This is a genomic window from Niastella soli, assembly GCF_017742245.1.
Classification (GTDB): Bacteria; Bacteroidota; Bacteroidia; order Chitinophagales; family Chitinophagaceae; genus Niastella; species Niastella soli.
Genome location: NZ_JAGHKO010000001.1, coordinates 2,942,934 through 3,000,604, shown reverse-complemented (window position 1 = coordinate 3,000,604; position 57,671 = coordinate 2,942,934). Strand labels below are relative to the sequence as shown.

Here is a 57,671-nt window from a genome sequence, read left to right as displayed (position 1 = left end):
CAGCGCTTTCAATAAGGTAAAATCGGGCTGGCAAAGTTGTACCAGGCTTTCATCAGCCACTTCCACCAGGTAATCGCGGTACTTATGTACACTATTAATGGAAATATTTCCCAGGGCAGTGGCCAGTTCGGCCGGCACATTGGCAAGTGGCTCTGGTTTCCAGGCAGGGAAATCCATACTGATCTTATCAAAATTTTTGGTTATCACCAGTATGCCGCTTTTTGACTGAAAACGAATAGCCGGGTAACCATAGCCCATTACATGGTATAAAACAAAGGCTGAAGCCAGTGTGGCATGTCCGCACAGATTGATCTCTGATACTGGTGTAAACCAACGGATCTCAAAATCAGCATCCGGTTTCTTTGAAGGCACAAAGAAAACAGTTTCGCTGAGATTATTCTCCATAGCCAGCCGTTGCATCAGGCTATCACTGATCCATTCTTCAAGTGGAATTACAGCAGCCGGGTTACCTCCGAACAAATGGTTGGTAAATGCATCAATCTGATACAAATGTAGCTTCACAGGTATTGTTTTGGGGTTATATAAGTTCTAGTACAGGGCGCTTAGAGCTCAGTTCCAATTCTGGGCCCTAAGTTAAAAGTTCTATCTAATTAAGTTTTTAGTTCGATTGTTAAGAATTTGTTTTCGACTACACCTTAGTCCACTCCTTCGCCCACCGACCTTAGGAGGACCTACTCCGACATCATTTCCTGGATCACATCAACAATCTGCTCCACATTTGGCTTGCTGAAATAATCGCCATCACTGCCATAGCTGGGTCTGTGCGCCTGACTCGTAATGGTGCGGGGCGACACATCGAGCCAGCGATAACCGCCTTGCTCTTCCAGTACTTTATTGTACATATAGCCAGCTGCACCACCAGGCACATCTTCATCAACAAACACAATGCGATTGGTCTTTTTTAATGAATCGAGAATGAGGTGGTTCACATCGAAAGGCAACAGGGTTTGTACGTCGATGATCTCACAACTGATATCGGCTTTGGCCAGAATAGCAGCCGCTTCACTGATGACGCGCAACACACTGCCATAAGAAACAATAGTGATATCAGTACCCTCGTGTATAACCTCGGGTACACCCAATGCCACTTTATAATCAACAATATTGGAAGGTAATTTTTCCTTGAGGCGGTAGCCATTCAGACATTCTACTATAACCCCGGGATCGTTACCAGATAATAAGGTATTGTACATACCGGCAGCCTGTACCATATTGCGTGGAACGCAAATGTGCATACCGCGCAATGAATGCAACATCATACCCATTGGCGAACCGCTGTGCCAGATGCCTTCGAGGCGGTGACCACGTGTACGCACAATGAGCGGACAAGCCTGACGTCCCTTGGTTCGCCAGTACAACGTGGAGGCATCATCGCTCAACTGTTGCAGCCCGTATAACATGTAATCGATGTATTGAATTTCGGCTATGGGACGCAGACCGCGAAAAGCCAATCCTATCCCCTGTCCCATGATCGTTAACTCACGGATAGAAGTATCGAAGATTCGGTTCTCACCATATTTATTCTGTAAACCGGAAAAACCCTGGTTCACATCTCCGATTTTACCAACATCTTCACCGAAGGCAAGCACCTTGGGGTTTCTGGTAAATAGTTCATCGAAGTAATGGTTCAGGATCTCATACCCGTTCATCATGGGCGCGTCACTGGCAAATTCCAATGGGGTGGTAGTTACCTTCATTGGGCTCTTGGGGCTTTCATCATATAAATAACTACCGTAATTGATATAGCCCTCTTTGCGCAGTTCCTGGTAAAATTCCTTCGCTTCTGAGATCAGGTGCGAGTGGCCGGCTGCCTGGATGGCTTTATGCAAGGCCTCCATAACATCTTTACGCAATGGTTCGCGGTTAGTGGCCAGCAAATTTTTAGCAGCAGATATTTCCCCCGTGGTATCAGCACCATGCCCTATCAATGTATCGAGTGTTTCCAGGCATTTTGATACCAACTGTTTTATAGGTGAAATATACTTTTCCCAGGCGCGCACTTTGCTTTCACGCACCAGTTCCTTGGCATGGCTCTCAATTTCTTCCAGCTCATCTTCACTGGCCAGGGTATTCTCGAGGATCCATTCCCGCATTTTTTTATTGCCATCCCATTCCCGCTCCCAGGCAAGACGGTCGGGCGTTTTGTACCGTTCGTGACTGCCCGAAGTGGAATGTCCCTGCGGTTGTGTTACTTCCTCTACATGGAACAGGGCGGGAATATGTGTTTCGCGCATGCGTCGGATGGCCGATTCAAACACCTCACACATACCAGCATAGTCCCATGCTTTTACTTTATATATATCGAAACCATTGGTATTTTCTTTACGTTGCATACCACGCATGGCCTCAGAAATTGATCCTTTTATGGTTTGCATCCGGCGGGGAACAGAAATGCCGTATCCGTCGTCCCATACAAAAACCGCTAAGGGTATTTGCAAAACACCGGCAGCATTCAGCGCTTCCCAGAAGTGTCCTTCAGACGTAGAGGCATCGCCGATAGTACAGAAACATATTTCATTACCATTATTACTCAAATGATTCAGGTCTTTGAGTACATCAGAATTTCGGAATAGTTTGGAAGCCAGGGCCATACCTAATGCGCGTGGCATTTGTCCGGCAGTAGGCGCCAAACCGGCGGCAATGTTTTTCCGGTTAACCAGATCCAGCCATTCCCCCTGTTTATCAACAATGGCAGTGGCGAAATGAGAATTCATTTGTCTGCCACTACTATTGGGGTCATTTGCCGAATCAGGATCGGCATACAGTTGTGAAAAAAATTGTTCAATGGTGGCCTGGCCGGTGGCAAAAGCAATTGTTTGATCGCGATAATAACCCGACAGGAAATCGCCGGGCTGGAAAAATTTGGAAGCCGCAATTTGCGCTACCTCTTTGCCATCACCAAAAATGCCAAACTTGGCTTTACCAGTAAGAACCTCTTTACGACCCAGTAAACTGGCCTCCCGGCTTTCGCAAACCAGGCGGTAATCTTTTAATACTTCTTCGCGAAATTTATCGAAAGACAGCTTCTCGCCGGCAAGCGATTGATTGTGAGTGCTATTTTCCATGCGACAAAAGTATTAATATTAATGCCATTTTGCAGGGTTGTTAAAAAAATGTCATTAGCAAGAAAATTAATTGGCCAATAGCTCGTTAAAAATGTAATTTTGAGCACGTTATGGTTACAAACGTTATTCCCATTGATAGAAAATGGAATCAATTTTATCCTGGAAATAACCGGATATTGTGTAGATTAGCCAATACCAACCAAAAACCTTAAAATTTGTACGTATGAAGAAGACGTTTTTAATGGTTTGTTTTGCAGCGGCTACTTTAATGGCCAAAGCCCAAAGCACTACCACTACCAATACAAAGCCGGTTGAAACAAAACCAGCAGAAGTAGTTCAGTTAAAGGAAACATCTTATGACTTTGGAAAAATCCAGCAAGGTCGTCCTGTTACCCATAACTTTGAGCTGGTAAACATTGGTAAAGAACCACTGATGCTTGAAAATGTACAGGCGTCCTGTGGTTGTACCACTCCAGAATGGAGTAAAGATGCCATTCAGGCCGGCGCTACAACCACCATTAAAATAGGTTACAATGCTGCTGCTGAAGGCATGTTCACTAAAACAATTACAATAACTTACAATAATCACCAATACAAGACATTGACCATTACTGGTACAGTTTATAAAGGCCCAGCAACCTCAGCACCAGTAAATGCGTCTTTATCATTATTGAAAAACAATTAAAAAACATAAGCACATGAAACGTTTCGTATTAGCATTTGCAGCATTGATCTTAACTATTGGAGTATTTGCCCAGACTGCGCCTGCAACTGTTAAAAAGGCGGATAACTTTGTTAAATTCAAGGATGTAACGCACGATTTTGGAAAAATCAAGCAAGGTGTACCCGTAACTTATGCTTTCGCATTTTCTAACATTACAGATAAACCCGTAGTTATTGAATCAGCCAATGCGTCTTGCGGTTGCACAACACCCGTAAAACCAGATGCTCCTATTGCAAAAGGTAAAGATGACAAGATCACTGCAGGTTTCAATGCGGCGGCCGCCGGCCCCTTTAATAAAACCATTTATGTAAAAGTTGCCGGGGTAGATCAGCCTTTGGAATTGAAAATTACTGGCGAAGTACTGTCTGCAGATGACTACGCTAAATTCGAAAAAGAAAAAGGAACCAAAAAGGGATAATCTTTCTGAAGTAGAAAAGTAATAATCGATAAAATAACTGGTCCTCACGGCAAACGCTGTGAGGATTTTTTTTTTAAACCTGTAGTTCCCCATGCTTGTTTGTGCTGGATATAATCCATTGACTTTCATGACACCTTAAATGAACCAGTCTACCAGAATAGTATTTTTTGTAAATACCACATTCTCAACCAGAAACAAAGCATTTTGAACTTAAAACCTGTACCCTATATTTGCGAAATGCTAACACTTAGTAGTCGCGGCCAGCTGATGCCGCCATCACCTATACGCAAACTGGTGCCATATGCTGAAGCTGCTAAAAAGCGGGGCACCAAAGTATATCACCTGAATATCGGCCAGCCCGATATTGAGACGCCGGAGCAAATCCTTGACGCCGTTCGTCATGCCGATTTTAAAGTACTTGAATACAGCCACAGTGCCGGTAACGAAAGCTACCGCCGCAAACTGGTACAGTATTATAAAAAGAACGGAATTGAAGTAGATCATACCCAGATCATCGTAACAACAGGTGGGTCTGAAGCCATTTTATTTGGCTTTATGGCTTGTTTAGATGCAGGTGATGAAGTAATTATCCCAGAACCCTTTTACGCCAATTATAATGGATTTGCGGTGGCTGCAGGCGTTAAAGTAGTGCCCGTGACCTCATCAATTGATACTGGTTTTGCTTTACCTCCTATTTCTGCATTCGAAAAGCTGGTTACCCCAAAAACCAAAGCCATTCTTATTTGCAATCCAAATAATCCCACAGGTTATTTATATAGCCGGGAAGAAATGGAAACGCTGAAACAGATCGTTCAGAAACACAACCTGTATCTGTTCTCTGATGAGGCTTACCGCGAATTTTGCTATGGTGGCGAAAATATCAGCGCCATGCATTTACCCGGTATTGAAGAAAACGTTATCCTGATGGATACTATCTCCAAACGGTACAGTGCGTGTGGCGGCCGTATTGGCGCCCTGGTAACTAAAAATAAACAGGTACTGGAGTCAGTACTCAAATTTGCCCAGGCCAGGTTAAGCCCGCCTTCTTTTGCCCAGATACTGGGAGAAGCAGCCATTGACCTGCCCGACAATTATTTTGATGCGACCAAGGCCGAATACATGAAACGCCGCGATGTACTGGTAAAACGGTTAAACGACATGCCAGGCGTTACCTGTCCTAACCCGCTTGGCGCATTTTATGCCATGGCGCGTTTACCTATTGACAATGCCGATACATTTTGTCAATGGCTGCTGGAATCATTCTCCTATAACGGGCAAACCATAATGCTGGCCCCTGCCAGTGGGTTTTATGGTACACCAGGCCTTGGCAAGAATGAAGTGCGACTGGCTTATGTATTGAATGTAGACGACCTCAATAAAGCTATGGACTGTTTACAGCAGGCATTGAAGGAGTATCCTGGCAAAAAGTAAATTATCTAACTATTACGTATACCACCTGAGGCTGTTCTTTTATAGGGCAGCCTCTTTTTTTGTGGCTAATTTGTTGTCGAAGATCAAGAAGGTGGAAGGTTATAAAAAGGAGAGATGAAGTAACCCCATTTTATAATATTCCTAGCAATAAAGCTCTGTCGTATAATTACAAAAAATCCCGTTCAGATAAAACCGAACGGGATGCTCATTATACGGGTATTAGAAACGAAAGATTACAATACAATGTCCACTACGCTGGTTGCACCGGCAGTATACGTTTATAACTCAGCGTTATCTAAACGGTTCTGTCATCATACCATAAACATAACCAAGGCATCGGTATGATGCGGGTACAGATTCAGGAAGTAAGCTTATATATTTTGAAAGGATATCAGTTTTGAAAAGAGGGGGCCGATAAAAATAACGCCCCCGTTTTAAATCCAATATCCTTTGAATATCCTGTTCCTGTTATTACAAATTACATTCCAACTATAATGCATTTCTACTCTTTCTTTAAGTAATTCTTGTAAATACCTGTTTCGGCTATCCTAAACGTTATTACTATCGTATAATTACGAACCAATGTATATAATAATAAGCCCAGAGGCAATTGTATTATCTGTTTAAGAATAAATAGTTTGATCACCAGCTACGGGCATAAAACCAATTGAAGCAAAGTCGGTCCCATTTACAGAGCGCAGTATTTCAAATCTTTAAGCGTATATCAAATAAGGTTGCATGCGTAACATCCAATCATTGACAGCAGTATAATTCTTTACAACATGAACAAAGTCAGCCAATGGGATATCAAAAAGAGTGTCAGCATTCGATATGCCCGACAAAAGATCAAGATGCTTTTTTCCTGTTGGATTTACATTGGTAGGATAGACAGCCCATTTAAAATCATTCGGATGCAATTCTTTTATGGTCCTGATAAGCAACCAGCCTGTGCTAACAGGGAAGAAAGAAGAGGGGTCTGCAACATGCAGCATAACGCCATTACAAGGCTGTGTGGCATATTTACCTTCCGCAGGCGTAAATACAATAGGTCGTGCATATACATTGGCTGAAATTGCGGGTAATAGCGTATTCAGCAACCTCGCAGTTTCCTCGGCCAGCAACCTGGGCGCACCGGCTATGCGAAAAGGAGTGGCCGTGCCCCTACCCTCGCTACAATTGGTGGCTTCCAGGAAGCATAAGCCTGGATACAACAATGCCGATTCAAAACCCGGAATTGCAGGTGATAACGGAATAAACGATTGGCTATAGTCAGCATAAAACAGCTTCCTGTTCCAATTGCCGCAGGGAATAACTTCCAGTTTGCAGTTAATGCTTCGCGAGCTATTGAAGTACCGAGCCAACTCCCCTATGGTACAGCTATGTCGTACCGGTACTGACCAACGGCCAATAAAACTGCTGCAATGTTTTTCATCAAGAAACGGACCTTCCGCCAACAAAAAATCCCCGGACAAAGGATTGGGTCTGTCAGCAATAATAAATGGAATAGTAGAGGCAGCGCAGGCTTCCAGGACATGCGACATCGTCCATAAGTAAGTATAAAACCGGCTGCCTACATCTGGAATATCAAACAATACCAGGTCGATATCAGCAAGATCTTCCCGGGAAGGTGCCAGTTTATCGCCATACAAGCTTATAACGGGGAGTCTGGTCAATGTATCAATTGAATTCCCTATGGCATGCCCATCGGCACCGGTAGTATCGAGGCCATGTTCGGGTGAGAATAATTTCACGATATTAAAACCCTGTTGCAATAAAGCTACCCGCGAGGGAACAAACAGGCTGGTGGTAGCTGCATGATTGGTCACCAGGGCAATGCGGCTGCTTTTCCAGTGTGGCTGCAGGGCCAGGAGTATATCAATACCATATTGTATATTATGCATGGATATACTGTAATGTAATTAATTTCTTTATATGTGCTATCGCTAGCTGAAACCGTTCTTCCCAGTTCCCTTTTATTTCTACCAGGTCTATATTGGCTCTCTGTAATTCCTGCCGGTGAAATCCATCGAGCCGGTCACGGTCTTCCTTGCTTAACCTGGTCCCATCCTGAAAATAATCAACATCATTATTCAAATACAGATAAAGCTGCGCTTTATTGGAATGATAAATAGCTGCGGGTACATCAAGCTCTTTTTCAAAACTGAAATGGCAGTAAGATCTTGTGATATGAATATCGGTATCGATAATGATCAATGGGCTGCTGCCATCGGCGGCTTCATCAATCCGTTTTGCATGTTCTTCTGCCACCAGATGAAGATCATTTATACTAAATTCATTTGAATCGGGAATAAGGTCCCGCCCTGCTTCCATTACCTTATTACACTTAAAATAATCGGCCAGCTTCTCTGTGAGGGTTGTTTTACCAGTTGATTCAGTTCCCAGGACTACGACCTTTAACACCAGGTGGCGCCTTACGGCGTCGGGCACAAATTGCCAGTTGTTCAACAGATCATTACGAATGTGCGTGGCCGAAACAGGGACCAGCTTTTTAGGAATATCGAATGGCAGGTGTTGGATCTCCATAAACTCCGCCAGATAATAACCGTATTGTTCGGATGTAACCACCAATGAATAATCTGGAAATAGCTTTTTAAAAAGGGAAGCCCAGATGCGGGAAACGTCTGTAGAAGAAACCGAGGAATTAGGTAATTCAGACTCTTTATAATCCAGCACCCTGACATCCATATTTCGTTGTGCCGGAAATGTTTTTTCAATCCACCCTTTTCTTAACTCGCCCGACACTGTTTCTTTATCACTGGCACATACCAACACACTAAGGAAATCACATTTGCTCAAAGCAAAACTGATCATGGCCTCATGCCCTTTATGAAAAGGTAAAAACTTGCCAAACACAAACCCTTTAACCATTTTTCAATGTTTTATTCCAATGGTACATACCATACGAGGCAAGTCCCAAAAATATGAGGTACTCCAGCGAAAGAAAATAGATCTGCTTTTTATAATACAATATCACACAAACAACATCGCCGGTTATCCATAAAAACCAGTTCTCGATCTTTTTCCTGGCCAATAATACCGTAGCCAGAATACTCAATACCATCACAAAAGAATCTGCGAATGGGTAAGCTGCCGGTGTTTTAAAATAGGCCGGCAATAAGAGATGAATGTGCCGGAACAGGTAACCAAATGCAAGGGTGCCCAACACGGCAGCTATTGCTAATAACAACCTGCCTTTATAGGTAGTGGCAGTTATTTTCTTTTCTACCTTATTTGTCTTCCAATTATACCAGCCATAGATGGTAACAATAAAAAAGTACACCTGTAAAAACATATCGGCATACAGTTGTACCTGAAAAAAAAGGATAAAAAGAAACACCTCGTTGATGATCCCTGTTGGCCAGGTAAGGATGTTTGCCCGGGAAGCGTAGAACACGGAGACCAACCCAAACAGGGTGCCTAAAAGTTCTACATAGCTGATAGGATAATCCTTTATAGAAACAGCCACATTCCCGATATCGAAAAAATGCATCATAAGGTATATTTTATGGAAGCATACATGGTCGTTGGCGCCTGTACAAAATATTTTTTGCTTCCATCATAATCAACATAGCCGTTGTTAAAGTATTTGACGTTGGTGATATTGTCGGCAAAAACAGCCACCTCAAACCTCCGGAAGCTATAGCCAATACGGGTATTTAACAAGGTATACCCTTTTATAGCCGAAGAATTGGCGAAATCGATAAACGATCTACCCTGATATCGTACCGCCATTGCAATGGAAAAATTTTTATACCCGTACACCGCTTCCTGGTTGATGATCAGGGCCGGAGTAAGTACAGGACTAAAGGTTACTTTTTGTTCTTTTATACGGCTATGATTGTAGGAAGAATTGTTGATGAACATAAAATGCTGGTTCAAACGAAAGACAGCGCTTAATTCAACACCTGTTCTGAAACTTTTCTCCACATTATTGGTAAGTGCTAATCCGTTGGGGCCAAACTTTCCATTCAGCACAATCTCATTTTCAAAATTCATGTAATACCAGTTCAGGTTCACATTCCATTTCTTTGACTGGAACCGGAAACCCGCCTCATGGTCTACCACATATTCAGGTGCCGTGGAGGAAATCAATGGATTACCTGTACTATCTGAAAGCAGGTCATCATTGCCAAGAAAGAGGTCATTTCTTGTAGGTTCCCGGCCCGTACGGGCAATACTATAATAGGCAACAAGATCAGGCGTCAATTGCATACTTGCACCCACTTTGGGATTCAGGAAATTCCAGTTCAGTTTATCCAGGTGAACGGTTCCTTTATAATCAAATTCGGTATAACGATATTGAATGTCGGTAAATAAAGAAAGTACGCCAAGATGATACGTCGCCTTTGCAAAAGCACTGGCTTCATTCTTATAGCCGGTATTTGTATACAGTTGTCCCAATGATCTCTCGGTAAAAGTATGTTGGCGGTTGTATAAATTTCCATGAACACCCGTTGTAACATTTAAACCGTTAACCGCAAGATTGTAATTACTATAAAAACCCACCAATTGCGATTGAAAAGCGTAATGATACATTTCAGCTGTTGCAGGCAACCCTAAAAAGTTGTTATTGTCATAATCGTACCCGCCCCTCAGGGTTGAATAATACAATCCTGACTGCAATGAAGAAGAAGGGCTCAACCTCCACGTGTTTAGCAATTGCGTCATCCATTGGGTGAATTTATCCTTCTCGTTTTTATTGGCGTTTGTTTTTCTGTCAAGCGCGATCAACGAATCGGAAACGCCTATCCAGGCCAGTTCATTTTGTTGATGCCCGGCCAGGATATTCAACTTCCAGGTTGTATTATTACCAAACCAACCACCACTCACAAAAGCAGACTGAGAGTTGTTGGCCGAATTGTACTTATAGCCATCGGAATACACCTCAGACACCCGCGCATACAACGCTTTCCCGTTTTTTACCCCACTGTTATATTCACCAAAAGCCCGTACGCTATTGAAGGAACCATATCCAACCCCTAGTGTTGTTTTAGCAGAATCATACAAGTTGGGTGAGAACAATTGCAGGCTGCCCCCATAACTGGCCACACCATTCTTACTGGTGCCTGCACCTCGTTGGATCTGCATTTTGCTGGTGGAGTTCAATAGATCCGGGTAATTGGAGAAATAGGCACCCTGGTCTTCAGGATCATTCAGCGGAACGCCATCTAACGAAATATTGATACGGGTTTGATCAATGCCCCGCATCCTGAAATAGGAATATCCCTGCGAGTGCCCCGCATCAGAATAATTGGTAATGGACGGTAATTGGTTCAGAATAAAAGAAGGTTCCTGACCAACGGATCTTATTTCCAATTCTTTTGAACTGAGATTCTGAAAGGTAACAGGTGTTAACTTATCAGCCTGATAAGGAACAACTACTTCCTGTAAAGTATGAACTGCTGGTATAGAGTCCTGGGCGGTAGCTAAATTTTCAACAAGTATTGCTATACAAACCAGTGCAAGGGATCTCATCATGCGGTATAACCATTTTTTAAGGGTCGAAATCGCATAAAGATAATCAGAAATTTATACCACCCTCAAAAAAGGCTTATCCAGCGTCAGGTGCACTTTTGACCGATAGGGAACAATTGCAGGATGCAGGAATATTACAAGTAGGATCAATAATGGAATGCCGCCATAAATAATAGTGCCGATCCAAATAGACCGGAATGAATCCAGTTTTGCATTACTGGGGTTGCGGGGTAAATATCGAATAGGGACAAGGGTGTTTTCAGGCAATTCTAATTTGCCAGGTCCTTTAAACCAGAAGGTATCTTTTCCAACCATAAAATAGATCATGGAGTAGGGAAAACGTATCTGGTCAAGTGCAGGGCCATAACTTTCAAAGGCAAAAATGCCTGTAGTTTTTTTTGCTTGCAACAACCAAATGATTTTAGACACTACTAACGGAGTTACCAATAACAGAATAATTGCCACAAAGAATTTTGTGCGGGATATTACCATACAAGAAATATTAGCGTAATATTATCCGATATAATAAAGTGTTGGTGGCCATTTATTCAGGTATGAATATACTAACGGCCGCCAACACTTAAAACATAATGTATGGTTAAAATCAGATCTTTGAGGGGGCTACGCCATAGGCATTTTTAAAGGCATAAGAAAAATGCGACAGGTCTTCAAAGCCAACTTCCAAATAAACATCGGAGGGTTTATTCCCCTTTTCCTTGATGAGGTAGTGGGCCTCCTGCAATCTTTTTTGCAATAACCAGTTGCCCGGACTTGTATGAAATACTTTTTCAAAATCGCGTTTAAAGGTAGCCAGGCTGCGGCCTGTAAGATAGGCAAAGCGGGGCAGCCCTACATTGAACTGGTAATGTTGTAACATATATGCTTCCAGGTCTATTTTACCAGGTTCCGTAAAATCAAACAGAATGTCTTTTAATGGGGGTTCGCTACGCAGTAATAACAATACGGCTTCTTTTACTTTCAATGCCAACAGGGAACTGGTTTCTTCCGATGGCAGGTTCTCGTATGGGAGTAATGAATCCATAAAAGGCTTTACCAAGGGATGCGGAGCAATTTTGAAAATAGCATCAGCTGTATGATGTTTGGATGCTGTATATCCATGCTCGATACTCAAATTACGCAGTGTTTCCTGATCGATGATGATGGAAACAGATTTGAATACCCCACCTTCAGGCGGATGTTTCACAAACTTGCCCAGCTGATTTCTTTTTACGAAGCGAATATCACCTTCTTCAAACCGGTGTTCCTGGTTACCATCATTCACGATCAACGTGCCCGCCACATGGTAACTTAACACATGGTCCTGAACAAATTGTTCACCCCCGCGACTCACCTGGTGGTAGCAGGAGTAAACAATTTCAGGTTTTGACGGCTTTTGCGCCATATGAGCTGTTTTTTTATGCTATACAAAGATCAATTTTTTTTACCAAGCAATTCCTTTCCGTATTCTGTTTCCAGGAAATTGATGGATTCATCATGATCTGTAGACACTGAAACCGACAGCCATTTTTCAAACTCGGCTTTTCTGTTCTCATCAGCCTGCTTTAACATACCAGCTGCTTCACTACCCAATATCAGGTGCATGGGTGGCTCGGGATGTTCAACCAGGTTAACCATTACCTGCGCTGCTTTTACCGGATCGCCTACGGGCACAAATTTACCGCTTTGAAAATATTCAGCCCGTGCATTAACAGTTGTTTCATAGCCCTCAATTGCAGGTGCGTATGACATGGAGTCACCGGCCCAGTCTGTGCGGAAACCACCCGGTTCAACCGAAGTGACCTTAATACCCAACGGTGCCACCTCTTTTGATAAGGCTTCAGAAAATCCACTCAAACCAAACTTGGCCGCCTGATAAATAGACACACCCGGATTACCTGAACGGCCACCTACAGAACTAATCTGTAAAATGCGGCCACTTCTTTGTTTACGCATATAGGGCAATACCACGCGGGTAACTTCAATAGGGGCATAGAGATTTGTTTCGAGCTGACTGCGTACCTGTTCATCGGTAAACGCTTCAGCTGCGCCAACAACGCCAAAACCGGCATTATTCACTAACACATCGATACGGTCAAAATGTTTAACGGCCTGTTCAACAGCGGAGGAGATCTCTTTCTTATTTGTTACATCTAACCTGATCGGAAGGATCTGCTGCGGATATTTAATAACCAGGTCATCTAACTGTTTCGGTTGACGGGCGGTAGCTGCTACTTTATCGCCTTTTGCCAATACTGCTTCTGTAAGTGCTCTTCCCAATCCGCGGGAGCTGCCTGTAATAAACCAAACTTTTGTCATGGTGATTAATTTTATTACCACAAAGTTGGTACTTACAGGACTTCTCAGCTTTGTTTAAGAGCTCAAAGGTGGTTTGTTAAAAAGCTCACTCTTTTTAAGCTTCTATCCCATTGAATTGCTTCAAAACAACTTCAGGCGCCTGCTGATAAGCGGCATACACTTCTTTTGTTCTTCCATTTCTTACAGCATACTCATTTTTTAACAGGGCATTATACAGGTCAAGGGCCACTTCATCTGGAGATAATTTATCTGTATCAAAAGCTTTTGCAAGGTCAGTGTCCACAAACGGCGGAAACACTTCAAATACTTTGATATGCGGATTTGAGGCTTCCAATGTCAACCGCAATGCCAGCGCATAGGAATGCAACGCCGCCTTTGTGGCACTATAAGTAGGGATGGCAATAGAGGGCAGATAAGAAACGATAGATTCAATATTGATGATCGCCGCTTCTTTACTGGCTTTCAGGAAAGGCAGAAAACGTTCCGTGAGCCTTACTACAGACAGATAGTTCAACTCCATTTCAAATTTGGCATTTTCATACACTTTACCAGAGTCGCTATCCAGCGGATTAAAGATGCCGGTACCCGCATTGTTCACCAGAATGTCCAGGCCCCCGAATTTGTTTTTCACCTGTTGTACCAGGTTGTTTACATCCGCCTCATTAGTAACATCAGTAACAACGTAGGTTGTATTGGGTAATTTGGCTACAGCTTCCTTTAATACATCTTCCCTTCTGCCGGCCAGAATAATATTGTTGCCTTTTCCTGATAATTTGCTGGCTATAGCAAAGCCAATGCCTGTACCGCCTCCTGTAATAAGGATGGTTTTGTTTTCGATGTTCATAATTGTATGTTTTAAATGATTATCTCTCTTTAATTATACCGATCGGTATATTTATTGTCCAAAAAAAAGGACTACTGGCAATAGTCATTAATTTCCTGTTTTAATGAGTCGACGATCAACTGCATTTGCTTGGGATTTCCCTGTAACCGGGCAATCCACATCCCGCCTTCAATCATGGCGAAGGCTTTAATGGCAAATGCATCTGCGTCTACTGTTTTTTTAAACTCACCGGTTTCTATTCCGGCACGGATTATCTTGGCAAAAATGGCTTGTGTAGCAAGAATGGCCTTATTTACCTTTAGTTTCACAATGGGGTTGGTATCATCGGCTTCGGTCCCAAAGTTCATGATAGGACAGCCATAATTAGTTTCCACCGTTACATTATTAATGTAATAGTTAAAGAGGGCATCCAGTTTTTCGCGGCTGGTGTTTGCGCGTGACATAGCATGGCTCATATCGGCACCTACCCTTTTTACCAGGTAATCAAAAGCTTCCAGACAGATCTCATCCTTACTTTCGAAATTGCCATACACACTACCCTTGGTTAGACTTGTAGCCTCTACAATATCATTAATAGAGGTACCAGCCATTCCCTTCTTATTTATGATGGGCGCCGCTTTTTCCACTATAAAATGTCTTGTACGTTCTGCTTTTGTCATAACACCACAAAAATATACCGATTGGTATAATTAACCAAATATTTTCCTTTCTTTCTTAAAGCCAGGTTGTAACCAATTGATTATTACTCCTCATCAAAGTAGTGATTTAATTTTCTGAGGCGGGAAATGATGGCGCCCTTTGTTCTGCCGAAGTGTGCGGCTATTTTACCAAGGGCTGTGCCATTATCGTAATGGTCTTTTAATTCTTCATCTTGTTCAGTAGTCCAGGGCTTATAAGCATCTTTATTGGTCTCGCGCCGCAAAACATTGTATGCTCTTTCTTTGGGTGGAATAGCGACAGATTTCTTTTTAATAGTCGCAGGTTTCGAAGTTGTTTTCCCAGAAGTATAGCTGGTATAGGCAAGCTCTTTCTCCTTGGGCTTCACTTTAATAATGCGGGCAGAAGCAGGAAAATCTTTTGGTAATAAAGTCTCCGGAATAAACAATTTATTCCTTGTGCGGGTGATAGCTACATACAATAGGTTGATCTCCTCGCTAAGCCGGGCAGCATCGAAAGCGGCGGTCTTGTCGCTTTTATGTTTCTCTTTCAGGTCCTTCAGTTTACTTTCAGACAGGAAATCGTTTACCAGGTGCACTACATCATATTCCATTCCCTTTGCCCGATGAACCGTGGAGAAGATCATTTCAGCTTTACTTCTGTTCTCATCACCCGCGTGTAATTCTTTCAATGATTTAATAATGCTATGCACTTCATTGCCATATTCGCGAACAATTTCAATCATGGTAGACAGCTGGTGATCTTCCGTTTTTTCAACATATTCTTCCAGGTCGTCAATATCTTTCATAGAACCCACCAATTGATCGCGGATGCGATCATGGTTCCCGTTGTATAAATTCAGCACATCGTATAAAGAAGTACCATCATCGCCATAGGTATATGAGTTGATGTTCCCTTCAAAATAGATGTTTTTAACCTTGTTATCGGTAATATAATCGATGGCATTTAGCAACAGACCTAAATTGGTGCGGGCGATAGTGGCTTTTACCACGTCCTTTTTGCCTTCCCCCTTTCCAGCAATAGCAACTGGTTTGCTTTCGAACAAATGATTTTTCCAGGAAAGTACGTCAGTAGCCAGGTTCGCAATTTCCTGAGTGAAGCGGAAGCTGGTCGACAATTGTAAGGTATTGAAATTGGCTTTGTCCAGCGAGTTAACCGCATGCCGCCAGCCGTAGATCTGTTGATGCGTGTCGCCTACAATTACTTTAATCGCTTTTTGCTTCATGAAAACATCGAGCATAGCGCCAGAAGCATCTTGCGCCTCGTCAAAAAGAATGTAGTCGTAAGGCAGGTCAGGGTTCGACAATTGAAATTTCTTCAGATAGAAATCGTGTGTGATCTCAATTTCCCCCCGGTCCATTTTCGCCAGCAACAGCCGGGTGCCGTCTTCAATGAATTTATAATAGGAGCGAACGAATGTTTTGGCATTTTCATCCACGATAGTATCGAGGTAATTGAGGTCCTGCACTTTGGCCTTATCGCTATTGCAGAAGTAAGCAGCAAACTTGCTGATGTGATTAGCGACCACAAACTCAGCATGCTTTTCTTCATTACCGCGAATATCAAGGAGTTTACAGATCTCGCTGTTCTTATATCCCTGAGATTTTACTTTATAATTATACTTGAATACAATATGCTTGTAGGCCAGTGAATGCGCAGTTTCAACCTTTGTATTGTCAAGGCCATACTCCGCGAATTTCCGGGTAGCTTCCAATTTCACGGATTTGTTAAACGCCAGGTACAGGATGCGAGCCTGTTTGGGCCGGGAAGCGGCATATTCAATAATGGTGGTGGTTTTACCAGAACCAGCCACAGCATTGATACGGAGATTACCGCCAGATTTGATGACAGCGGTTTGTTGCTCAGTCAATTTTTGTTTACTCATAGCCACACAGTCTTAAGAAAATAAAAAAGGCTCCTTGCCGAGCCTTTTCCAGGGTGCGAAGATGGGCGTTTTTTAGGGCATGAGCAAGAAATCGGGATTTTCTTAAATAATTGTCCCAGAATTGCTTAATAAAATTTTCCAGGAAACGATTTTTTTCTATTTTTGCACCCCATTTGGCGGGATAGCTCAGGTGGTTAGAGCGTTGGATTCATAACCCAAAGGTCTCGGGTTCAACTCCCGATCCCGCTACAAGAAAAGGTTTCACGAAAGTGGAGCCTTTTTTATTGACATTTAGCGTTGGATTCATATCCGCCGGTAGGCCGACGGACAGGGCTGCGACCGCCTACCGCGGTTTCAACTCCCGATCCCGCTACAAGAAAAGGTTTCACGAAAGTGGAGCCTTTTTTATTGGCATTTAGCGTTGGATTCATATCCGCCAGCTGGCGGACTCGGTTTCAACTCCCCATCCCGCTACAAGAAAAGGTTTCACGAAAGTGGAGCCTTTTTTATTGGCATTTAGCGTTGGATTCATATCCGCCGGTAGGCGGACGGACAGGGCTGCGACCGCCTACCGGCGGTTCAACTCCCGATCCCGCTACAAGAAAAGGCTTCACGAAAGTGGAGCCTTTTTTATTGGCATTAAGTGTTGGAGACCCGGGGCAATTACCTCCGGTTAAACAAACTTTTAGTCCTGCTCTTGAATTAGAATGGCTGGCAACGCATGGTAGAACTGCTATTGCCTTAACCCTTGAGAAGATAGAAAGAACTGATGCGGGTAATGGTATTTTGGCATTAGCCTCCGTTATTAGAAATATGGTAGAGAAAAATCATTTAACTCGTTACCCCAAATTGCCTGCTTCAAACTTGAATAATGTGTGCCTTTATGATCTTGATGAAGAATTATTTAAAAAATATCTTATAAAATTTAAAGAACTTGGGGCCAATGGAACAATAGCCATTGCTAGAAGCAATCGAATGGTAAACGATATTAATGCAGCTGTTCGCAGAGATCTTTTCGGTGCTTTAGGCCTGCCTATTAGAAATGACGACGTATTATTAGTTACTCACAATAACCACGCTGTTGCATTGACTAATGGGGATTTTGTAATTGTTTCAAAAGTTGGTGAAATTGAAATAAAGGCAGGGCTACATTTCCAAAAGATCTACATTAAGGCTTTATTATCGGAAACTGAACATGAAATTCTTATATCACTTGATATCTTATATGGGAGTGAAACAAATTATACAAAAGAACAATCAAAATCATTGATGTTGGATTTCAGTAAAAGGATGAAGCAAAAAAATATCAAGGTAAATTCGGATGAATATAAGAATAAAATGATGACAGATTCTTATCTTAATTGTTTACGGGCAAAATTTGGATATGCTGTTACTTGTCACAAAGCGCAAGGTGGGGAATGGAACGAAGTGTTTCTATTTCTAGAAAAGAGTATGTATGCAATGGATCATGCAGAATTATTTAGATGGTGGTATACTGCTGTTACCAGGGCGCGAAAAAATTTACATTTAACAAACCAATGGTGGATTGGATGAACTAATTAAATACATCCAAAACTTATAATTAATAGTAACCTTGAATATAGGCTTCCGTAGCCAGGAACCAAAGGCTTACTGAAATCCCCTCGCACTTACTTTCTTCAGCCACCTGTTATATAAATTATTACCTATAACAATTCGTCCATCCTGCATAGTAAGCGTTTTTCCTACAATGAAATTTTGCAGGTCGCTCCTGAATTCCCCTTGTACATCATCTAGGAAAATGGGGCATTTATTTGAAAGTTCATATAAAGATCCAATACTCTGAGATCTGACAGTTAAGCCTTCCATAGATAAATGATTTGTAGGTTTAGCCAAATGTAACAAATTTTAGACTCACATATAAACCAATCAACTATTGCGTCTACGCTACATTAAACACAATTAATTCCATAAAGTATTGATTACTCCTCTTTGATTTCACCACACCCAAAAAAGGCTCTCCGATACATCGGAGGGCCGTTTTTATTGGCATTTAGCGTTGAATTCAAATCGCCAGCTGTAAACTTCTTACTGTTCGATGCCGCTCATGATCTTATTAACAATAAGCCATCTGCCATCGATCCGGTGCAATGACAGGAAATCATGATAAAGTATATCATAAGCCCTTACATGCAGTTCTGCAATACCGACAGAGTTCACCACCTTAATATTCAGGATATCTCCTTTGAATGGCTTACCTGAGTTTTTCGGGCTTTGCCGGTTTGCTACTACATCCAGCCATTCATCCAATGATCTACTATATGGCTGTCCTTTTACATCGCCGAATAGTCTGGTACCCGGATGAAAGATCTGTTTCAGCTTATTCAAATCGCCTTCATAACTGCCTTGAAAATAGAATTCTTCCAGTGCCTGCGCAATGGCTCTTTCATCTGCTTGATGAGTTGTCATGTCGATAATATGTTTTAGTGCGACATGAAGGTAGGACGGGTGTGTACGGAAATTGTGTGATGCAAATCACAACTTTTTACAGGATGGCGTAAGTCTGTATCTCCTCTCAGGAGTTATTCAGCCGGTAAAGCGTTTCCCTCGAAACACCCAAATAAGCAGCGATCAATCTTTTGGGCACCATATTAAACAGTTCAGGGAATAAAGTGATCAATTCTTCGTACCGGTATTTCACGTCGTTGTTCATAGTGCTCAGTAATCTTTTCTGCGAAGCAACATATTCACTCGTCATACGGGCACGAAAGTAATGTTCTATCTGGTGAAACTTTTTACAGGCATTTTCCCTGTCTTTGTTCGACAGGCACAACAATTCTGTATCTGTAATACAACCGATATTGATAGTAGCTCTTGTGCCATTATACAAAGCGCTATAATCAGATGCCCAACATCCTGGCATCGCAAACTGCAGCACAAACATTTTTTGATTGTCATTTATATAAAAGGTCTTAATGCAGCCACTAACCACAAAATACTCACAATCTATCCTGTCGCCTTCAGTAATAATGTATGCTCCCTTTTTATAGGACTTAGTGGTGAAGCAATCGAAAAAACCGTCAAACTCATCATCCGATAGTTTAACGGTTTTTGCTACATGTTCTTTAAGTAATTGTTTTGGATCCATATTTTATAACGGTTCTGGCCTGATTGAAGAATTATAATGAAGATTTAAAATTACAATAAAATTGGTGGCTGTTGTACAGATTAAATCATCCTATGTCGAACTCAAAATTTGAAATATAAAACGTGACAAAATGAAAATCGGCGTAATCGATAATCTTCTCACAATTCAGTTCTATTTATTCGTTTCCTTTGCGTTGTTATATTCAACCAGGCATTCATTAAGCGTTTTACCTTTTCTATGAATGCAATCACAAAATTCCAGGCAGGCTTTCGGATTACTATTTCCAGCACATCCATTCGTGCATTCAATCGCAGAATTCCCAGGTCGAATATTATACATAAAGTGGTTTATTACTATTACCGAAGCTACCATCGCAATAACACTCGCAAAAAAAAGCAAGGGAAATTTGTTGCTCAACGCTTTCTTCTCTGCGAAGTGTTCAGCTGGCCTATCCCGCTTAAATGGCAAAATATATTTAATCCGGTCGTAGTCCCAACATAACAGATATAAATTGGCCAACGTCATAAGAGTTACTATACGAGTGCCTTCGAACCGTACAGCATAAGTCAGGACACAAATATTCAGAATAATGGGAAAATACATCAGTGCGCCAAGAAGCGCTGTTCTTGGTATGAGCAACAAAACCGCAATTATCAACTGCGTAATGCCGATAAATGTGTAATAGTATCCAGTACTGTGTAGCGCTTCCAAATAATGTCCCAGTGGATGATTAACCGATAAGCCACTGGCGAACCGTTCTCCCATAACTTTTACAATCCCTGATGGAATGAATCCAAGAGCCAACATAACGCGACAGAATATGGCAAAATAATAAAACCATTTATTTCCTTTTGCGTCATAATATATATGCCTAAGTCTATTTAATATACTCATTAGTTCCACTAATTAAGGGCTAAAGTATCAAAAGATTGTGACTGTTTTCCTGAGAACAATATTTTCTAACTATAAACACCCCCGTCCTGCGAAAAAGGTAGTTTTGTACTAAATTACCTTCTTTTACAAATTATGCCCGCGGAAAAAATAAAATCTCTGGTTCAACTCTATGAGTTGCTTCCTGAACAGGAAAAAATTATTGTCGATGTATTGCGACATATCGTTATCGACACCCTGCCCGCATATTGTAAGGAGAAGATTTCCTACAATGTCCCTTACTTCTATGGCAAAAAGGGAATTTGTATTATCTGGCCCTCTACCATTCCAAGAGGAGGGATCCACGAAGGTGTCCTCTTTGGATTTTGGTATGGCAACAAGCTTAATGACGTTGACAAATATCTAAGTCACGGGACTAATAAACAGATCTTCTATAAAATTTATCGCAATCCAGAGGAGATCAACCAACGAAAAATAGTTCGTCTCCTAAAAGAAGCCATAAAGCTTGATATGCAATGGAAATAATTCGTATCCTTTAGACAACTTTAAAAAAATGACTTATCATATGAAAAAGTGATAAACGCACCCCTACCTGCCGCCAGCGTCCGCTTGCGCCTGATTATTGAATTAATTGCTAGAGAATCTGCTTTACCTTCCCCTTTCCTAAAGGCCACAGGTAGATGAAACTCAGTTTTAACTGTGAAGGGCCTCACAAAAGTGGGGCCCTTCTTTTATGGGAACAGGCGTTGTCCTCATATCTGCTGTCCGGCTGTTTGCAAATCTCAACTCTTCACTATATATTTATCCCGCATCGAACATATTAAAAATAACTTCAACGTTTATCCCTATTCTTATGAGAATTGTCTTTGGTTGGAACACCTTTAAAATTCGTAGTTTTTCTTTAAATGATCTTGGTATAAAAGAAGAACCCGGTATCAGCATCGAAGCCCGTCAAAAGTATTTTCATCTCTTCTGGATCCCCTTTTTTAGCCTGGGCAGAAAGTGGGCAGTTCGTAAAGGCGGGCAACTATACGAATTACCGCAAAGTCTGGAAACACTGGTAAAGACATCATCCGCTACTTCCGCTGTTAAAACGCCATTTTACACCTATGCCGGGCCGTTACTGATTGCTGCCGGAGTGATCTTTTATCAATTAAATGACAGCCTTTCCAATTATAAAGACAAACAGCATGCTATCCAGTCTTTCAACACAGAAAAAGCAGAACTGGAATCCAAATTGCAACACCTGACAACGAAAGATTTTATCAGCGTAAAGCGATTGGGCGACGGCTGGAATGACACTACTATTTATTTAAAAATTGAGGATATTAAAGGTGATCAATTAACTGTTACCCCGGTTGAAATGACTACACCCATACAAGGTTCATACGCCAGGGCCTGGGAAGTGGAAGATGAATACAACCGGTATGCTACCACCTCGCCTTCAGTTAAAATATCCTTTAAACAGCTGCAGAACGCTTACGTGAAAGAATATACCTCTTCAGACCGGGAGGCATTAAAAACGCAGGGTGTCAATCTGCTCAACGATGGCCGGAACTATGTGGCAACTGATGTGGTGCGCCATTTTGGGCCTATTATTTCGAAACGCGGCACCGGTGGTTATGGAGGTCCGAAACTTTTCATCGAGTTGAACAACGAAGGCTGGCCCGCAACAGTTAGTGACATAAAAGAACTGACAGGCAATGGCGACTGGTCTAGCAACATTAACAAGGAAGTGCCGGGAAGGAAGCTGGGGTTGTTTAGTGCCGCCTTTACACTCAGTGCTATCAATTATACGGAAGGAAAACCCTACAAATTATTATTGACACTAAAAGATACTACCGGGCAATTGTATAATTACGAGATGGAGGGTGTTAATCTGGAACATACATTAAAGCAGTTGTAATGCTATAATTATTGTTTTGTTGGTCAAAGCAACCTTTAACCGGTAACTTTGTTATATTCAAAAACGGGGAAATATGTCAATATCAAATGAATCTGAGTTATGGGGAATGCAAAAAGCAAGCGAAGCTGTTGCATGCACATTAAAGGAAATGATCAATTATGCACAACCCGGTATGAGCACCAAAGAATTGGATGAGTTTGGAGCTACCGTCCTGGCTCGTTTTGGGGCAAAATCAGCTCCGCATCTGACCTACGGATTCCCGGGCTGGACATGTATAAGCGTCGGTAATGAGTTTTGTCACGGAGTTCCCACTAAAGGACGCATTTTAAAAGTAGGTGATCTTATAAATATTGACGTTTCTGCCGAATTGGGCGGGTTCTGGGCCGATAATGGTGGCTCTTTTGTGCTCGGAGATGATGTCAATCAACATCAGGATCTGGTCAACGCCTCAAAAGAGATCCTGCGTAATGCAATCAACAACATAAAGGGCGGAGTAAAAATAGCAGACATTGGCCACCAGATGGAAACTGAAGCCAGGAAACACGGCTACAAAGTAATTAAGAACCTCGGTGGACATGGCGTCGGCCGCGGTCTCCACGAAGAACCGTGTGAATTGGTGAACTACAGGAACCCTGCTGACCAGCGTAGATTCAGAAAAAATTCGGTAGTAGCAATAGAAACGTTTATTTCAACATCATCCTCTCTGGCAGTTGACTCGAAAGACGGATGGACGATGGTTGGCAACAAAGGCGGATACATGGCACAACATGAACATACGATCGTTGTAACCGATGGGAAGCCTATAATACTAACGGAAATGAATGAAATATTTAATCAATAGAAAATCATCATACAAATAAAAAAGCCTCCCATTAGATCGGGAGGCTTTTTTTATTGAGCCCAACTCCCAGCTTCTCGGTGATTTCAACTTTTTCTTCCTAACTTCCTGTTATGCCAAACATTCAACTTCGCACCACTACACATAGCGACCTTGAACATTTCTTCTTATTTCAACTCGACGAAGAAGCCTGTCACCTCGCTGCCTTTATGCCAAAGGACCACGACAACAAAGAGGTCTTTATGCAGAAATATGATCGCATCCTAAACGATGAAAACATCAGCATCCGCACCATCCTGGTTGATGACGTCATCGCAGGCAGTGTATCTAAATTTATAATGTTTGGGGATGCAGAGATAACCTATTGGATAGATAAACCATACTGGGGAAAGGGTGTTGCGGCTACGGCGCTAAAGCAATTCCTTACTATTGAAAACACCCGGCCCATTTTTGGCCGTGTGGCTTTCGACAATATAGGATCACAACGTGTGCTGGAAAAATGTGGCTTTGTAAAAATAGCTACCGACCACGGCTTTGCCAGTGCGCGTGCAACAGAAATAGAAGAATATGTTTATAAGTTAAGTTCTTAAAACTTCCATGCACTAAGGAAAGGCTTCCCGATGGATCGGGAAGCCTTTTTTATTTCATACAACATGGCAGTTCCCATTCTACCCACCTCATTTTCCAAAGTGATTGTAATCATAAATGCTATGGATTTTTCGCGTATACCTTTGGGGTGCGATTGCAGGCCGGAACAGATCAAACAAGGTCAATGGAATAAATCAATATTAACATATGAAACCTCCCTTAACTTTAGTCCTTGTACTAATAACCGGGCTCCTTTTCTGTAGTTGTTTTTCTGGCACATCTGATCACACAAATGATAAAATGATTTACGGTGCCCCCAAAGCATATATAACAAAAGACGCCATTCCTGCTACAACAACAGATGGGCCCATTGCCTATGCGCCCAACATTCCACCGATAATTGATAATGACAGTGTTGCTATACGCGTGGATATACAACATAAAAAAATAACCGTTGCAAATGGCGTTTGCTTTTGGGCGTGGACCTTTGGCGATTCCATCCCCGGTCCGGTATTGCGGGTTCGTGTTGGACAAACCATAAAATTCAGCATGGTCAACCGGTCTAATCTTACAGCAGAAGTATCGCCGCCTATGCCCCACTCTATTGATTTTCACGCTGCCATGGTTGACCCGCACGACAAATACCGAAGCATTAACCCGGGAGAGACATTACACTTTCAATGGACAGCCAATTATGCCGGTGTATTTATGTATCACTGTGGCACACCGGTTATCCTGCAACACATGATCTCCGGTATGACCGGCATGATCATCGTTGAACCCGAAGCGGGTTTTCCCGGAAAGGTTGATAAGGAATTCGCCATCGTGCAAAATGAATATTATTTAAAACCAAAAGGTGATAGTCTTTATGAAACCGATGTAACCAGTGCCAGAAACCGCCAACCAATGTTTGTCACCTTTAATGGAAAAAGCAAACAGTATGTGCAACAACCGCTTGAAGTAAAAGCCGGCGACCGGGTAAGATTATATGTGCTCAATACAGGCCCCAATCTTACTTCCAGCTTTCACGTAGTGGGCACCATCTTCGATAAAGTGTGGATCGATGGCAATCCCAAAAATGAATTTCGGGGAATGCAAACAGTGTTGCTGGGAAGTAGTAACGGCGCCATCGTTGAATTTATAGTCCCCGAGAAAGGCACTTATGTTTTTGTAGACCATTCTTTCGCAAGTGTTGAGCAAGGCGCAGTTGGCCTAATTGAAGCAAAATAGTAAAACCATGAAAAGGGTATTATTTGTTATAGCCGTCATCGCTGCAGCTACGATGGCGTTCCGCCCAGTGCCGCTAAAAAAAGCGAAGGTTTATCTTTTTCTTCAAACCCAATGTCCCTGCATTTATAACCATAAGGAAACTTTTGGATCACTAATAAAGGCTTATCAAAGCAAGGTGAGCTTTACCGCTGTATTTACTGGCCGAAAAGAAAATGATAAGGACATCCGGCAATTGATCAGCGACCTTGGCTGGGATCTTCCCTACATAAAAGACAATGATCATAAACTCCTTCAAAAGTGGAGACCCAAAGTAAGTACGGACTGTGTATTGGTTGATGAAAAAGGCAACGTACTGTACCTGGGAACCATCGACGATGGCCCATTGAATATGGGAACGGTAAAAAATTTCTACTTAAAAGATGCCCTTGAAGCCTATCTGAACAATTTACCTATAAAAGTTTCAAGCGCAAAAGGAATTGGCTGTTCACTTGGCTATTGAAGAACACTCTTCCTTATAAAACTGAAATAAAGAATAAAACCATGAAAAGTACCAGAAGATTGTGGATCGCGTTTACGCTTGTAATTTTAGCCTCGTTCACTGTACTAATATATTATGGCGTTGATCTTTACCACAAGGCGCCGCCCGTACCTGCCCAGGTGAAAACAACCGCCGGTAAAGTATTATTTACCCGTCAGGACATCAAAGATGGTCAAAACGTTTGGCAATCTATAGGTGGTCAGGAAATAGGTACCGTATGGGGACATGGCTCTTATGTAGCACCCGATTGGACGGCCGATTGGCTGCACAGGGAATCCTTGTACATGCTTGAAAAATTATCACAGCAACAATTTGGCGCATCCTACAGTAACATATTACCCGATCAGCAAACGCAATTGCAGAAACAGTTGCAAATGGAGATCAGGAAAAATACCTATGATGACAACTCAGGTGATATTACCATATCACCCTTAAGAGCGGAAGCGTTTGAAGCTGTAAGCCGTCATTATAAAGGACTGTTTACAACTGATCAAACATTGGACTCATTAAGGAATGCCTATTCCATTCAGCAGAATACGATCAAAGATGCGGCCAGAATGCAACAGATGAATGCATTTTTCTTCTGGGCTGCATGGGCATGCGTTACCAACAGACCAGGTTCAGAAATTACCTATACCAATAACTGGCCACCCGATGAGATCATTGGGAACAAACCTACCAATAGTTTGATCTTGTGGACAGGCTTTAGTGTAATTGTACTATTGGCAGGCATTGGCATTCTGGCCTTTTATCATGCCGCAAGCAAAGAGGATCCAGGAGAGCCGGTTGAACTGCCACAAAAAGATCCGTTATTAAGTATTACTGCCACCCCCTCCATGCGGGCGACGCTTAAATATTTCTGGATAGTTACCATCCTCATCGTTGTGCAGATAATCATGGGTATAGTTACCGCACACTATGGCGTTGAAGGGAACGGTTTCTATGGATTATCCCTCGCAAATATTTTACCCTATAATGTATCCAGAACATGGCATGTACAATTAGGCATTTTCTGGATAGCGACATCCTGGCTCGCAACAGGTTTATACATGGCCCCGGCAGTTTCAGGACACGAACCCAAATATCAAAAGCTGGGCGTGAATTTCCTTTTTATCTCACTCCTGATCATTGTGGGCGGTTCTATTGCCGGTGAATGGCTCGGCATAATGCAAAAACTAGGATTGATTGAAAACTTCTGGTTTGGCCATCAGGGCTACGAATACGTTGACCTTGGACGGTTTTGGCAGATCTTCCTTTTTATAGGATTATGGCTTTGGCTGGCCCTTATGTATCGGGCACTTGCTCCTGCTTTACGCAAAAAAACAGCGGACAGGAATCTCCTGATCTTATTTTTGATCGCCTCCGCTGCCATTGCTTTATTTTATGGTGCAGGCCTCATGTGGGGCAGACAAACCAACCTTGCGTTGGCAGAATACTGGAGATGGTGGGTAGTGCACTTATGGGTAGAAGGATTTTTTGAGGTATTCGCAACAGTAGTTTCTGCTTTCCTGTTTGTACGGATGGGATTACTGCAAGTGCGTACGGCAACCCTAAGCGTTATATTCTCAACGATCATATTTTTAGCAGGCGGTATATTAGGTACCTTCCATCACTTATATTTTTCCGGCACCCCTACTGCAATACTAGCGCTGGGAGCTACCTTTAGTGCATTGGAAGTAGTGCCCCTCGTACTGATCGGCTTTGAAGCATACCATAATTATCAGTTAAGCAAATCTACGTCCTGGGTTAAAGCGTATAAGTGGCCTATCTACTGTTTTATTTCCGTGGCTTTCTGGAATTTCCTGGGCGCTGGCATCTTCGGGTTTGTTATTAACCCGCCCATTGCGCTTTATTATATGCAGGGCTTGAACACTACTCCCCTTCATGGGCATGCTGCCTTGTTTGGCGTATATGGCATGCTTGGTATAGGACTAATGTTGTTTGTGCTAAAAGGCTTATATAGCCGGTATGTTTGGAAAGACCGGTTGATCGGGTTCGCATTCTGGAGTATTAACATCGGTTTGCTGCTAATGCTTGTATTGAGCTTACTACCTGTGGGCGTGTTGCAAACTATAGCAAGTGTTGACCATGGCATGTGGTATGCAAGGTCAGCAGAGTTTATGCAACAACCTTTGTTACAATTCTTCCGTTGGTTACGGGTCATTGGGGATACCGTCTTCGCATTAGGAGCGCTGGCTTTGACGGTGTTTGTAATTGGTTTAAGGACCGGTTTATCCGTTGATAAATCCAAAGTGGATATTTCTTAACCTGTTGTCGATGATTGGCTGCTTAGCACAGCTTGTAAGGCTTCCCGATCCGTCGGGAGGCCTTTTTTCATGCCACTATGTATCAAATACAATTCAAAAAAAGTAACTCAATATGTTGACATTAAAAAGGGTTTTAAAACCCTTTTATTTCCCAACAGATATTCTTTCTTTCACTAATTGATAATTATGATCAACATTTAAACTGCACATAATGAGCAACAATACCTGGATATGCGTTAACAACAACGGCCATGCATACGATACGATAACCGCTGAACAAAATAGTTACTTCTGTCCTAAGTGTCCATATGGTGAAGGTATATTATTAAACCAGGGGCCTGTTTCAATAGACAATGAGGGAACTATTATTCCCCCAATGACACAACAACAGGAAGACCTGGGATTATGTATCATGCTGCTGGACTGTTCCGGTTCCATGGCGGAGCCTGCTTTTATGAACCATCCAATGAGCAAAAGAGATCTTATTGCCAAAAGTGTTTCGGCTGGTATTTTCTCTTTGTCGGGCAACCCTTTGAAGGAGTTTGCTTATGTACTGATCATTGGTTTCGATCATGAGATTGAGATCCTGGTCCCTTATATGAGTATTGAAAAACTGGTGCAGGAATATAGAGATGCCGCTGGTCTTGAACATGCATTGAAAGAAAAAATGTACAAAAAGAATGGCGCCACAGATATAAATGGGGCATTGGAGGTAGCATTCCGGTTCACCCAACAGTTTATCAATTCAGAGATATCAATACTGGGCACCTATAAACCCCGTATACAGGCCGTGCTGGATGACAATATGATGAACCATTCTATTCCCAATGTACGGGTATTACTGTTTACAGATGGTGGACAATTCATGGGCCCCGATAAAACCACACTTAATCCAAGCCCATTCAGGAACCTGCAATACGATGGTAAAGTATTCGACCTGTTGATGAGTGCTTATTATGGCAGCAGCAGCGATAAGGATTATGATAAACTAAAAAGCCTGGCCAGTAAATGCCCCAGACATCCATCAACAGACCAGTTTTTCCTGTTCGATGATCCCACCAAAGTCGCCAACTTAAAAGGGTTGTTCAGAATGGCCAGCGGTGCCAGCGGATTTTGCCCCACTTGTTTGGACGAAGCCAATACTGTTACCAGAGACTTTTAATTCTCATTTCCATATTCAGGTAATATGATCAGAAAAATAGTTTTCATAATAATTGTTTTATGCTTCCCTGTAGCCTGCTTTTGTCAGCAGAACAAGCACCACAACACCCGTTCACAGAAAAAACCTGATACGACAACGGCAAGGGAAAATAACGCCAGCAAGCAGGTTGAGATAAAAGATTCATTACAAAAGATCATTACTAAAAACAAGGCTGTTATCGCCAATCAGCAGGATACCATTAACAAGCTGCATGCGCTCAAAAAGCCTGACCCTACGCCAACTCCAGATTTTAACTGGTCGTTAATAGCTGGCTGCCTCTTACTTTTTGCCATAAGCGCTTTTTTATATAAAAAAAACAGAACGATGTCAGGAAATGTAATTCGAAGCCAAACGACAATCGACGAATACACCGGGCATCTTAATAAACTGAAAAACATGCTGATCAAACGAGGCTTACTTACAGATTCGGCAGTCAGACATCCAGGCGACATATATAAAAAGATCGGCGACCTAATTGACCAGTATACTACTGAAGAACACAGAAACAAGGAAGTTAACCAGGCAATAGAGGAGGTAAGAAAAAAATTAAAAGAAGTCCAGATTGAAAAAGATACTGTACTGGCAGAAAACCGGGAACTGCAAAAAAGACTGGTACAAAACGGCCAGTCTCAACCCATAAAGGAGATCTTTGTTCCTTATGTTATTTCAAATAATGCCGCCTTTATAAAATCAGAAATTATTCTATCTGCAGGTCCACGAAAGGACAGCCAGAACCATGACACTGAACTGGGAGAAGATATTGCGGGTTCCTTTTCGTTACCCGGGCAAACCTTTTTCTGGCTGCTCGATGGCACCTCTGATTCTGCGGCCATAAAAGGACTGGAAGTAACATCGAACGATAACCGGCACGAAGAATATCATATATTCTCCAGTCGTATGCTGGCGCAAAGCATTGGCCATTTTATTCAGAAAAATATCAACCGGTATTTTGAACAAAAAACACCGCTAAATGAATTGCTGACAGATGCCACGGCTTATGTACACCAGGAATGGGAAAAGCGGGTGAACAACGAACCGGCCGAAAGAAAAGAAGCCATCATTCAGTTGATCCGTAAAGGTTATAAACCTTTATGCTCAACCACCGTGATCATCGGCCGCCTGCTTGAAAATGGCCATCTGTATGCATTACGGACCGGCGATTCTAAAATTTTTCCATTTAAGAAAGCAAACGGGCAACTGGCGCTGGCCAAAGATTTTAAATTCGCTGCAGACCCAACAGATGAATACGACCGGGTTGCCTTCAGATTGGATATGAATGAAAACACTGGCCAGCTTTTTATCAGACAAAACAACGCCAAATGGCTTACCCAAACAGCCGAGGAAGTGCAGCTGGTGTTTGCCTTCACGGATGGCATTGGCCGCGTTACCGAAGCACAACTGGCATCCAATAACCCGGGTATCACAGAAATGATCCGGCAGAATATCTCCCGCATTCCGCAAAAAACACACGACGATAAAACATTAATTATTTTAGAAAGAGTCACTTAACAATGAAGGTTACTATCAATGGGAAGGAATTTGAATATACTTCTGATTTCGATCCCGTACAAGTCCATGAAAATGTAAGCCGGAACTGGATGGTGTCGGCTGGTGACTATTTTAAATATCCCGTACAGATCGGGAATACCAATTGCTTCGTAAAAAGATTCAATAAGAAAAGTACTGAAATATCAGGCTATGATTTCCTGGTGCGTGTCAAGGGACAACAGCTTCGGGGATTACCCGTCGTGTACGATGTAGTGCATGTTAAGGAATCGGATAAACAGGTGATCTACCTGTTCACTGAATATATTGGCGGACAAACACTGGATAGCTTACAACGGAAAGGCTTTTCATTCTTACCTTCAAAACTGGGTGAAGATATCTTTCATGGATTGAAAAGCATCCATGAAAAGGGATTCTGGTTCCCTGATTTTGATCCAAAGAATTTTATCCGCTCAGAGAAAGGCGACACTTATGTGATTGATCTGGATAGTACCTACCCCATCTCCGCTCCACCTGCCAACTCCATGTTCGGCTCAAAAGACTTTTGGGCGCCTGTTTATGAATACTACCGGAAAAATGGGAAATTCTCCATTGAAGAGATGAAGAAAATAAAAGGCGATGTATTAAATAATGTAAGCCTTGCTTACCTGTTAGGCCTCTACTCTTATTACCTTGATGATAAAGCAGAAGACCTTACAGCTCATTCCATAGTTAGTTTAAATGATTACCTGCTTCAAAAACATAAACTCTTTACCAGCACACTGATGTATTGTTGCAGTAAAGATGGCAAAACAGGTAACTTGCAACAACGTCCATTAACAGCCGACATATTATTGAATCTTGTTAAAGTGGGGCTGTTTCCAGACAATGCTATTCGCGTCATTACGGCTTCACCCGGACAACCGGTTATCCATTCTTTTACAGCAAACGGCAAAACAGGAAGCGCGCTGGAAATAAAACCAGGCGAGCCTGTAATGCTGCAGTGGTCTGCGTCTAACACAACGTCTCTTAAATTACTGCCCGGCAATATACTACTACCTAATAATGGCACACTAAAGCTCTTGCCGGCAGAAGACACCTTATACAGACTGGAAGCAGGCTATAAATATAAAAGCGAAACAAAAAAGATCATCAGGTCCGTTGATGTTTCCATTTATGATCCTTTCCTCACACGGCCATTGATAGAATTCAGTACGGAAGGGAATAAAACTGATGCCCTGTTTTTACTGAACACCAATTACACCGTACGGTGGAAGGTAAATAATGCAGCCAAAGTGTACCTCGATGGCGCGGAAGTGAATAATGCAAATTCCAGACAATTTACTGCTTCTAAAAACACCACCCATGTCCTGAAAGCAGTAAACGCCCAAAATGGGACCACAAAAAAAGCAGAAGCTACAGTTGTGATCAGGGTCGAAAACAAACCCGGGATACAATTTAATCTTTCCACAACTGAAATACGCTCAGGGCAGCCCGTTACTTTAACATGGAATGTAACGCATGGAAAAAATATTTCCATCTTGCAGGATGGAAAAACAATCTCATCCGGTTGTTCCCAAACAGGCTCATTAAAATTGCAACCGGATGTAAACATCCATGAGTCACTACCCAAAAGAATAAAGTATGCAATTGTCGCTCACTCCAACTCGGGTCTATTTAGTACCCGTACAGAGCCTGAACTGGTGCTTACTGTAATGAAAAAAGCGCCTTCCTATAAATGGGTGGTTTGGATATTCCTCCTGCTAATTGCCCTGCTTGCGGTTTATTTAATTGCTAAAGCAAATAGTAACAACGAAGGGGCATATGAGTATGAAGAAAAATCTGACACAACAGCGGTAGCGCCTTACTACACCGATTCCGCCGTGGATATACCTGCTGAAACCAACGGCTCGCCTATTTACATGGATTCAACCATAAAAAAATGATGATCTTAAATCGCCAAAAGGTATTTATCAGTTATTCTACCCACGACACCCCATATGCGAAAGCTATTTGTACCTGGCTGGAAGAAAACAGTATTCCCTGCTGGATGGCTCCCCGGGATATTATCCCCGGCACCAGCTATGGCGAAGCAATTATTCGAGCCATCAGACAGGCGAAAATTATGGTCCTGGTATTTACAGCGTATGCCAACGAATCGAAATATGTAAACAAGGAAGTGGAAAGGGCCGTAAGCAATGGGACCATTATCATACCGGTACGATTTCAGAACGTATCACTTTGCCAGGCCCTTGATTTTTTTCTGTCTGCCGAACAATGGCTGGATGCGCTTAATCCCCCGTTGAAAAAACACCTTGATAAATTGGTAGAAAGTGTAAAAGTGTTACAGGTTTCCAGTCAACTGCAACATGCCCCCAAAAAAGAGTCTTACAAAGAAGCCCGGAAGGATATTCGCATGTTTGAGGAACTGGCGCCGGATAACTGGTACGGACAGTCGCGATACAGCCTTTTCCGATGGATCCGAAATCAATTTAAAGACAATTCATAATCTACCTGTATGACCAGTATCACCCCCACAAAAATCTACATCGAACAAAGCGTATTGGCGCGGGCCAAACAAAACGACCGTCCGGCACTGGAACAAATGTTTGCCCAATTCCTTACCGGTAATGAAAAGATCCAATTTGCTGAATATATGGGCCAGCGCGGCATCGTGCTGCTTGTTGACCATAATTTTGCCTGCGTTACTGAAAAAAGGATCGTCTCCTTAACAGTAGGGGCATTCGGTGAAATGTTATACCAGGACGCATTCCTGGAAGACCTGAACAGCACCGCTATTTATCAGCCCTCGTTATTCTGGCTTTATGTTTTCGGGACCATTTTTGTGATCTCCACCTTTGGCCTTGGTATCTTTTTAATACCATTGATCGTAAAAGGATATTACCGGCTGCACAAATGCGGCGCTTTATTTTGCATAAAGCAGGGTATCAGTGTTTTTGTATTCGTAAACCGCAGTAAACTATCCAGGGCAAATGTGTTATGGCGTGTATGTGCCCATTTACGGGAGGCCCGCGTGGCCTTAGCCCTTAAAACCATTCCGTGAACCCAAGAGAACTACCTAAAGGGGTGATAAAAAAGGCACCATTCCGCAACCTTCTCCATAAGAGCAGCCATATTGGATCAATGCTACAATTTCTCTATCCAAACACTAGTCATACTTATGTTAGATAACCTACATATTCTTTCATAATGCCACTGAAATGCCACCAGAATGCCACTGGACACCCATACTCAGTGGCATTCTGGTGGCATAAGTAAGGCAGATTGCAGGGATCTGGATACGCTTTTCTTAGGATCTCACAGGGATCTCACAAGGACCTCACAAGGACCTAACAAGGACCTAACAGGGAAAAAGTCCCTGTTAGGTCCTTGTGAAATCCCAGGCAGGCCCCGCTAAGTTTATAAAGATCCCTGTTTGATCCTGTAAAAAATGGATTGCTGATACTCCGGAGCTGAGCTTTCCTACCCTCCCCCCAGCTTTTGGGCCCGGTACAGGTTATCCGTAGCCTGCTGAATTTTCGCTTTTAGTTTGGGATTGTAGTTCGGATGTTGCTGCAGGAATTGTTGCACCACCTGCCAGGCGGCGGTAGTTTGATAGGTGCCGAAAGTGGCGCTTAGCCAGCTTTGCGGGAAAAAGATATCCCCGGTACGCTGGATTTCTTCAACTAAATCAAGGCTTTGTGGTAAATATTTAAACGAGGTAGATTGTCGTAAAGGGTGATGAAGGTACCCCAGTGCAATAATTACCCAGGCTTCCTTAGCCCGGTTTTTACGGTTGGTGAGGCTGGTGAAGAAACTATCCCTGACCGCTGCATTGGCTGATACTGCCGGCAATAAAAAGTCAAGGCGCGCTTTTTTATCGGGGTCCGTTAACCGGTTGCGCTGCTGCGTGATCACAGAAGCGGCTGTATCGCTCTTTAAGGCGATAGTGAGCGCCAGGGCGGTATAATCCTCTTCCGCCAGCTTAATGCCTGCTGGGGGCTCCTGGTGCCGCCACACATCATACATACGTTTTTTTGCCACCTCGGTCACGTATACGTTCTGGTAAGCTTTGAACAAAACCTTTTTATTATTTGTCGGCAATTGAGCTTCCATGCCCCTCCACAGCATATCTTCCAACCAGGGCGCCAATGCTTCCCGGTCCCGGGGCCGGGTAAATGTCCAGTATAAACTGCCTATATAGTTTGTAAGGAGCTTGAGGTTGGTCTCTTCTTTTTCTATGGCCAACCCTTTGGTGAGCAGGGTAAGCAGCTCTACCGGGGCCATATACCGGCCCGATAACACATTCTCATAAATGTTCACATACACCGATGCGCGGCTCACGGCACTTTTCAGATTGAAGATCTGCTCATGCATCCCTTTATCTGCCGGGAATAGCCCATACCCAATGCCATCTGAATTGAACAGGATGAAACGGGGTTTGGCCAAACCGGTGGCAGCTTTCAACTGCATGCTGGCAGTGTTCATATTCACCGGAATGGTACGAATACTGTCGGCATACACTAGCGTTACGGCAAATGACTGCGGCCAAATGCGCGGGGTGCCTGTTTCGGGGCGTTGAGTGACATTGAGTTTATCTATCTTATCTCCTTTATAACTGATCGTATAATCGAAAACAGGGCGGCCGGGCTGGTTCACCCATACCTTGTTCCAACTGAGCAGGTCATACTTGCCATATTTGGCGAGGATCTGCACCAGGTCGTTCCAGGTGGCATTGTTGTAAGCATATTTATGTAAATATTCCTGTATCCCTTTCCGGAAATTGTCTTTCCCCATCAGTAATTCCATCTGCCGCATCATGATGGGCGCCTTGTGGTAAATGATGTTACCATACATGGAACCCGCATCCTGCAGATTATCCAGTTGCTGACGTATTGGATTTGCGCCAGGTGTGCGGTCAACGCCATAAGCGTTGGGATAGTGGTCCTGCAAAAACTGAAGATTGAAGGTCTCACTTCCCATCAATTGTTCTACTACCTTATCGGCCATGAAATTGGCAAACACTTCTTTCATCCACACATCGTTGAACCACTGCATGGTCACCAGATCGCCAAACCACATATGCGCCGTTTCGTGTGAGATAAGACCGATCCGGCTGATCAACTGGTCTTTGGTGGGTTCTTTCAGAAAAAGCGACATGGCTTTGTACTGCACCTCACCCGGATGTTCCATACCGCCGAACTGGAAGTCGGGGATGGCGGCAAAACCTACTTTCTGAAAAGGATAGCGAATGCCCGTCCAGGTTTCCAAAAAGCGAAGCGCATTATCGTGCGCCTGAAATATGGAATCAACATTGGTGCCCGGGTCAGTTTCGCGATAAAGGAATTCTGCATTGTACGCGCCGAGCTGTTTTTGCGCCCGGATATATTTCCCGGCGGTGAAAGAAAAGAGGTAAGTAGGCAGCAGATCTGAATCGGTAAAATTAAATATCGTTTGAACCCCATTGCTGGTGCTGTCTTTCAATTGTCCATTGGCCAGTACCTTCCAGCCTGTAGGCACCCGCAGCGTCAAGGCAAAACGCGCTTTCAGGTCTGGCTGGTCAAAACAGGGGAATACGGTGCGGGCGCGGTCTGGTACAAACAAGGCATACAAATAATCTGCATTGCGGTTCAAAGAAGCGTCGCCGGCGGTAAATTGAATGTTGATGGTATTATTGCCTTTGTGCAGGAACGAGGGGGCAATTACCAGGTGTTCGCTTTCCAGCTTGGGGGCAATAGCCTTTCCATTTACTGATAATGCCTGTATATGATCGACGCTTTGCTTGAAATCGATCTGTAACGCCTGGGCATTTGTTTTAAGACTACAATAAATGGTCTCCGTAACCTGGATAGTTTCCGCTTTAGCGGCCGGTATTTGAAAGTCCAGCTGGTAACGGATGTCTGTGATCTCCGCACGGCGGTGTTTCGATAATTCGCTGGAAACGCCCGGGGTTATAGTTTGCTGAGCAAAAGCGGATACGCTTATGATCAAAAGCAAAATGGTAATCTTTAAGGTCTGCCTCATGAGTCTACAAATTGGCAGCAATATTAACAAAAACAAAACTTCCTTCCACATTACTGCAGAAGGAAGTACAATAAAATTAAAACTTTGATCTCCTTTATGGGAATAAACAAAGGATGATGATATATTCAACAGTTGACAGGCTTTGTTCCATTTGTTTAAGTTTAATTTTAATAGGATTGTTTGCAAACTGAAAATACCATTTTTCTTCCACTCCTTCTATTTTCTCTTTGTCACAGGTCTGTTACCGGTTCCGCGACTTTTTGCAAAAGGAAAATGAGATTGTGAAGAAGACCTGTAAGGTCCATCATCGGGTCTTGCTTAATCAGCCTGATGACTTGGACCTGACAGGTCTTAGTTAGTCAGAGGTAAAAAGATCTGTAAGCATCATTCGATCTTGCCTGAGTAGTGGGTTGTATGGCATCCGCCAAAGGCGGGACAAGCTCTGACCGGTCATATGATTATACTGAAGTGAATAAGACCTGTCAGGACCGCCTGATCACACTAATTGTTCAGCACCCGAAGGCGGACCTTACAGGTCTTCTATAAACCTAAATGCGGCGCTTGCCTATAACCATCAAAATCTGCAAACCTTAAGAAATCTTAAGAAGAAATATATTATTATCCACAAGACAAAAAAGAATAGCGTCCATTCCCTACATTTGCCTACCCTATAACTCCTACAGCTAAACTAAACTGTACTTACAAACGATCTACCTTCTTCCCTGCCTTTAGCACATAAACCCATTGCACTTTTGTTTCCTTTCCTTAACAGGATAGGCCAACCCGTATGTCTTTTTCCGAACCATATAAAACAAAGTGATGAAACCACTAATGAAACCAATTTTACTATTTGTAAGTCTTTTCCTCTGTGTCTGGGGATTTGGGCAAACGCCTGTTGCTTCCAATGGCCAGTTAAAAGTAGTAGGCACTAAATTAGTAAACCAGAACGGCTATCCCGTTCAGTTACGCGGGATGAGTACTCATGGCCTTCAATGGTACAGCAATTGTATTACCGATGCCTCACTGGATGTATTGAAGAATGATTGGGGCGCAGACATCATGCGTATTTCCATGTACATTCAGGAAGATGGTTATGAAACCAATCCTACTTATTTCACCAACCTGGTGAAAACGATCGTGAATAAATTAACAGCCCGCGGCATGTATGCGCTGATCGATTTTCATATGTTAGAACCAAGCGATCCAAACTACAACCTCAGTCGCGCCATTACCTTCTTTACTGACATCGCCAATACATTCAAGAATAACAACAACGTGCTGTATGAGATCTGTAATGAGCCCAGCAATGTAAGCTGGAGCACCATTAAGAACTATGCCAACCAGGTGATCCCCGTTATTAGGGCTATCGACAACGATGCGCCTATTATTGTAGGAACAAGAGCCTGGTCATCATTGGGCATGTCAGATGGAAGTACAGCACAGGAGATCATCAACAGTCCGTTGAACTTTCCCAACCTCCTGTACACTTTTCACTTTTATGCTAAAGACCACCGCGATTCTTATCTGAATCAACTGAGCTGGGCTGCTGACCGCCTGCCTATCTTTGTTACTGAATTTGGCAGCCAGGAAGCTTCTGGCGATGGCCCCAATGATTTCACGATGGCCCAAAAGTATATTGATCTGATGCGTACCAAAAAGATCAGCTGGTGTAACTGGAACTACAGCGATGATTTCAGAAGCGGCGCCGTATGGAAGACCGGTACTTGTGGTGGTACTAACTGGACCACCAGCAGACTGAAAGAAGCTGGCACCTGGGTCCGCAACAATATACTTACCCCGGCCGATGACTTTGGCGGTGGACCAATTGATACCACTGGCCCAACCAATCCAAATCCTACCAACATAGCACTGAACAAAACGGTTACGGTTTCTTCTGTTGAAGATAATACCTTAACAGGCAACCTGGCAGTTGATGGCAATGGGTCAACCCGTTGGGCAAGCGCTGCAGGTATCGATCCACAATCGATCACTGTTGACCTGGGTGGAAAGTATAACATTTCACGCATTAAACTCGTATGGGAAGCTGCCTATGGAAAGAATTTTGTACTGGAAGTTTCTCCAGATAATTCAACCTGGACCAATGTTAAAAACATCACCGGCAACACTTCACTCACCAATGATTATACCGGCTTAAGCACTACCGGCAGATATGTTCGCATGACTGGTACCGCCCGTGGTACTGAATATGGCTATTCCCTGTATGAATTTGAAGTTTACGGTACCGCCGCAAATGACACTACACCACCTCCGCCCACTACCAGTGTGCTGATCCAGGCTGAAAGCTACAGCTCTATGTCTGGCGTTCAAACAGAAACAACTACTGATACAGATGGAGGCCAGGACGTAGGTTGGATCGATCAGGGTGATTGGATGGCTTTCAGCAATATCAATTTCCCAGTTACCGGTACTTACAAAGTTGAATACCGTGTTGCCAGCCTAAGTGGTGGAGGCCGCGTATCTTGCGACCTGAATGCAGGTAGTATCCAACTGGGTCAGGTAGATGTGCCCAACACAGGCGGATGGCAAACCTGGACAACCATTTCGCACAACGTCACCGTGACTGCCGGTACCTACAACTTTGGGGTGTATGCACAAGCCAGTGGTTGGAACCTGAACTGGATCCGCATTACTCCTGTAACAACTACAACTAAGAGCTCCACCCGGATGGAAGCAGTTGCCACTGCTGCAAACAGCCTGGAGCAACGTATACAGGTATACCCGGTCCCTTCAAAAGACGAAGTGACCATCACCTTACCTGAAAGCACGCAAAAAACACAGATAGTAGTTACTGACCTGAACGGTAAAACCTATTACACAGGTATTGCATCGGGCAATGTTCACCAATTGCACATCAGCAAATATCCTGCTGGCATCTATGTAGTACAGCTTTTAAATGGAAACAATAGGATCGTTAAAAGGATCGTAAAGAAATAGTTTTCTTGTCTTGTTGCAGTACAATTATCAACGCAAGAGGTGCCTGTCGCGGCACCTCTTTTTTTATGGTATACAGATCACCATTTATGTTATTACCTGATTGGCCCCTGCTAATTCGGTTAATTCACTTTTAATGCCATTATGCAAAATGCAGGGCATGGTTTTTATGCATTTTTAAATAAACAATAGCCATGAAAAAATTAGTTATGTTAGCGATCGCTTCGCAACTGATCATGATTAGCGCACAATCACAAATACAAAATGGCAATCTGTTGGTAGGTGGTGATATTGCTAACTTTAGTCTGGGTTTGAATGAAGGTGGAGAATTCAACCTTCGTATTGATCCTAAACTGGCCTATTTCGTCAGCAATAACCTGGCTTTAGGAGGATATCTAACCTTTGGACTGGAAACTTCAAAAGGCGCCGGTAAAAATATTGATTATGGAATTGGATTGTTGGGGCGGTATTATCTTGGCACTGAAACAAACGTGGTGCGTAATTCCCGGTTCTTTTTTGAAGGGAATGCAGGCATAGAAGGCAACAACCCCGCCTCCGGTGAAAATACCAACGGACTGGGTTTAGGTATTGGCCCGGGCTGGGCTTACTTCATTACCAACAATGTAGGTTTGGAAGCGCTTTTAAAATACAGAGGTATTGTTGGCTTTGGAGAAAGAGCCACTACCAGCAATTTGGAGCTCGCTGTGGGGTTCCAGATCTATTTACCCTCTGCCCAACTGAGAAAACGAATGGAAGAGAACAAAAAACCGTTATAGTGATCAGTCTTTAGAACTCCCCCACATCAACTAACTCACCTTCACTGTCACCTAATCCGCGTCCCCATTTGGCAATTGCATTCAATGCCGGAATAAGCGTGGCCCCAAACTCGGTGAGTGAATATTCCACTCGCATGGGCGGTTTCCTTCCATACACCTTTCGTACTATCAACCCGTCTTCTTCCAGGGCCCGTAACTGAATGCTCAGCATCTTTTCCGTGATGTCGGGTATTAACTTTTTTAGTTCTGCAAACCGGTGTGTTCCATTCTTTAAATACCAGAGCACAACACTTTTCCATTTTCCACCAATGTAATCCATGGTAATATCCATGGCGCAGTGATATATTTTTCCTTCCAGTTTATACGCAACGTTTTTCCCTTTTATTATCATAACGGGTATTTTTTTAACCTGTCAAATTTGACAGTTATTGTCTGGCAAAGATACTATACTCATTTTTGCTACTGTAAAAAGTATAGTTCAAACAAACAATTCTTATGGCTACAAAAATTCATATGTACACGTCACGGGAGCCCATGCTGCACGTAAACGCTTATATAATAGAAAACGCTTCCGCGCTGGTGATCGTTGATACCACCTTAACCATGAGTGATAGTAAAGCGCTTAAGCAACTGGCCGACAGCCTGGCAAAACCTATTGCGGGTATCATCCTTACCCATGGTCATCCAGACCATATTGCAGGTACTTACAACATTGCCCCACAAGGCGATGTACCCATTTACGCCTTACCATCAGTAAAAAAGCTAATGGAAGAAACGGAAGCAGCCAAACACCAACAATGGTCTGGCATGTTCGGCAATGAATGGGTGCCTGAATGGGTTTATCCCAACCACCTGGTACAGGACGGACAAACAGTCACCATTGCCGGCATCCCCTTTACAGTACTGGATATTGGTTCCGGTGGCGATTGTGACGCCAACTCCCTCTGGCTTATGGATGATGAAAACAAGGCCGCTTTTATTGGTGATTTTATTTATAATAACAATCACACCTATATGAATGATGGCAGTGTGCTGAGATGGCTGGGTAATTTGGAGAAATATGCCCCCATTTTGAAAGCCTATGGCACTTACTATATTGGGCATGGTGCCCCTTGTGATCACCGGGCAATTGACAAACAAAAAGAATACTTTATCACGTATTGCGCCCAGGTATTGAAAGCAACAAATGGTACCGGCGTATTTACTGTCGAAACAAAAAGATCATTTGAACAGGCCATGCTGGCAGCTTATCCCGAGTATGGTTGCCAGTTTATGGTGGCGCTTTCTGCAGATACGGTAGGAAAAGAACTGGTGGTTTGAAGCATTGATCTATTAAAAGTAAGGGGGCTCGTTTTCTTTAGAAAGCGCAGCCTTCTTATCCTTTTCATAACTTCTAAACAGGTCAAGATTAAACTTTATATTTCCATCAGGCCCCGGCTTGCCACGGATAAAGATGCTTTTCCCTGCTTTTTTATTAACCCCTATATTCTCCGGGTTATAATCATCATCCCGCTTTTTAAGGTTGCTCAAAGGGACCTGGATACTCAGATCGGTAGTGCCTTTTTGATCATATATGCCTTCAATGAAGATTGACATAACAGAGGATTGAATTTCCATCCTGTTGATCCTGACTTCCCGGTTGCTAATTTCCAGCCTGTTCTTTAATTCAGCAAACCGGATATTATCAAAATCTCGTTTTTTAAAAATAAACCGCTGCAATTTTTTTAAAGGTTCATAATTATTCAGCGCACCATCTTTCAGGGAGAAATCTACCCGGCTTACAACAGTAGCCGGAATAACATGACCGTCATTCGCAATGTTCATGGAAGCTTCAATATCTGCAGTTAGTTTTCCTTCCAGACTTTGGGCTGTAAGTCCATTCTGCCCGAAGTTGTCGAAATCAGCAAACACTTTGCTTACATTCACATTTCCCATATTTATTTTCAGATTAGCCTGATGAAAATCCTGCTTGTTTAATAACGTACCCGTAAATGCAATATGACCGCCTGAATGGTCCATGCTTACATTATTAATAAGGTAGCGATCATTCAGCAGGGTAATATCCGCCACTGCCCTCCTGCCTTCAAAATCTTTATAGATGAGCTTATCTGCGTTTAATTTCACATGCAGCTTTCCATTCTCAATAAAATCATCCATTTTATCAGCCATGGTCTGCAACACAGATTTTTTGTCAGATCTCCGGCTTTCAGAACCTTTTGCTTTAAAAAGGTATAAAAACGAACCCAGGTCCATTACAGGCATGTAAATGTTCCAGTTAATAATGGCTTTATCAGGTTGTGTATTGATAAGCGTTAACAGGTCCTTTGCCTGCCCATTCATAGTAATGTCATTGTTCAATACATTACAATGCAGGTTCTCAATAAAAACATCAGATCTTTTAAAAGTAAGTTTACCAGTCACTTTATTCATTTCTACATTCCGGGGCAGGTATTCAATACTGGCATCTTTAAATGAAACGGTGCCATTTAAGAAAGCGTTCGTACTATCATTCTTGGCCAACGGGCCTGCATAATTCAGCTGAACATGTGCGTCCCCCTGGCTTAGGTATAAGGTTTTACTTCCCATTAGTTCATTTAACCTGGTAAGGGAGAAATCGGATGTGAGGTCATAGGTAAGCAATGGCTTGGACAAATTAAGGATGGTTATCTTTTCAGACTGAACGGGCAACCCATGCCACTGAGCGGTAAACCCTTTTATTTCAATTACGGAGTTTGGATCTTTTCTGGGTAAACCTGGTTCCACTTCATTACTAAAAAAACCACTGAAACTGGCATGCTCAAAATCCAGGAAAAGAGTTTGTAGGCTAATGTCCTGTGCCAGCCAGGTAATAGCTACTTTAGGATTTCCTCCTTTTAACGGGCCTGTTATATTTGCACTTACGCTCAATGGCGTATTAATATCAACAACAGAGAGGGAATTAGCTGTTTTTTGCGGAAGGGCAGATCTTATAAAATCGTATGATATCCTGCGTGCATGTAGGCGCAACCAGAACTGTGGTTGGGCACCAGCAAATTCCAATTGTCCGCTGCAATTAAATGGCTGACCTGATAATTGTATATTAATACTATCAAAAGATAAGCGATTGGACGCTTTTTGGTAGGCCATATTAAAATGGCCTCTAAAAACCTTATCTTTTACAAAGCTTCCCCGTAACTTATTAAAGGCAAGACTTTTTACAAGGATCTCTGCTTTTGTGAAAAACAGCAACCGGTTTTCCTGGTTGTCAATCTTCACCTTAAGCTGATCAATTACCAGGTCATGTAGTTTCCCCTTTGATCTGTTATCAACAATAAAACGAACATTTCTCAGCAATACGTTCTTTAATTCAATCTTCGCCTCGCTTTGCTTGTTCCCGCTTGCGGTATCTTTCTTTAAATGAAACAGGTAAGTATTGGTATATCCTGTTGAATCGGTATACAAATACAATTCACCCGTTTGCAGCACGATGCCTTTTATGGGCGGTTTGTTGTCGATCAGTTTTAACACATCGATGCTGACAAAAACCTTACTCCCTTTAAAAAATGTATGACGATGGGTATTAAACAATGTATCGGTAATACTTACATCATGAAGTAATAGGGAAACGTGAGGGAAATTTCTAATAAAACTAAGTTCAATATTGCCTATTTCAACATGCCCATTTAACTGGTTGCTAATATCGCTGGTAACCTGCCGGATGATCTTCTTCTTATTGACAGATACATAAATAACAACTGCAACTACCAGCGTTAATACAACCGCCAGAAATATTTTTAATATCCTGAATAAATATTTTAATTGTGTTTTCAGACTGGCAAGGTTAGAGGTCAACATTATAACTTTCCACTATATAGTCCTAAAAAAACCATGCCCTGCTGTGGCGGGAGATTATTAACACAAATAAGCTTAATTTCAATACGTAAACTATTTAGCTATGTCAAGGATAAATCAGGTCCGCTTCATTGTTCTTTTGAGTATTTCACTGATAAACGCATCCATAGCTTGTAATGCGCAACCGCAGCCCAGGCGGTTGTTACTGGCGCTTTCAAAAGCCGACCATACGCTGGCCATTGTAGACCCTGCCACCTTACAGGTATTGAGCCGCATTCCGGTGGGTGAAGATCCGCATGAAGTGATCGCCTCTACCGATGGGAAACAGGCCTATGTTTCCATTTATGGCGGTGGCACCCTGCATGAGATCAATGTAATTGACCTGCAAGCGAAAAAGCCATTGTCAAACGTTGATACAAGACCGCTGTATGGACCGCATGGAATTGAATATGTAAATGGTAAAGTGTGGTTTTCAGCAGAAGGCTCCAAAGCCGTTGGCCGCTACGATCCTGCCAGCGGCAAGCTCGACTGGAGCATGGGGACCGGTCAGGACAGAACGCACATGTTGTACGTTACAACAGATGGCAAAACGATCTTCACCACCAATGTAAACTCCGGGACCGTAAGTATACTTTCAGCCACTACGATAACGCCGGCTAATGGTAAACCCCGGGAAGAATGGTCACAAACCGTAATCCCGGTTGCGAGGGGCTGTGAAGGATTTGATGTATCGCCCAATGGAAAACAGTTATGGGCGGCAGCCAGTGAAGATGGGAGCATTGCCGTTATTGATGTGGAAACAAAAAAAACCACTAACAAAATAGACGCAAAAGCAGTCGGCGCCAACCGGTTGAAATTTACACCCGATGGCAAAATGGTATTTATAACAAGCCTTCGCTCGGGCGACCTGCTTATATACGATGCACAATCTCAAAAGGAACTTAAACGGGTGAAAATTGGTAAAGGCGCTGCTGGCATTCTGATGGTACCTGATGGCTCCCGTGCATTTGTTGCCTGTTCGCCCGATAATTATATTGCGGTAATAGACCTTAAAACGCTGGAGGTAACCGGTCATTTAGAAGTAGGCCGCAATCCTGATGGGTTGGCCTGGGCTGAACAACGATAATTGCGTACTATTCTTACTATATTAAAAGACCGGCCCAAAAAATTCGGGCCGGCCTTTTTGTTTGCGAGGATCAATACTATCTTAGAACTATTTATTAGTCTATCTTTTCCTTTGCTACCTGACCATCTGCTGTAAACAATACTTTGGTGTCAGGATCGCCTTCCAGTTTCACCAGGTAGTAAGCGGTACCGTTCTTATCCATCCGGTATACATTATCAATGGTTCTGCCAGCATAGCCATTCTTTACAGCATCTGTTACCGCTGCAGGCAGCTCAGACCGTCTGATCTTTAAACCCTTTGAAATTATTTTACCATCAGCACTATAGTAAGCAATGTAATCCGTGCCATTTATTTCAAATTTTGCCTTGTAATTTCCTTCTTTCTTTTTCCATTCAACATCTTTAGCATTTGAAAAGGCTGATTTGAAACTTGTTTTAACCGCAGTTGGAACATCGCTTTCTTTTGTGTCCTGAGCAACGGCACTCATCATTACACCAGCACTCAACAGAATTGCCAATAGTGTCTTTTTCATATATTATTCTTTATCCGTAAAGAAGCAAATAGCAAGCCAATACATTTAGCGCTGACCCCGCTCTACACTTTTAATGTCTTCTGCCCGGTTCTTTTTAAAATCAAACTTTTCAAAGTCATTGGTGGCTGGCACCTGTACTGAATAGCTGTCGAGCTGGTCAATTTCAATGGTTATCTTGTCAGCTTTTACGTCGATGATATGTCCACCAGCGTTTTTTTGTGCGCTCAAAAAATGGAAGTGATAGCCTGAAATATTTGTATTATCCATGAAAGATGGCAGGCGGTACCCGATCAGATCGCCCTGAGCATTATTGAATTCAAAAAAATGCTGCAGATTTAACATGGATGTCAGAGGGGTATGGTCGTGTTCCTTTACTGGCGGGAAAGCCCTGGTTTTTAGATAGCTGAATTGTCCACTAATATGTATGGCATAAAGACCGTTGACGTTAGTTAACACACTATCCAGGAAATGAAAAAGCGCTTCTTTACCTATGGTGCTGTTAATGGTAAACTTTTTATCAGCTTTAAAGAAATTGACCATGGCAAAGGATGTTAATTGTTTGTCCTCTACTTCAAACGTTTTACCTGTGTTTTGGGTTTGGTAAACCTTTCCCTGGAAAACAACCAACTCCCCATCCAGTTTATCTGGTGCGCCCAGTCCGAAATTTCCGTGTTGCTTAAGTTTACCATAAGGGTAATACCCATCGTATAGTCCACCTATCAATCCGGCCCCTACGCCAACCGTGAAAAGATGATTTGGCGGCGTATCACCTGGAGGATGGGGAACAAATGAAGTAGTAAAGATCATTACTACAATCAGGGTACTGATCGCTAAAGAAATTGTTACACGCATAATGCCATTCTGTTTAGGATGCAAATATATTAAGAGAATTGTCGCAATCACCCTCTCAAACTGTCGGATTCACACATCATTAATATTCTTTTGGGTATTTATTTTTGTGAAACAAAGCAAATAGCATTCTTATGCAAACAAAGCAAAAAACAGAAAGCGGTTATGTCTCCATAAATGGAATAAAAATGTACTATGAGATACATGGAGAAAGTTCCCTTATGCCATTAGTATTGATCCATGGGGGCGGCTCTACCATTCCTTCCAATTGGGGCACTGTGCTTCCCCTGTTTGCTAATGAATACAAGGTCATCGCGATGGAACTGCAGGCGCATGGCCGTACTTCTGATAGAGAAACCGAAGAATCTTTTAAACAGGATGCTGCTGATGTGATCGCTTTATTGCAACAGCTTAAAGTAAGCAAAGCAAACTTTGCAGGCTTTAGCAATGGAGGCAGTACCACACTGGAGATCTTGATCAACTATCCTCATATTGTCAACAAAGCAGTGGTTATTTCGTGCAGCTACAAACGGGATGGTATGATAACCGGCTTTTTTGATGGATTACAGCAAGCTACTTTTAACGACATGCCTGAAGTATTAAATAAAGCCTTTCTCGATGTAAACCCTGATAAAAAAGGACTGTTAAACATGTTCAATAAAGACAGGGCAAGAATGCTCGCTTTTCCTGACAGGAGTGACGCCGATATGCAATCTATAAAAGCGCCGGTATTGGTTATGGCCGGCGATCAGGATGTGGTAACCATAGAACACACCGTGCAAATGCATAAAGCTATACCCGGCTCCAGGCTGGCCGTACTTCCTGGTAACCATGGGTCGTTCATAGGCGAAGCTATGGCCGCAGACCCGGGAAGTAATATTCCGGAAATGACAGTTGGAATAATTAAAGAGTTTTTAAACCGGACCTAAACAGTCCTGTTAAGCCAGTGCGCCGCCATTACTCTCCATCCGGGTCAACCACATCGATCTCGGCCACACGGCCTACCTGCCCGTCTGTTAACCGTACTTTTATACCCCGCGAATGATACGCGGCCGAGGTCAACAGGTCTTTTACAATGCCATATGTTAACTTGCCAGAGCGCTGGTCCTTTTTTAAGATAATTGCCACTTCCTGCCCGGGATGAATATCTTTTCTATACTGGCCATCCATATACTCTTTTTTTAATTCGCTGTAAAAATAACAGAAAGCAGGCTTTCAAAAAAAGTTTGTCTAAAATTGCACAAGCAAATACTTGTGCGTATATTTACAAGAACTTACTTGTATATCATGAAAGCCAGACGTGATGTATACCAGGCCATTGCCGACCCTACCCGGCGGGCCATTATAAATATTATTTCAGAAACACCGCAGAATATCACTTCCATTGCCGCGCAGTTCGACATGACCCAGCAGGCAATATCTCTGCATGTAAAAGTATTGACAGACTGTGGCCTTGTTATTATTAAACAGCAGGGCCGCGACCGGTTTTGTGAAGCTGATCTTAGCAAGCTGGGTGAAGTGGCTGAGTTTATTGATCAATATCGTCAGCATTGGGAAAGCCGGTTAGACAAGCTTGAAAAATATGTTGCCAAACTTAAAAAAGAACGATATGGAAAAAAGAAAAAGTAACACGTCCGATCGTGAATTATTGATCACCCGGGTACTGGATGCTCCTGTAGAATTAGTATGGGAAGTATGGACCAATCCGGAACATATCGCCTTATGGTGGGGCCCTAATGACTTCACCAATACCATCCAGGAAATGGACCTGCAGCCAGGTGGGGAATGGAACCTGATCATGCATGGGCCAGATGGCACCGATTATAAAAACAAAAGCATTTTTAAAGAGATCATTCCGTTTAAGAAGATCGTATACGAACATATTACAGGGCCCAAATTTGTTGCCACCATTACCTTTGACCCGCAAGGCGATCAAACAAACATCAGTTGGCATATGCTGTTTGAAACAGCTGAGGAGTTTATACAAACGGTTAAAACGTTCAAAGCAGACGAGGGATTAAAGCAAAATATAGAGAAGCTGCAGGCATATCTTACCAGGCAGGTCCATCAATAAATTAAAACCAAGGAGGCTCCGCAAGGGAGCCTTTTTTCTTTGTATCTTCAGGAACAACGACCCATATGCGCATATTTGCTGAAACCAACCGGCTTATTTTACGGGAAATTCTCCCTACCGACGTAGAGGGGCTCTTTGAATTGGACAACGACCCGGAAGTACACCGGTATCTGGGTAATAAGCCTATTCAAACCAGGGAACAGGCCGCTAAAATGATTGAATTTATCAGGCAACAATATATAACTAACGGCATCGGCCGGTGGGCAGTAATAGATAAACAAACCAACAACTTTTTAGGCTGGGCCGGATTGAAACTGATCACCGAACCAATCAATCACCACATCAATTACCTCGATCTGGGTTACCGGCTTATTAAAAAATACTGGGGGCGGGGTATTGCCACCGAGGCGGCCCGGGTGTCACTGGCCTATGCCTTTACTGACTTGCAGGCCCCGGCCGTTTATGCCATAACAGATAGTAATAATACCGCTTCCCATCACGTGTTACTCAAAGTAGGGCTACATTTTATAGAAACCTTCGAATACCATGGCTTTACACATAACTGGTATAAAATTGACCGGGCAGCGTTTGAAAAAGGCAGCTAATCAGCCAATTTTTCAATAAATTTGTTTCCTCAATCTAATTGTATGGCACTCAGATCATCTTTTTCTATTCTTCCTCCGCCTGTTATTTAACAGGCAACTCGCTGTCGGTTACATCATTCCTTTGCATTTATTGCAATTGACATCCCATTACCTAAAGTAATAGGAAACCCAGTTGTTTTGTCTGTTTGCTGCTTACCATCCCCACTTTACAACATTCAAAACAACGAATAGACAATGTCTAAATATATTCTCCTGGTCTTTGCCGGAGCATGCAGCTACGGTGTTCTTTCTTCTTTGGTTAAACTCTCGTATACAGAAGGTTTTAATGCGGCCCAGGTTTCATTTGTACAGGCATTATTAGGCGCCGGGGTACTTTGGGTTGTTGCTTTATTACAAGAGAAAAAGCCTGCCCCACTCTCTGTAAAAAAATGGATGCTATTATTATTGACGGGTGCTGCCATTGGGTTAACTACATTTCTATACTACCTATCGGTAAAATATATTCCTGCTTCCATTGCCATCATCATCCTGATGCAATTTACCTGGATCACCGTATTGCTCGACTGGTACCTGCTGAAAAATACACCCAATGCGCGGTTATTAATAGCCATTGGCTGTATCCTTATTGGCACCATACTGGCAACCGGAGGCTTACAGGCGGCCAACGATCTTTCTTTTAAAGGCATTGGTATCGCATTTGCTTCTGCGCTTTTCTATGCCATTTATATCGTGGCCAATAGTAAGGTGGGCAAAGAGGTCCCTTCCATAAAAAGAAGCGCTGTAATAGTATCTGGCGGAGCCGCGGCCATACTGATCATAAACTGCCAGCAGTTAGCAGGGGGCATACCGTTACATGTATCTTTTTTCAAATGGACGAGCCTGTTAGCGCTTTTCGGCACTATTATTCCGCCGGTGCTTTTTGCCAAAGGCATTCCTAAAATTGGCGCCTCGGTAAGCTCAGTGCTCATGGTGGCAGAAATGCCGGTGGCCATTATATGCGCTTCCCTGCTTTTAAAAGAACCTATCCATCGCATTCAGTGGGTTGGCATTGCGATCATGCTTTGCGCCATTGTCTATTTGAATATAAATAGCAGGAATAAATAGGATATCAGGCATCCCGTTTAAACGGGGTGCCTTTTTGTTTTCCTTAACATTTCCGGCCTTCCTTTAATCCAGAAAATACGGGTTAGGGAAAAAAGTACAAGTTTTCGGGAAATGTGCTCATTAGGAAAGGGCCTTTTGTTTTGCAATTTTACATCGTCAACAACGACGAACACAAATCAAAAAAATAATACAATGAAAACTTTCACAGTTCCTGCAAGAGAAAACGTTACCGAAGCTAACCAGGCCATTTTTGATACCCTGAAAAAGAAATTAGGTAAAGTGCCCAATCTGTTCGCAACTATGGCTTATTCAAAAAATGCCCTGGGAACATACCTGGCCCTGTCTGGTGGTCCTTCTTCCTTAACAGCAAAAGAAAAAGAAGTAGTTAACCTGGCCGTTAGTCAGGCAAATAATTGTGATTACTGTTTGGCCGCCCACAGCGCCATTGGTAAATTAAATGGCTTTACCGATGAGCAACTACTGGAGATCCGCAGCGGCGTCGTTTCTTTCGATGCTAAATACAATGCCCTTGCTGCTTTGTCTAAAAGCTTCGTTGAGAATTTTGGTAAAGCCAGCGAAGAAGCAGTAAATAACTTTTTTGAGGTTGGTTATACCAACGAAAACCTGGTTGATGCCATCATTTTAATTGGCGATAAAACAATCACCAACTATCTGTATGCAGTCACCCAAATTCCGGTTGATTTCCCAGCCGCTCCAGCCCTGTCAGCAACAGTAGCTTAATACAACATACGCCTCATAAACAACAAACCCTCCCGGAAAACCGGGAGGGTTTTAGCCATTGCGGCCTTGTGTTCTGACTGCATATAAACCAACGAAACGTCGCTAAATAAAATGTTTTACTGCGCTTAATAGCCATCGTTCTGTCCAAGATCGGGATTTTGGTCTCGGGCAAACTGGGGTATAGGCAACAACAGCTTATTGGCATTTACCGGTTTGCCTTTGGCGCTTAAAACGGGAACAGCCCGCCCTGTTCGCTTCAGATCGAACCAGCGGTGAAACTCCATCGCAAACTCCATGCGGCGCTCATGTTCTATGGCCAGGTCGAGCGTGGGATATTGGGCCGCCGGATAACCTGCGGTGCCATACAAAGGCAATCCCGCCCTTGCCCTTACCCTGTTCATATATTGCACATCACCGGTAGCTTCGGTCAACATCAGCAGCACATCGGCATACCGGATTATTATAAAGTTATTGTTGCACGATTCGGCGGCATTCACGATGGGCGCATTGGCATCTTTCCATTTCTTCTGGAACTTGATGGCTATCCAGTTCCCGCCTTTTAAATACCCCAGCTCAAAGGAAGTATCCCGCCTTTTATCACCTGTTTCATATTCGTTGTACAGGTCATCGGTAACCTGGTTCATACCACCGCCAAAGCGGGTGATGGCAAAGTTCTCAAAGGGCGCAAAAGCCGGCCAATAAGTACTGGAGGGGTTGTTGGCGCCCCCTTTATACTGGATCTCGAAGATCGATTCCTTCGTATTTTTCTGGGCCAGTGTAGCGCCCCACAATGAGCCAAATTCAGGCAACAGGTTATACGCATTTCCATTATAAGAACTGTACACTTGCTGTAGTGTTTGTGCCGCAGCCGTTTTATTACCCATTGTCAGGTATACCTTGCCTAACAAAGTCAATGCGGCACCCTTTGATGCCCGGCCTGCCGCAGGTACTTTATCAGGAGCAGTTAAATTATCCCCTGCATATTTTAAATCATCTATCACCTGGTTATATACTTCTGCCCGTGGTGTACGGCCTGTTGTAAATGCTTCTCCCGGAGTAAGGGGCTTGGTCACCAGCGGCACATCGCCCCAGGCCTGTACCATATAGAAATAATACATCCCCCGCAGAAAACGCATTTCAGCTGTTACCTGGGTTACATATCCGGCATCGAGGGAAGTGGCGTCCTGTATTCTATCCAATACTATATTCAGGTTGTATAACGATACATAGGAATCGTTCCAAAGCTGGTTTACCACATTGTTGGCGGGGTTCAGCGTATAATCGCGGAACGCCCACCGGTCGCCCACCGTTATACTGCCCGAACCTGCCACCGTATACAAAGTCGCATTGTCTGACATTAATTCCCCACAATACGATACCAACCCTGTTGGACCGTACATAGTATACAACGTACTATAGGCATTATTTACGGCCAGGTCAAAATCACTTTTTGTTTTAAAGAAGTTATTGGTACTGTTGTTCGAAACCGGTGCCAGTTCCAGGAAAGATTTTTTACAACCTGTTATAATTGCAGTAATGAAAAATATGCTAAGAAATATTTTCGTTTTCATAAATGCTGTTTTGAAGATTCTGGAACTGACCTGTAAGGTTCGTCATAGGGTCTTGAACAATTAAGCGGATCGATCGAACCTGACAGGTCAGCATTTTTAATATTTAGACCTGTCAGAGCTTGTCCCGCCTTTGGCGGATGCAACAGGACCCTCTGTTAATGCAAGCTCAAATGATGCACCTTACAGGTCAGCCTCCGATGAAATTTGTTACAGATCTACTTTTAACCCAAAGGTTACCGTAAGCGGGATGGGATAACTTCCATAATCGGCCCCCACCATTAATCCCGGTGGAAATGGCGTATTGGAGGTTGCGGCATCGGTACCGGTTGAGTAGATGCTATTCTCAGGATCATACCCAAGGTATTTACTGAACACATGCACATTCTCCGCGTTTACATACACCCGCATAGTTCGGAATGATAATTTGGAAGAGACTGTCTTTGGTAATGTATATGATAAACGAATATTTTTTATTCTTACAAACGTGCCATCTTCTATCCAGTAGCTGCTGAACTGGGTTTGCATCCCCTTGAACTCAGCATTGGGTTTAAATGTTTTTCCATCCCCCGGTTGTTGTTCCGATTTCCAGTAATTGCCAATAGCGGCATAAGCATTGCGGCTGTCGTTCCAGTATTTGTTGTACCGTGTTTGCTGGTTTACGATCTCATTGCCGAAAACGCCATGTAGCATAAAGGAGAACTCAAAATTTTTATAGGAGACCGTGTTCGTAAGACCGGCAGTAAAATCGGGTTGGCCATTACCCAGGATGGTTCTATCAGTTGCATCTATTTTACCTTCCCCTGTCACATCCCGCACTTTGGGATCGCCCGGTGTTACCACCACCCCTGAAGCGTATTGGGGCCCTTTATTGATCTCGTCCTGATTATTATACACCCCATCGAAAACATAGCCTACAAAATTACTGATAGGCTTCCCCACCTCCGTTACAAACCGGCTGCCCCATTCTTCTACAATGACCGGTGCATTGTTTGGACCAAGCTGCAATACTTTATTACGGTTGGCGGCAATATTAAAATCGGTGGTCCATTTAAGGTCGCTGTTCACGATGTTCTTTGATGAAATAGCCAGTTCCACCCCACGGTTACGCACCCGGCCAATATTCGTTAACTGGGTGGCAAACCCGGTAAGGATGGGTACCGGTACATTCAACAACAGGTCCTTGGTAATGGAGTTATAAAAATCTGCGGTCACATTGATCCGATTATTCAAAGCAGTTAAATCAAAACCGACGTTAAACTGGGTTGTTTTTTCCCATTTCAGATTGGGATTGGGAATGGTTGTTACCCGGCTACCGTTCACCACATTATCACTATAGGCATATTTCACGCCATCTATCAGACTGATGGGACCGTAGTTGGGGATCTGGTTATTACCCGTTGCACCATAACTTACCCGCAGCTTTAAATTGTTGATGGCTGAGACACTTTGCATGAACGATTCATCAGAGATCAACCAGCCTACTGACAAGGATGGGAAATATCCCCAGCGGGAAGCCTGCCCAAACCGGGAGCTACCATCACGCCTGATCGTCCCATTCAAAAAATACCGGTTCTTGTAACTATAACTTACGCGCGACAACCACGACAACAACGCCCATTCACCAGCAGTAGTAGTACTTAAAGTAGGAGTACCGGCCGCATTTAATGTTTGTACCAGGTCGTTGGGATAATTGGTGCCCCGTTGTTGTGAGGTATCGCCGCGTTGCTTTTGCGCCGTATACGCCACCAATGCACCAATGGTATGATCACCCAACACCTTATCGTACGACAGCGAGTTCTCTGTAAGCCAGTTCAGGTTGTTATAGGTCTGGTACCTGCCTTCAGCCGGCAACAAAGTACTATAGCCATACCCCGCATTTGTTTGCCAGAACCAGTTGTAATTGCGTTGCGTAAGAATGGCATTAACACTGCTCTTGAATGTAAGGTCGTTGATGGGTTTGATCTCAATATACCCACCGCCAATGGTATTGTATACCTTATTACGCTTATTTGCATATTTGATCAGCGAATAGGGATGCCATAATTGTACGCCATAAGCCGTAAACCGGTTCCAGGTTGAATTGGGGTCCAGGAAACCGAGATTACCATTTTCATTATATACCGGAAATATAGGATCGCTTTGCTGGGCCAGGCTTACTACATCCGACTTTCCCTCTACCCCATCTATCCGGCTGTGGTTCCCGGTAAAGGAAATATTCAACCCCGCAGTTACTTTCTCCGTTATCTTTTGCCGGATGTTCATTCGCAGCGACAGGCGTTTATAAAAATTGTCTATCACTACAGCATCCTGGTCTAAATAACCGGCAGAAAAAAGATATTGGGCTCTATCGGTCCCACCGCTTATCGAAGCCTGGATGTTTTGTGAATGGGCCGTTCTGAATAAAACATCCTGCCAATCGGTCCCTTTCCCAAACTGTTGTGGATTGTTTATAAAGTCAGGTGGAATTAAATACGTTTTATTGCCGCCCCGGGCACTGTTGGGATCGGTGGCCGAACGGCCAGGGCCTGATGCCACCCAGGCATTATTACGTGCATCAATATAATACTGGATCCATTGCTGTGCATCCATCACCTCCACCTTCCTGGTCACTTTTTGCAGTCCCTGCTCATACGCCAGGTTCACCTGTGGTTTTCCGGCCTTGCCCAATTTGGTGGTTACAATAATAACTCCGTTCGCGCCGCGTGATCCGTAGATAGCCGCGGAGGCCGCATCTTTTAATATTTCTATTGATTGAATATCCTGGGCGTTGATGATGTTCAGGTCAAAGTTTTCCATGGCCATACCATCAACCACATACAACGGATTTGTACCTGCGGTAATGGAATTGATACCTCTTACGCGAATGGTTGGACCAAAGCCAGGTGCGCCTTGTGTAGTAGAAATGTTCACACCCGGCACTGTGCCTTCAATGGACTGAGCCACGTTACTCGATGAACGGTCTTTAAACTGTTCGGCGCTTACAGAAACTACCGAACCGGTTACCGCCCGCTTCCGTTGTGAACCATAACCAATAACGATCACCTGGTCCAGCGAATTGGCAGCGTCCTTCATTTTCACCACCAGGGAAAGCGTAATATCGCTTTTTATATTATATCCGGATAACGTTTGACTTTCATAGCCCACTATGGAGAAAGTAAATTTATAAGGCCCACCAGCAGGGATGCGCGAAAAAGTAAATACACCGGTGCTGTCAGTACTGGTGCCCGAGGTAAAATTATTAGCGGTGTTGCGGATAACCACTGAGACGCCCGCTAATGCGTCGCCGTTGTTGTTTTGAACAACACCTTTTACAATACTTGAGTTTTCCTGTGCTTGCAGCAGTTTTGGCAGGAGATGTAGTAGCAAGATAAGGGCATAGCAAGGCCCCGACTTAATTACATTAAATCTCATATGGCGTGTCGTTTTATATTAAAGAAAGATTGGCCGTAGTTACGGAATACTTATCGCAATCATATAGTATGTAGTAATACTATCTGCTTATAATATAGGTATCGTTTTGTCTGGTCACCGTTAAATTATTAAGGGCAGCAATTTGTTTCAGAATATTGTTCACCGAATCATTCTTGCTGAACTTACCTATGAAATACATTTTTTGTATGTCCTTTTCCGAATAGCTGATGTGAACCCCATACATCTCTTCCAACTGTTTAAACACCTGCGCCAATGGCTGGTTATTGAACATGTACCACGATCCCTTATCTACCGGTAACAAGGGCTGGTCGTCCATTCCGGCTTCTTCATTTTTTGTGTCAGTTGTATGATCCTTTATAAACCGGCGTACATGCGCTGTATATTGTTTGTTATTATACAATAACTCTTCGCCAGGTAACAGGTAGAAATCTTTTTTCAGCCGGGGTTGAATACTGTCCGCCGCTTTCACTACTACTTTGCCTTCAAACAACTGTACTGTTATATATGCCGACTGCTCAAAAGCAGTAACTGTAAACCGGGTGCCAAGGGCTGTGGTGGCTATTTGTCCGCTAAAAACGGTAAAAGGTCTTGTTTTGTCTTTTGCTACATGGAACTGTGCTCTTCCATTTAACAAGATATCCCTTCTGTTATTGGTGAAGGGTTCGTTCCAGGTCACTTCACTCAAGGGGTCCAGTATTATTTCAGAACTGTCTTGTAACAACAACCGTTTTACGTTACCCGACGTGTTCATTTCATGCCGCACTACAACTGTCGAAGACGTGTTTGTTTCCACTTTCACTATTTCGGGCTTCTTTTTATTTCCCAGCCAGCTATACCCTGCCACTATAATCAATAATATAGCAGCCGCCATAGCTGTGGCCACCACCACTTTTCGTACAATGCCGGGTTTGCGGGGTATCTCCGCTATGTAATCGCGCTCACCCCGGGCATCCTGCTCCAGCACTTCCTGAAAATAGGTCCATTCCCTGTCTGCATTTATTTCATCGGGTGATTGTTCGTTCTTCATCAACTGCCAGGTATTTTTCAATGCTTCGTAATATTGCCTGTTCTCTTCGCTGGCACTTAACCATTGCTCCAGAAAGGC

General features: G+C 43.1%; 50 protein-coding genes and 1 tRNA gene (2 of these 51 cut by a window edge). 27 read left to right on the top strand and 24 right to left on the bottom strand.

All coding sequences use genetic code 11. From position 1 onward, the window contains the following. Both J7I42_RS12335 and J7I42_RS12330 read right to left on the bottom strand, forming a co-directional pair. Nucleotides 1-522, bottom strand: partial view of a PhzF family phenazine biosynthesis protein gene (locus tag J7I42_RS12335; protein WP_209139088.1) — the 5' portion only. Its footprint begins 270 nt before the window's first position; 522 of the gene's 792 nt are visible here — the first part of the coding sequence; the start codon lies at nt 520-522; the stop codon falls past the left edge of the window. Between the two features lie 170 nt (nt 523-692). Continuing rightward, complete coding sequence (locus J7I42_RS12330) at nt 693-3,086, bottom strand: alpha-ketoacid dehydrogenase subunit alpha/beta (RefSeq protein ID WP_209139087.1); 2,394 nt, start codon at nt 3,084-3,086, stop codon at nt 693-695. Between the two features lie 223 nt (nt 3,087-3,309). Here J7I42_RS12330 and J7I42_RS12325 point away from each other — a divergent pair, with 223 nt between their 5' ends. From J7I42_RS12325 to J7I42_RS12315, 3 genes are all read left to right on the top strand, one after another. Continuing rightward, a complete protein-coding gene (locus tag J7I42_RS12325; RefSeq protein ID WP_209139086.1) occupies nt 3,310-3,771 on the top strand; it encodes a DUF1573 domain-containing protein in 462 nt (153 codons plus the stop codon). A 13-nt stretch (nt 3,772-3,784) separates the two neighbouring features. Continuing rightward, nucleotides 3,785-4,228 (top strand): DUF1573 domain-containing protein, encoded by a 444-nt coding sequence (locus J7I42_RS12320; RefSeq protein WP_209139085.1) that lies wholly within the window; start codon nt 3,785-3,787, stop codon nt 4,226-4,228. 237 nt (nt 4,229-4,465) lie between these two features. Then, entirely contained in the window at nt 4,466-5,659 is a 1,194-nt protein-coding gene (locus J7I42_RS12315) for a pyridoxal phosphate-dependent aminotransferase (RefSeq protein WP_209139084.1), read from the top strand. Nucleotides 5,660-6,372: 713 nt separating this feature from the next. On the opposite strand, the gene J7I42_RS12310 is transcribed toward J7I42_RS12315, so the two are convergent. The 10 genes from J7I42_RS12310 to J7I42_RS12265 form a co-directional block, all read right to left on the bottom strand. After that, nucleotides 6,373-7,560 carry an exo-beta-N-acetylmuramidase NamZ family protein gene (locus tag J7I42_RS12310; RefSeq protein ID WP_209139083.1) on the bottom strand — a complete coding sequence of 396 codons (1,188 nt, stop codon included), beginning with the start codon at nt 7,558-7,560 and terminating at the stop codon, nt 6,373-6,375. Beyond that, a complete protein-coding gene (locus tag J7I42_RS12305; protein WP_209139082.1) occupies nt 7,553-8,548 on the bottom strand; it encodes an AAA family ATPase in 996 nt (331 codons plus the stop codon). Before J7I42_RS12305 ends, J7I42_RS12310 begins: the two co-directional genes overlap by 8 nt. After that, nucleotides 8,541-9,173, bottom strand: coding sequence for a nicotinamide riboside transporter PnuC (gene pnuC, locus J7I42_RS12300; protein WP_209139081.1), 633 nt, complete (start codon nt 9,171-9,173; stop codon nt 8,541-8,543). Before pnuC ends, J7I42_RS12305 begins: the two co-directional genes overlap by 8 nt. Beyond that, nucleotides 9,170-11,158, bottom strand: coding sequence for a TonB-dependent receptor (locus J7I42_RS12295; RefSeq protein ID WP_209139080.1), 1,989 nt, complete (start codon nt 11,156-11,158; stop codon nt 9,170-9,172). The genes pnuC and J7I42_RS12295 overlap by 4 nt, the downstream gene beginning before the upstream one ends. A 51-nt stretch (nt 11,159-11,209) precedes the next feature. After that, nucleotides 11,210-11,647 (bottom strand): DUF3592 domain-containing protein, encoded by a 438-nt coding sequence (locus tag J7I42_RS12290; protein ID WP_209139079.1) that lies wholly within the window; start codon nt 11,645-11,647, stop codon nt 11,210-11,212. Between the two features lie 112 nt (nt 11,648-11,759). Beyond that, on the bottom strand, nt 11,760-12,557 hold the full coding sequence (locus J7I42_RS12285; protein WP_209139078.1) for a helix-turn-helix domain-containing protein: 798 nt from the start codon (nt 12,555-12,557) through the stop codon (nt 11,760-11,762). Between the two features lie 29 nt (nt 12,558-12,586). Further along, nucleotides 12,587-13,471: an oxidoreductase gene (locus tag J7I42_RS12280; RefSeq protein WP_209139077.1), complete on the bottom strand. Its 885-nt coding sequence runs from the start codon at nt 13,469-13,471 to the stop codon at nt 12,587-12,589. A gap of 94 nt (nt 13,472-13,565) precedes the next feature. Further along, on the bottom strand, nt 13,566-14,315 hold the full coding sequence (locus J7I42_RS12275) for an SDR family oxidoreductase (protein ID WP_209139076.1): 750 nt from the start codon (nt 14,313-14,315) through the stop codon (nt 13,566-13,568). Between the two features lie 71 nt (nt 14,316-14,386). Further along, nucleotides 14,387-14,974 carry a TetR/AcrR family transcriptional regulator gene (locus tag J7I42_RS12270; protein ID WP_209139075.1) on the bottom strand — a complete coding sequence of 196 codons (588 nt, stop codon included), beginning with the start codon at nt 14,972-14,974 and terminating at the stop codon, nt 14,387-14,389. A gap of 83 nt (nt 14,975-15,057) precedes the next feature. Then, nucleotides 15,058-16,878, bottom strand: coding sequence for a UvrD-helicase domain-containing protein (locus J7I42_RS12265; RefSeq protein ID WP_209139074.1), 1,821 nt, complete (start codon nt 16,876-16,878; stop codon nt 15,058-15,060). Between the two features lie 175 nt (nt 16,879-17,053). Here J7I42_RS12265 and J7I42_RS12260 point away from each other — a divergent pair. Continuing rightward, a tRNA-Met gene (locus J7I42_RS12260) sits at nt 17,054-17,127 on the top strand. 144 nt (nt 17,128-17,271) lie between these two features. After that, entirely contained in the window at nt 17,272-18,432 is a 1,161-nt protein-coding gene (locus J7I42_RS35565; RefSeq protein WP_209139073.1) for an ATP-binding domain-containing protein, read from the top strand. A gap of 513 nt (nt 18,433-18,945) precedes the next feature. Here J7I42_RS35565 and J7I42_RS12250 read toward each other — a convergent pair. The 3 genes from J7I42_RS12250 to J7I42_RS12240 form a co-directional block, all read right to left on the bottom strand. Further along, a complete protein-coding gene (locus J7I42_RS12250; RefSeq protein WP_209139072.1) occupies nt 18,946-19,326 on the bottom strand; it encodes a nuclear transport factor 2 family protein in 381 nt (126 codons plus the stop codon). Nucleotides 19,327-19,432: 106 nt separating this feature from the next. After that, nucleotides 19,433-20,005, bottom strand: coding sequence for a Crp/Fnr family transcriptional regulator (locus J7I42_RS12245; protein WP_209139071.1), 573 nt, complete (start codon nt 20,003-20,005; stop codon nt 19,433-19,435). Nucleotides 20,006-20,176: 171 nt separating this feature from the next. Beyond that, nucleotides 20,177-20,899, bottom strand: a complete 723-nt coding sequence (locus J7I42_RS12240; RefSeq protein ID WP_209139070.1) for a hypothetical protein — start codon at nt 20,897-20,899, stop codon at nt 20,177-20,179. Nucleotides 20,900-21,031: 132 nt separating this feature from the next. Here J7I42_RS12240 and J7I42_RS12235 point away from each other — a divergent pair, with 132 nt between their 5' ends. The 12 genes from J7I42_RS12235 to J7I42_RS12180 all read left to right on the top strand — a co-directional run bounded on the left by J7I42_RS12235 (nt 21,032) and on the right by J7I42_RS12180 (nt 34,013). Continuing rightward, a complete protein-coding gene (locus J7I42_RS12235; protein ID WP_209139069.1) occupies nt 21,032-21,421 on the top strand; it encodes a DUF1801 domain-containing protein in 390 nt (129 codons plus the stop codon). Nucleotides 21,422-21,749: 328 nt separating this feature from the next. Beyond that, nucleotides 21,750-22,802, top strand: a complete 1,053-nt coding sequence (locus J7I42_RS12230; RefSeq protein ID WP_209139068.1) for a hypothetical protein — start codon at nt 21,750-21,752, stop codon at nt 22,800-22,802. A 73-nt stretch (nt 22,803-22,875) separates the two neighbouring features. Then, nucleotides 22,876-23,643 (top strand): type I methionyl aminopeptidase, encoded by a 768-nt coding sequence (map, locus tag J7I42_RS12225; protein WP_209139067.1) that lies wholly within the window; start codon nt 22,876-22,878, stop codon nt 23,641-23,643. A 110-nt stretch (nt 23,644-23,753) separates the two neighbouring features. Then, a complete protein-coding gene (locus tag J7I42_RS12220; RefSeq protein ID WP_209139066.1) occupies nt 23,754-24,230 on the top strand; it encodes a GNAT family N-acetyltransferase in 477 nt (158 codons plus the stop codon). 298 nt (nt 24,231-24,528) lie between these two features. Further along, nucleotides 24,529-25,458, top strand: a complete 930-nt coding sequence (locus J7I42_RS12215; RefSeq protein WP_209139065.1) for a multicopper oxidase domain-containing protein — start codon at nt 24,529-24,531, stop codon at nt 25,456-25,458. A gap of 7 nt (nt 25,459-25,465) precedes the next feature. After that, entirely contained in the window at nt 25,466-25,957 is a 492-nt protein-coding gene (locus J7I42_RS12210) for a thioredoxin domain-containing protein (protein WP_209139064.1), read from the top strand. A 41-nt stretch (nt 25,958-25,998) separates the two neighbouring features. Beyond that, complete coding sequence (locus J7I42_RS12205) at nt 25,999-28,263, top strand: nitric-oxide reductase large subunit (RefSeq protein WP_209139063.1); 2,265 nt, start codon at nt 25,999-26,001, stop codon at nt 28,261-28,263. A gap of 211 nt (nt 28,264-28,474) precedes the next feature. After that, the gene (locus tag J7I42_RS12200; RefSeq protein ID WP_209139062.1) at nt 28,475-29,425 is read left to right on the top strand and encodes a vWA domain-containing protein; all 951 of its coding nucleotides are present in this window, start codon (nt 28,475-28,477) and stop codon (nt 29,423-29,425) included. Nucleotides 29,426-29,449: 24 nt separating this feature from the next. After that, nucleotides 29,450-30,973 carry a hypothetical protein gene (locus tag J7I42_RS12195; protein WP_209139061.1) on the top strand — a complete coding sequence of 508 codons (1,524 nt, stop codon included), beginning with the start codon at nt 29,450-29,452 and terminating at the stop codon, nt 30,971-30,973. 2 nt (nt 30,974-30,975) lie between these two features. Next, a complete protein-coding gene (locus tag J7I42_RS12190; RefSeq protein ID WP_209139060.1) occupies nt 30,976-32,895 on the top strand; it encodes a serine/threonine protein kinase in 1,920 nt (639 codons plus the stop codon). Next, nucleotides 32,892-33,458, top strand: a complete 567-nt coding sequence (locus tag J7I42_RS12185) for a toll/interleukin-1 receptor domain-containing protein (protein ID WP_209139059.1) — start codon at nt 32,892-32,894, stop codon at nt 33,456-33,458. Before J7I42_RS12190 ends, J7I42_RS12185 begins: the two co-directional genes overlap by 4 nt. A gap of 9 nt (nt 33,459-33,467) precedes the next feature. Beyond that, complete coding sequence (locus tag J7I42_RS12180; protein ID WP_209139058.1) at nt 33,468-34,013, top strand: hypothetical protein; 546 nt, start codon at nt 33,468-33,470, stop codon at nt 34,011-34,013. A 419-nt stretch (nt 34,014-34,432) separates the two neighbouring features. Here J7I42_RS12180 and J7I42_RS12175 read toward each other — a convergent pair whose 3' ends face one another. Then, nucleotides 34,433-36,973 carry a M1 family metallopeptidase gene (locus J7I42_RS12175; RefSeq protein WP_209139057.1) on the bottom strand — a complete coding sequence of 847 codons (2,541 nt, stop codon included), beginning with the start codon at nt 36,971-36,973 and terminating at the stop codon, nt 34,433-34,435. 831 nt (nt 36,974-37,804) lie between these two features. Between J7I42_RS12175 and J7I42_RS12170 the strand changes: the two genes are divergently transcribed. Beyond that, nucleotides 37,805-39,928: a cellulase family glycosylhydrolase gene (locus J7I42_RS12170; protein ID WP_209139056.1), complete on the top strand. Its 2,124-nt coding sequence runs from the start codon at nt 37,805-37,807 to the stop codon at nt 39,926-39,928. Nucleotides 39,929-40,119: 191 nt separating this feature from the next. Continuing rightward, on the top strand, nt 40,120-40,701 hold the full coding sequence (locus J7I42_RS12165; RefSeq protein ID WP_209139055.1) for a porin family protein: 582 nt from the start codon (nt 40,120-40,122) through the stop codon (nt 40,699-40,701). 10 nt (nt 40,702-40,711) lie between these two features. Here the strand turns inward: J7I42_RS12165 and J7I42_RS12160 are convergent, their stop codons facing one another. Next, the gene (locus tag J7I42_RS12160; RefSeq protein WP_209139054.1) at nt 40,712-41,092 is read right to left on the bottom strand and encodes a winged helix-turn-helix transcriptional regulator; all 381 of its coding nucleotides are present in this window, start codon (nt 41,090-41,092) and stop codon (nt 40,712-40,714) included. 104 nt (nt 41,093-41,196) lie between these two features. Between J7I42_RS12160 and J7I42_RS12155 the strand changes: the two genes are divergently transcribed. Further along, nucleotides 41,197-42,021 (top strand): Ivy family c-type lysozyme inhibitor, encoded by an 825-nt coding sequence (locus tag J7I42_RS12155; RefSeq protein WP_209139053.1) that lies wholly within the window; start codon nt 41,197-41,199, stop codon nt 42,019-42,021. A gap of 12 nt (nt 42,022-42,033) precedes the next feature. Here J7I42_RS12155 and J7I42_RS12150 read toward each other — a convergent pair whose 3' ends face one another. Continuing rightward, on the bottom strand, nt 42,034-44,535 hold the full coding sequence (locus tag J7I42_RS12150; protein WP_209139052.1) for a YhdP family protein: 2,502 nt from the start codon (nt 44,533-44,535) through the stop codon (nt 42,034-42,036). A gap of 100 nt (nt 44,536-44,635) precedes the next feature. Between J7I42_RS12150 and J7I42_RS12145 the strand changes: the two genes are divergently transcribed. Further along, nucleotides 44,636-45,658: a YncE family protein gene (locus J7I42_RS12145; RefSeq protein ID WP_209139051.1), complete on the top strand. Its 1,023-nt coding sequence runs from the start codon at nt 44,636-44,638 to the stop codon at nt 45,656-45,658. Nucleotides 45,659-45,752: 94 nt separating this feature from the next. Here the strand turns inward: J7I42_RS12145 and J7I42_RS12140 are convergent, their stop codons facing one another. Next, the gene (locus J7I42_RS12140) at nt 45,753-46,190 is read right to left on the bottom strand and encodes a PepSY-like domain-containing protein (RefSeq protein ID WP_209139050.1); all 438 of its coding nucleotides are present in this window, start codon (nt 46,188-46,190) and stop codon (nt 45,753-45,755) included. A 45-nt stretch (nt 46,191-46,235) separates the two neighbouring features. Beyond that, entirely contained in the window at nt 46,236-47,042 is an 807-nt protein-coding gene (gene budA, locus J7I42_RS12135; protein WP_209139049.1) for an acetolactate decarboxylase, read from the bottom strand. A 131-nt stretch (nt 47,043-47,173) separates the two neighbouring features. Here budA and J7I42_RS12130 point away from each other — a divergent pair, with 131 nt between their 5' ends. Continuing rightward, entirely contained in the window at nt 47,174-47,968 is a 795-nt protein-coding gene (locus J7I42_RS12130) for an alpha/beta fold hydrolase (RefSeq protein WP_209139048.1), read from the top strand. Between the two features lie 28 nt (nt 47,969-47,996). Here J7I42_RS12130 and J7I42_RS12125 read toward each other — a convergent pair whose 3' ends face one another. Continuing rightward, on the bottom strand, nt 47,997-48,209 hold the full coding sequence (locus tag J7I42_RS12125; protein WP_209139047.1) for a YwbE family protein: 213 nt from the start codon (nt 48,207-48,209) through the stop codon (nt 47,997-47,999). Between the two features lie 117 nt (nt 48,210-48,326). On the opposite strand from J7I42_RS12125, the gene J7I42_RS12120 reads away from it, so the two are divergent. From J7I42_RS12120 to J7I42_RS12100, 5 genes are all read left to right on the top strand, one after another. Next, nucleotides 48,327-48,668 (top strand): ArsR/SmtB family transcription factor, encoded by a 342-nt coding sequence (locus tag J7I42_RS12120; RefSeq protein ID WP_209139046.1) that lies wholly within the window; start codon nt 48,327-48,329, stop codon nt 48,666-48,668. Beyond that, nucleotides 48,649-49,113, top strand: a complete 465-nt coding sequence (locus J7I42_RS12115; protein WP_209139045.1) for an SRPBCC family protein — start codon at nt 48,649-48,651, stop codon at nt 49,111-49,113. The genes J7I42_RS12120 and J7I42_RS12115 overlap by 20 nt, the downstream gene beginning before the upstream one ends. A gap of 65 nt (nt 49,114-49,178) precedes the next feature. After that, nucleotides 49,179-49,718 (top strand): GNAT family N-acetyltransferase, encoded by a 540-nt coding sequence (locus J7I42_RS12110; protein ID WP_209139044.1) that lies wholly within the window; start codon nt 49,179-49,181, stop codon nt 49,716-49,718. Nucleotides 49,719-49,952: 234 nt separating this feature from the next. Then, nucleotides 49,953-50,822, top strand: a complete 870-nt coding sequence (locus J7I42_RS12105) for an EamA family transporter (RefSeq protein WP_209139043.1) — start codon at nt 49,953-49,955, stop codon at nt 50,820-50,822. A 192-nt stretch (nt 50,823-51,014) separates the two neighbouring features. Further along, entirely contained in the window at nt 51,015-51,563 is a 549-nt protein-coding gene (locus J7I42_RS12100) for a carboxymuconolactone decarboxylase family protein (protein ID WP_209139042.1), read from the top strand. 125 nt (nt 51,564-51,688) lie between these two features. Here J7I42_RS12100 and J7I42_RS12095 read toward each other — a convergent pair whose 3' ends face one another. The 3 genes from J7I42_RS12095 to J7I42_RS12085 all read right to left on the bottom strand — a co-directional run. Further along, nucleotides 51,689-53,134 (bottom strand): RagB/SusD family nutrient uptake outer membrane protein, encoded by a 1,446-nt coding sequence (locus J7I42_RS12095; protein ID WP_209139041.1) that lies wholly within the window; start codon nt 53,132-53,134, stop codon nt 51,689-51,691. Between the two features lie 207 nt (nt 53,135-53,341). Next, entirely contained in the window at nt 53,342-56,545 is a 3,204-nt protein-coding gene (locus tag J7I42_RS12090) for a SusC/RagA family TonB-linked outer membrane protein (protein WP_209139040.1), read from the bottom strand. Nucleotides 56,546-56,624: 79 nt separating this feature from the next. Further along, nucleotides 56,625-57,671, bottom strand: partial view of a FecR family protein gene (locus J7I42_RS12085; protein ID WP_209139039.1) — the 3' portion only. It continues 72 nt past the right edge of the window; 1,047 of the gene's 1,119 nt are visible here — the last part of the coding sequence; its start codon lies off the right edge, out of view — the gene reads right to left on this strand; it ends in the stop codon at nt 56,625-56,627.

Coding starts and splice junctions, on each gene's coding strand:
- J7I42_RS12230 (WP_209139068.1), top strand. CDS start 21,750: ATGAGAATTGTCTTTGGTTGGAACACCTTTAAAATTCGTAGTTTTTCT.
- map (WP_209139067.1), top strand. CDS start 22,876: ATGTCAATATCAAATGAATCTGAGTTATGGGGAATGCAAAAAGCAAGC.
- J7I42_RS12295 (WP_209139080.1), bottom strand. CDS start 11,158: ATGATGAGATCCCTTGCACTGGTTTGTATAGCAATACTTGTTGAAAAT.
- pnuC (WP_209139081.1), bottom strand. CDS start 9,173: ATGATGCATTTTTTCGATATCGGGAATGTGGCTGTTTCTATAAAGGAT.
- J7I42_RS12140 (WP_209139050.1), bottom strand. CDS start 46,190: ATGAAAAAGACACTATTGGCAATTCTGTTGAGTGCTGGTGTAATGATG.
- J7I42_RS12090 (WP_209139040.1), bottom strand. CDS start 56,545: ATGAGATTTAATGTAATTAAGTCGGGGCCTTGCTATGCCCTTATCTTG.
- J7I42_RS12310 (WP_209139083.1), bottom strand. CDS start 7,560: ATGCATAATATACAATATGGTATTGATATACTCCTGGCCCTGCAGCCA.
- J7I42_RS12105 (WP_209139043.1), top strand. CDS start 49,953: ATGTCTAAATATATTCTCCTGGTCTTTGCCGGAGCATGCAGCTACGGT.
- J7I42_RS12095 (WP_209139041.1), bottom strand. CDS start 53,134: ATGAAAACGAAAATATTTCTTAGCATATTTTTCATTACTGCAATTATA.
- J7I42_RS12170 (WP_209139056.1), top strand. CDS start 37,805: ATGAAACCAATTTTACTATTTGTAAGTCTTTTCCTCTGTGTCTGGGGA.
- J7I42_RS12160 (WP_209139054.1), bottom strand. CDS start 41,092: ATGATAATAAAAGGGAAAAACGTTGCGTATAAACTGGAAGGAAAAATA.
- J7I42_RS12275 (WP_209139076.1), bottom strand. CDS start 14,315: ATGAACATCGAAAACAAAACCATCCTTATTACAGGAGGCGGTACAGGC.
- J7I42_RS12110 (WP_209139044.1), top strand. CDS start 49,179: ATGCGCATATTTGCTGAAACCAACCGGCTTATTTTACGGGAAATTCTC.
- J7I42_RS12315 (WP_209139084.1), top strand. CDS start 4,466: ATGCTAACACTTAGTAGTCGCGGCCAGCTGATGCCGCCATCACCTATA.
- J7I42_RS12235 (WP_209139069.1), top strand. CDS start 21,032: ATGCCCGCGGAAAAAATAAAATCTCTGGTTCAACTCTATGAGTTGCTT.
- J7I42_RS12265 (WP_209139074.1), bottom strand. CDS start 16,878: ATGAGTAAACAAAAATTGACTGAGCAACAAACCGCTGTCATCAAATCT.
- J7I42_RS12330 (WP_209139087.1), bottom strand. CDS start 3,086: ATGGAAAATAGCACTCACAATCAATCGCTTGCCGGCGAGAAGCTGTCT.
- J7I42_RS12195 (WP_209139061.1), top strand. CDS start 29,450: ATGATCAGAAAAATAGTTTTCATAATAATTGTTTTATGCTTCCCTGTA.
- J7I42_RS12215 (WP_209139065.1), top strand. CDS start 24,529: ATGATTTACGGTGCCCCCAAAGCATATATAACAAAAGACGCCATTCCT.
- J7I42_RS12165 (WP_209139055.1), top strand. CDS start 40,120: ATGAAAAAATTAGTTATGTTAGCGATCGCTTCGCAACTGATCATGATT.
- J7I42_RS12125 (WP_209139047.1), bottom strand. CDS start 48,209: ATGGATGGCCAGTATAGAAAAGATATTCATCCCGGGCAGGAAGTGGCA.
- J7I42_RS12280 (WP_209139077.1), bottom strand. CDS start 13,471: ATGACAAAAGTTTGGTTTATTACAGGCAGCTCCCGCGGATTGGGAAGA.
- J7I42_RS12325 (WP_209139086.1), top strand. CDS start 3,310: ATGAAGAAGACGTTTTTAATGGTTTGTTTTGCAGCGGCTACTTTAATG.
- J7I42_RS12305 (WP_209139082.1), bottom strand. CDS start 8,548: ATGGTTAAAGGGTTTGTGTTTGGCAAGTTTTTACCTTTTCATAAAGGG.
- J7I42_RS12115 (WP_209139045.1), top strand. CDS start 48,649: ATGGAAAAAAGAAAAAGTAACACGTCCGATCGTGAATTATTGATCACC.
- J7I42_RS12200 (WP_209139062.1), top strand. CDS start 28,475: ATGAGCAACAATACCTGGATATGCGTTAACAACAACGGCCATGCATAC.
- J7I42_RS12250 (WP_209139072.1), bottom strand. CDS start 19,326: ATGACAACTCATCAAGCAGATGAAAGAGCCATTGCGCAGGCACTGGAA.
- J7I42_RS12220 (WP_209139066.1), top strand. CDS start 23,754: ATGCCAAACATTCAACTTCGCACCACTACACATAGCGACCTTGAACAT.
- J7I42_RS12205 (WP_209139063.1), top strand. CDS start 25,999: ATGAAAAGTACCAGAAGATTGTGGATCGCGTTTACGCTTGTAATTTTA.
- J7I42_RS12150 (WP_209139052.1), bottom strand. CDS start 44,535: ATGTTGACCTCTAACCTTGCCAGTCTGAAAACACAATTAAAATATTTA.
- J7I42_RS12290 (WP_209139079.1), bottom strand. CDS start 11,647: ATGGTAATATCCCGCACAAAATTCTTTGTGGCAATTATTCTGTTATTG.
- J7I42_RS12240 (WP_209139070.1), bottom strand. CDS start 20,899: ATGAGTATATTAAATAGACTTAGGCATATATATTATGACGCAAAAGGA.
- budA (WP_209139049.1), bottom strand. CDS start 47,042: ATGCGTGTAACAATTTCTTTAGCGATCAGTACCCTGATTGTAGTAATG.
- J7I42_RS12180 (WP_209139058.1), top strand. CDS start 33,468: ATGACCAGTATCACCCCCACAAAAATCTACATCGAACAAAGCGTATTG.
- J7I42_RS12100 (WP_209139042.1), top strand. CDS start 51,015: ATGAAAACTTTCACAGTTCCTGCAAGAGAAAACGTTACCGAAGCTAAC.
- J7I42_RS12145 (WP_209139051.1), top strand. CDS start 44,636: ATGTCAAGGATAAATCAGGTCCGCTTCATTGTTCTTTTGAGTATTTCA.
- J7I42_RS12185 (WP_209139059.1), top strand. CDS start 32,892: ATGATGATCTTAAATCGCCAAAAGGTATTTATCAGTTATTCTACCCAC.
- J7I42_RS12320 (WP_209139085.1), top strand. CDS start 3,785: ATGAAACGTTTCGTATTAGCATTTGCAGCATTGATCTTAACTATTGGA.
- J7I42_RS12210 (WP_209139064.1), top strand. CDS start 25,466: ATGAAAAGGGTATTATTTGTTATAGCCGTCATCGCTGCAGCTACGATG.
- J7I42_RS12245 (WP_209139071.1), bottom strand. CDS start 20,005: ATGGATCCAAAACAATTACTTAAAGAACATGTAGCAAAAACCGTTAAA.
- J7I42_RS12270 (WP_209139075.1), bottom strand. CDS start 14,974: ATGACAAAAGCAGAACGTACAAGACATTTTATAGTGGAAAAAGCGGCG.
- J7I42_RS12190 (WP_209139060.1), top strand. CDS start 30,976: ATGAAGGTTACTATCAATGGGAAGGAATTTGAATATACTTCTGATTTC.
- J7I42_RS12130 (WP_209139048.1), top strand. CDS start 47,174: ATGCAAACAAAGCAAAAAACAGAAAGCGGTTATGTCTCCATAAATGGA.
- J7I42_RS12285 (WP_209139078.1), bottom strand. CDS start 12,557: ATGGCGCAAAAGCCGTCAAAACCTGAAATTGTTTACTCCTGCTACCAC.
- J7I42_RS12120 (WP_209139046.1), top strand. CDS start 48,327: ATGAAAGCCAGACGTGATGTATACCAGGCCATTGCCGACCCTACCCGG.
- J7I42_RS12155 (WP_209139053.1), top strand. CDS start 41,197: ATGGCTACAAAAATTCATATGTACACGTCACGGGAGCCCATGCTGCAC.
- J7I42_RS12175 (WP_209139057.1), bottom strand. CDS start 36,973: ATGAGGCAGACCTTAAAGATTACCATTTTGCTTTTGATCATAAGCGTA.